This window comes from Pseudomonas mediterranea CFBP 5447, assembly GCF_000774145.1.
In the GTDB taxonomy this organism is placed as follows: Bacteria; Pseudomonadota; Gammaproteobacteria; order Pseudomonadales; family Pseudomonadaceae; genus Aquipseudomonas; species Aquipseudomonas mediterranea.
This window is the reverse complement of record NZ_KN322983.1, coordinates 57672-114956: the sequence shown is the minus strand read 5'-3', so window position 1 is coordinate 114956 and position 57285 is coordinate 57672. Positions and strand designations below refer to the sequence as shown.

At 62.4% G+C, this 57285-nt stretch carries 53 protein-coding genes (2 of these 53 running past the window's edge); 26 read left to right on the top strand and 27 right to left on the bottom strand.

All coding sequences use genetic code 11. The features are described from left to right. The 10 genes from rplI to N005_RS06010 form a co-directional block, all read left to right on the top strand. Positions 1-79: the final stretch of a 50S ribosomal protein L9 gene (gene rplI / locus N005_RS06055; RefSeq protein WP_003186385.1), read on the top strand. The gene continues 368 nt to the left of window position 1, outside the view; 79 of the gene's 447 nt are visible here — the last part of the coding sequence; its start codon lies off the left edge, out of view; the stop codon is at positions 77-79. A gap of 136 nt (positions 80-215) precedes the next feature. Then, positions 216-1613: a replicative DNA helicase gene (dnaB, locus tag N005_RS06050; protein WP_047700335.1), complete on the top strand. Its 1398-nt coding sequence runs from the start codon at positions 216-218 to the stop codon at positions 1611-1613. Positions 1614-1799: 186 nt separating this feature from the next. After that, complete coding sequence (locus tag N005_RS06045) at positions 1800-4100, top strand: YgiQ family radical SAM protein (RefSeq protein WP_047700333.1); 2301 nt, start codon at positions 1800-1802, stop codon at positions 4098-4100. Between the two features lie 285 nt (positions 4101-4385). Continuing rightward, positions 4386-5306, top strand: coding sequence for an Ssp4 family T6SS effector (gene ssp4, locus N005_RS06040; protein ID WP_047700331.1), 921 nt, complete (start codon positions 4386-4388; stop codon positions 5304-5306). Further along, entirely contained in the window at positions 5303-5764 is a 462-nt protein-coding gene (locus N005_RS06035) for a membrane protein (protein WP_047700329.1), read from the top strand. Before ssp4 ends, N005_RS06035 begins: the two co-directional genes overlap by 4 nt. A gap of 96 nt (positions 5765-5860) precedes the next feature. After that, positions 5861-6322, top strand: a complete 462-nt coding sequence (locus N005_RS06030; RefSeq protein ID WP_047700327.1) for a hypothetical protein — start codon at positions 5861-5863, stop codon at positions 6320-6322. Between the two features lie 174 nt (positions 6323-6496). Then, positions 6497-9790 (top strand): transglutaminase family protein, encoded by a 3294-nt coding sequence (locus N005_RS06025; protein WP_047700325.1) that lies wholly within the window; start codon positions 6497-6499, stop codon positions 9788-9790. A gap of 264 nt (positions 9791-10054) precedes the next feature. Next, positions 10055-12541 (top strand): circularly permuted type 2 ATP-grasp protein, encoded by a 2487-nt coding sequence (locus tag N005_RS06020; RefSeq protein WP_047700322.1) that lies wholly within the window; start codon positions 10055-10057, stop codon positions 12539-12541. After that, positions 12541-13431: a transglutaminase family protein gene (locus tag N005_RS06015; protein ID WP_047700320.1), complete on the top strand. Its 891-nt coding sequence runs from the start codon at positions 12541-12543 to the stop codon at positions 13429-13431. The genes N005_RS06020 and N005_RS06015 overlap by 1 nt, the downstream gene beginning before the upstream one ends. Before the next feature lie 195 nt (positions 13432-13626). Then, positions 13627-14004 carry an NUDIX hydrolase gene (locus N005_RS06010; RefSeq protein WP_047700318.1) on the top strand — a complete coding sequence of 126 codons (378 nt, stop codon included), beginning with the start codon at positions 13627-13629 and terminating at the stop codon, positions 14002-14004. A gap of 26 nt (positions 14005-14030) precedes the next feature. On the opposite strand, the gene N005_RS06005 is transcribed toward N005_RS06010, so the two are convergent. Further along, positions 14031-14618 (bottom strand): cytokinin riboside 5'-monophosphate phosphoribohydrolase, encoded by a 588-nt coding sequence (locus N005_RS06005; protein ID WP_047700316.1) that lies wholly within the window; start codon positions 14616-14618, stop codon positions 14031-14033. 353 nt (positions 14619-14971) lie between these two features. Between N005_RS06005 and azu the strand changes: the two genes are divergently transcribed. After that, positions 14972-15418 carry an azurin gene (gene azu / locus N005_RS06000; protein WP_047701011.1) on the top strand — a complete coding sequence of 149 codons (447 nt, stop codon included), beginning with the start codon at positions 14972-14974 and terminating at the stop codon, positions 15416-15418. 180 nt (positions 15419-15598) lie between these two features. On the opposite strand, the gene nadE is transcribed toward azu, so the two are convergent. The 3 genes from nadE to N005_RS05985 form a co-directional block, all read right to left on the bottom strand. Further along, a complete protein-coding gene (nadE, locus tag N005_RS05995; RefSeq protein WP_047700315.1) occupies positions 15599-16426 on the bottom strand; it encodes an ammonia-dependent NAD(+) synthetase in 828 nt (275 codons plus the stop codon). A gap of 4 nt (positions 16427-16430) precedes the next feature. Then, complete coding sequence (gene pncB / locus N005_RS05990) at positions 16431-17657, bottom strand: nicotinate phosphoribosyltransferase (RefSeq protein WP_047700313.1); 1227 nt, start codon at positions 17655-17657, stop codon at positions 16431-16433. A gap of 270 nt (positions 17658-17927) precedes the next feature. Next, a complete protein-coding gene (locus N005_RS05985; protein ID WP_047700311.1) occupies positions 17928-18836 on the bottom strand; it encodes a LysR family transcriptional regulator in 909 nt (302 codons plus the stop codon). 176 nt (positions 18837-19012) lie between these two features. Between N005_RS05985 and amaB the strand changes: the two genes are divergently transcribed. From amaB to N005_RS05945, 8 genes are all read left to right on the top strand, one after another. Further along, complete coding sequence (gene amaB, locus N005_RS05980; RefSeq protein ID WP_047700310.1) at positions 19013-20503, top strand: L-piperidine-6-carboxylate dehydrogenase; 1491 nt, start codon at positions 19013-19015, stop codon at positions 20501-20503. Positions 20504-20595: 92 nt separating this feature from the next. Continuing rightward, positions 20596-21879 (top strand): L-pipecolate oxidase, encoded by a 1284-nt coding sequence (gene amaA, locus N005_RS05975; protein ID WP_047700308.1) that lies wholly within the window; start codon positions 20596-20598, stop codon positions 21877-21879. Between the two features lie 365 nt (positions 21880-22244). Then, entirely contained in the window at positions 22245-23381 is a 1137-nt protein-coding gene (locus tag N005_RS05970) for an ABC transporter substrate-binding protein (protein WP_047700307.1), read from the top strand. Positions 23382-23624: 243 nt separating this feature from the next. After that, positions 23625-24539 (top strand): ABC transporter permease subunit, encoded by a 915-nt coding sequence (locus N005_RS05965; protein WP_047700306.1) that lies wholly within the window; start codon positions 23625-23627, stop codon positions 24537-24539. Positions 24540-24541: 2 nt separating this feature from the next. After that, complete coding sequence (livM, locus tag N005_RS05960; RefSeq protein ID WP_047700305.1) at positions 24542-25822, top strand: high-affinity branched-chain amino acid ABC transporter permease LivM; 1281 nt, start codon at positions 24542-24544, stop codon at positions 25820-25822. Beyond that, positions 25819-26691 carry an ABC transporter ATP-binding protein gene (locus N005_RS05955; RefSeq protein ID WP_047700304.1) on the top strand — a complete coding sequence of 291 codons (873 nt, stop codon included), beginning with the start codon at positions 25819-25821 and terminating at the stop codon, positions 26689-26691. Before livM ends, N005_RS05955 begins: the two co-directional genes overlap by 4 nt. Beyond that, a complete protein-coding gene (locus N005_RS05950) occupies positions 26688-27404 on the top strand; it encodes an ABC transporter ATP-binding protein (RefSeq protein ID WP_047700303.1) in 717 nt (238 codons plus the stop codon). Before N005_RS05955 ends, N005_RS05950 begins: the two co-directional genes overlap by 4 nt. Before the next feature lie 851 nt (positions 27405-28255). Then, a complete protein-coding gene (locus N005_RS05945) occupies positions 28256-29023 on the top strand; it encodes an SDR family oxidoreductase (protein WP_047700302.1) in 768 nt (255 codons plus the stop codon). A gap of 92 nt (positions 29024-29115) precedes the next feature. Here the strand turns inward: N005_RS05945 and N005_RS05940 are convergent, their stop codons facing one another. From N005_RS05940 to N005_RS05910, 7 genes are all read right to left on the bottom strand, one after another. Beyond that, positions 29116-30249 carry an AGE family epimerase/isomerase gene (locus tag N005_RS05940; RefSeq protein ID WP_047700300.1) on the bottom strand — a complete coding sequence of 378 codons (1134 nt, stop codon included), beginning with the start codon at positions 30247-30249 and terminating at the stop codon, positions 29116-29118. Between the two features lie 272 nt (positions 30250-30521). After that, positions 30522-31094, bottom strand: a complete 573-nt coding sequence (locus tag N005_RS05935) for a HupE/UreJ family protein (protein ID WP_047700298.1) — start codon at positions 31092-31094, stop codon at positions 30522-30524. 32 nt (positions 31095-31126) lie between these two features. Then, a complete protein-coding gene (gene ureG, locus N005_RS05930) occupies positions 31127-31741 on the bottom strand; it encodes an urease accessory protein UreG (RefSeq protein ID WP_041020088.1) in 615 nt (204 codons plus the stop codon). A 10-nt stretch (positions 31742-31751) separates the two neighbouring features. Then, positions 31752-32426 carry an urease accessory protein UreF gene (locus N005_RS05925; RefSeq protein WP_047700296.1) on the bottom strand — a complete coding sequence of 225 codons (675 nt, stop codon included), beginning with the start codon at positions 32424-32426 and terminating at the stop codon, positions 31752-31754. Beyond that, the gene (ureE, locus tag N005_RS05920) at positions 32423-32923 is read right to left on the bottom strand and encodes an urease accessory protein UreE (RefSeq protein WP_047700294.1); all 501 of its coding nucleotides are present in this window, start codon (positions 32921-32923) and stop codon (positions 32423-32425) included. The genes N005_RS05925 and ureE overlap by 4 nt, the downstream gene beginning before the upstream one ends. Positions 32924-33181: 258 nt before the next feature. Further along, positions 33182-33814: a TetR family transcriptional regulator gene (locus N005_RS05915; protein ID WP_047700293.1), complete on the bottom strand. Its 633-nt coding sequence runs from the start codon at positions 33812-33814 to the stop codon at positions 33182-33184. A gap of 154 nt (positions 33815-33968) precedes the next feature. After that, the gene (locus N005_RS05910) at positions 33969-34418 is read right to left on the bottom strand and encodes a hypothetical protein (protein ID WP_047700291.1); all 450 of its coding nucleotides are present in this window, start codon (positions 34416-34418) and stop codon (positions 33969-33971) included. A gap of 362 nt (positions 34419-34780) precedes the next feature. Here N005_RS05910 and N005_RS05905 point away from each other — a divergent pair, with 362 nt between their 5' ends. Continuing rightward, positions 34781-36856, top strand: coding sequence for an AsmA family protein (locus tag N005_RS05905; protein WP_047700288.1), 2076 nt, complete (start codon positions 34781-34783; stop codon positions 36854-36856). A 107-nt stretch (positions 36857-36963) separates the two neighbouring features. Here N005_RS05905 and N005_RS05900 read toward each other — a convergent pair whose 3' ends face one another. After that, positions 36964-37494: a ferritin-like domain-containing protein gene (locus N005_RS05900; RefSeq protein WP_047700287.1), complete on the bottom strand. Its 531-nt coding sequence runs from the start codon at positions 37492-37494 to the stop codon at positions 36964-36966. Between the two features lie 185 nt (positions 37495-37679). Here N005_RS05900 and N005_RS05895 point away from each other — a divergent pair, with 185 nt between their 5' ends. From N005_RS05895 to N005_RS05885, 3 genes are all read left to right on the top strand, one after another. Next, on the top strand, positions 37680-38570 hold the full coding sequence (locus N005_RS05895; RefSeq protein WP_047701010.1) for an esterase/lipase family protein: 891 nt from the start codon (positions 37680-37682) through the stop codon (positions 38568-38570). Positions 38571-38633: 63 nt separating this feature from the next. After that, positions 38634-38930, top strand: coding sequence for a PsiF family protein (locus N005_RS05890; protein WP_047700286.1), 297 nt, complete (start codon positions 38634-38636; stop codon positions 38928-38930). A 238-nt stretch (positions 38931-39168) separates the two neighbouring features. Beyond that, positions 39169-40182, top strand: a complete 1014-nt coding sequence (locus N005_RS05885) for an AI-2E family transporter (protein ID WP_047700284.1) — start codon at positions 39169-39171, stop codon at positions 40180-40182. Between the two features lie 96 nt (positions 40183-40278). On the opposite strand, the gene N005_RS05880 is transcribed toward N005_RS05885, so the two are convergent. Next, positions 40279-41544 carry an Hsp70 family protein gene (locus tag N005_RS05880; RefSeq protein WP_047700282.1) on the bottom strand — a complete coding sequence of 422 codons (1266 nt, stop codon included), beginning with the start codon at positions 41542-41544 and terminating at the stop codon, positions 40279-40281. A gap of 295 nt (positions 41545-41839) precedes the next feature. Between N005_RS05880 and N005_RS05875 the strand changes: the two genes are divergently transcribed. Beyond that, positions 41840-42778, top strand: coding sequence for a DnaJ C-terminal domain-containing protein (locus tag N005_RS05875; RefSeq protein WP_047700280.1), 939 nt, complete (start codon positions 41840-41842; stop codon positions 42776-42778). A gap of 52 nt (positions 42779-42830) precedes the next feature. Then, the gene (locus N005_RS05870) at positions 42831-43130 is read left to right on the top strand and encodes a chaperone modulator CbpM (RefSeq protein ID WP_047700279.1); all 300 of its coding nucleotides are present in this window, start codon (positions 42831-42833) and stop codon (positions 43128-43130) included. Between the two features lie 138 nt (positions 43131-43268). Here N005_RS05870 and ureC read toward each other — a convergent pair whose 3' ends face one another. From ureC to N005_RS05800, 14 genes are all read right to left on the bottom strand, one after another. Beyond that, on the bottom strand, positions 43269-44969 hold the full coding sequence (ureC, locus tag N005_RS05865; protein WP_047700278.1) for an urease subunit alpha: 1701 nt from the start codon (positions 44967-44969) through the stop codon (positions 43269-43271). Between the two features lie 123 nt (positions 44970-45092). Beyond that, positions 45093-45398: an urease subunit beta gene (locus tag N005_RS05860; RefSeq protein ID WP_047700276.1), complete on the bottom strand. Its 306-nt coding sequence runs from the start codon at positions 45396-45398 to the stop codon at positions 45093-45095. Next, entirely contained in the window at positions 45395-45928 is a 534-nt protein-coding gene (locus tag N005_RS05855) for a GNAT family N-acetyltransferase (protein ID WP_047700275.1), read from the bottom strand. Before N005_RS05855 ends, N005_RS05860 begins: the two co-directional genes overlap by 4 nt. A 6-nt stretch (positions 45929-45934) precedes the next feature. Then, complete coding sequence (locus N005_RS05850) at positions 45935-46468, bottom strand: GNAT family N-acetyltransferase (RefSeq protein ID WP_047700273.1); 534 nt, start codon at positions 46466-46468, stop codon at positions 45935-45937. Positions 46469-46478: 10 nt separating this feature from the next. Then, a complete protein-coding gene (gene ureA / locus N005_RS05845; RefSeq protein ID WP_003197350.1) occupies positions 46479-46781 on the bottom strand; it encodes an urease subunit gamma in 303 nt (100 codons plus the stop codon). A gap of 176 nt (positions 46782-46957) precedes the next feature. Then, complete coding sequence (locus N005_RS05840) at positions 46958-47800, bottom strand: urease accessory protein UreD (RefSeq protein ID WP_047700269.1); 843 nt, start codon at positions 47798-47800, stop codon at positions 46958-46960. A 30-nt stretch (positions 47801-47830) separates the two neighbouring features. Then, a complete protein-coding gene (urtE, locus tag N005_RS05835) occupies positions 47831-48529 on the bottom strand; it encodes an urea ABC transporter ATP-binding subunit UrtE (protein ID WP_047700267.1) in 699 nt (232 codons plus the stop codon). Positions 48530-48661: 132 nt separating this feature from the next. Next, positions 48662-49531 carry an urea ABC transporter ATP-binding protein UrtD gene (gene urtD / locus N005_RS05830; RefSeq protein ID WP_047700265.1) on the bottom strand — a complete coding sequence of 290 codons (870 nt, stop codon included), beginning with the start codon at positions 49529-49531 and terminating at the stop codon, positions 48662-48664. After that, positions 49528-50607, bottom strand: coding sequence for an urea ABC transporter permease subunit UrtC (gene urtC, locus N005_RS05825; protein WP_047700263.1), 1080 nt, complete (start codon positions 50605-50607; stop codon positions 49528-49530). The genes urtD and urtC overlap by 4 nt, the downstream gene beginning before the upstream one ends. Beyond that, positions 50607-52109, bottom strand: a complete 1503-nt coding sequence (gene urtB / locus N005_RS05820) for an urea ABC transporter permease subunit UrtB (RefSeq protein ID WP_047700261.1) — start codon at positions 52107-52109, stop codon at positions 50607-50609. Before urtB ends, urtC begins: the two co-directional genes overlap by 1 nt. Before the next feature lie 159 nt (positions 52110-52268). Further along, on the bottom strand, positions 52269-53534 hold the full coding sequence (urtA, locus tag N005_RS05815) for an urea ABC transporter substrate-binding protein (RefSeq protein WP_047700259.1): 1266 nt from the start codon (positions 53532-53534) through the stop codon (positions 52269-52271). A 341-nt stretch (positions 53535-53875) separates the two neighbouring features. After that, the gene (locus N005_RS05810; protein WP_047700256.1) at positions 53876-54886 is read right to left on the bottom strand and encodes a FecCD family ABC transporter permease; all 1011 of its coding nucleotides are present in this window, start codon (positions 54884-54886) and stop codon (positions 53876-53878) included. Next, the gene (locus tag N005_RS05805) at positions 54883-55830 is read right to left on the bottom strand and encodes an ABC transporter substrate-binding protein (protein ID WP_047700255.1); all 948 of its coding nucleotides are present in this window, start codon (positions 55828-55830) and stop codon (positions 54883-54885) included. Before N005_RS05805 ends, N005_RS05810 begins: the two co-directional genes overlap by 4 nt. Then, the gene (locus N005_RS05800; RefSeq protein WP_047700254.1) at positions 55827-56615 is read right to left on the bottom strand and encodes an ABC transporter ATP-binding protein; all 789 of its coding nucleotides are present in this window, start codon (positions 56613-56615) and stop codon (positions 55827-55829) included. Before N005_RS05800 ends, N005_RS05805 begins: the two co-directional genes overlap by 4 nt. Positions 56616-56957: 342 nt before the next feature. Here N005_RS05800 and N005_RS05795 point away from each other — a divergent pair, with 342 nt between their 5' ends. After that, positions 56958-57285: the 5' portion of an SRPBCC family protein gene (locus N005_RS05795; protein ID WP_047700253.1), read on the top strand. 20 nt of this gene lie beyond the right edge of the window; the window shows 328 of its 348 coding nt (coding positions 1-328); its start codon is at positions 56958-56960; its stop codon lies off the right edge, out of view.

Here is a 57285-nt window from a genome sequence, read left to right as displayed (position 1 = left end):
CGTAGGTGAATTCGACGTCGCCGTGCACCTGCACGCTGAAGTTGAAGCCACCGTACGCGTTGTCGTGGTAGCAGCCTAAGCAATAGCTGTCGGCTGGCACCCTTGGGTGCTAGCCGGTAACATCGGGCACGATCCTGTTTACAGGTCGTGCCCTTTGTCTTTCTGCAATTCCTGATTTTCATAACCCGTTGGGGTTCCCAAAGAATCAAGTGGCCATGAACGAAATCACCGCTCCCGAGCAATACGATCTGCAAACCGCCGCCCTGAAGGTGCCGCCGCATTCCATCGAGGCCGAACAGGCCGTGCTCGGTGGCCTGATGCTGGACAACAACGCCTGGGAACGCGTGCTCGATCAAGTCTCCGACGGCGATTTCTACCGACATGACCACCGCCTGATCTTCCGTGCGATCGCCAAGCTGGCCGATCAGAACATGCCGATCGACGTGGTCACTCTGGCCGAACAGCTGGACAAGGAAGGCCAGACTTCCCAGGTCGGCGGCCTCGGTTACTTGGGCGAACTGGCGAAAAACACGCCATCTGTCGCCAACATCAAGGCCTATGCGCAAATCGTCCGCCAGCGGGCAACCTTGCGTCAGCTGATCGGTATCAGCAACGAAATCGCCGACAGCGCCTTCAACCCTGAAGGCCGCACCGCCGAAGAGATCCTCGACGAAGCCGAACGGCAGATCTTCCAGATCGCCGAAGCCCGGCCGAAGACCGGCGGCCCGGTGGGGGTCAACGAGTTGCTGACCAAGGCCATCGACCGTATCGACACCCTGTTCAACACCGACAACGCGATCACCGGCTTGTCGACCGGCTACACCGACCTCGACGAGAAGACCAGCGGCCTGCAACCGGCCGACCTGATCATCGTCGCCGGCCGTCCTTCCATGGGTAAGACCACCTTTGCGATGAACCTGGTGGAAAACGCCGTGCTGCGCAGCGACAAGGCGGTGCTGGTGTATTCCCTGGAGATGCCAGGCGAATCGCTGATCATGCGTATGCTCTCGTCCCTGGGGCGTATCGACCAGACCAAGGTCCGTTCCGGCCAACTGGAAGACGACGACTGGCCGCGCCTGACCTCGGCGGTCAACCTGCTCAACGACCGCAAGCTGTTCATCGATGACACCGCCGGCATCAGCCCGTCGGAAATGCGCGCCCGGACCCGTCGCCTGGTGCGGGAACACGGTGATATCGCGCTGATCATGATCGACTACCTGCAGCTGATGCAGATCCCGGGTTCCAGTGGTGACAACCGGACCAACGAGATTTCCGAGATCTCCCGTTCCCTCAAGGCCCTGGCCAAGGAATTCAACTGTCCGGTGGTGGCCTTGTCCCAGTTGAACCGCTCCCTGGAACAACGCCCCAACAAGCGTCCGGTGAACTCCGACTTGCGGGAATCCGGAGCGATCGAGCAGGACGCCGACGTCATCATGTTCGTGTACCGCGACGAGGTGTATCACCCCGAGACGGAACACAAGGGCATCGCCGAAATCATCATCGGCAAGCAGCGGAACGGCCCGATCGGCTTTATCCGCCTGGCGTTCATCGGTAAGTACACGCGGTTCGAGAACCTGGCGCCGGGCAGCTACAACTTCGATGATGACGAATGATTTGTAGCGTTTGACAGGCCCCCATCGCGAGCAGGCTCGCTCCCACAGGGAATGCATTCCAGGGTGGGAGCGAGCCTGCTCGCGATGGGGGCCGCCGCCGATTTCCGACCATAGCCGTCGGACTTGATCATTTTTTGTGCTATATTCCGCCCCCGCGATTTTTCATCTTTCATACCGGTCATCGACATGCAAGCAGCCAAGCCGTTATTTGACTATCCCAAGTACTGGGCCGAATGTTTCGGCCCGGCGCCGTTCCTGCCCATGAGCAGGGAGGAGATGGATCAGCTCGGCTGGGATTCGTGCGACATCATCATCGTGACCGGCGATGCCTACGTCGATCACCCGTCGTTCGGCATGGCCATCATCGGCCGGTTGCTGGAAGCCCAGGGCTTTCGCGTCGGGATCATTGCCCAGCCGAACTGGCAGTCGAAAGACGATTTCATGAAGCTCGGCGAGCCGAACCTGTTCTTCGGTGTCGCGGCCGGCAACATGGACTCGATGATCAACCGCTACACCGCCGACAAGAAAATCCGTTCCGATGACGCTTACACGCCGGGCGGCCTGGCGGGCAAGCGGCCGGACCGTGCGAGCCTGGTCTACAGCCAGCGCTGCAAGGAAGCCTACAAGCACGTACCTATCGTGCTCGGCGGCATCGAGGCGTCCCTGCGCCGCATCGCCCATTACGATTACTGGCAAGACCGGGTGCGCAACTCGATCCTGATCGACGCCAGCGCCGACATCCTGCTCTACGGCAACGCCGAGCGGGCGATTGTCGAGGTTGCCCAGCGCCTGTCCTACGGCCACAAGATCGAAGACATCACCGATGTGCGCGGCACTGCGTTCATCCGTCGTGACACGCCGCAAGGCTGGTACGAGGTGGACTCCACGCGCATCGACCGTCCGGGCAAGATCGACAAGATCATCAACCCGTACGTGAACACCCAGGACACTGCCGCCTGCGCCATCGAGCAGGAAAAAGGTCCGGTCGAGGACCCAAGCGAAGCCAAGGTCGTGCAGATCCTGGCAAGCCCGAAGATGACCCGCGACAAGACCGTGATCCGCCTGCCCTCGGTGGAGAAGGTCCGTAACGACGCGGTGCTGTACGCCCACGCCAACCGCGTGCTTCACCTGGAAACCAACCCAGGCAACGCCCGGGCCCTGGTGCAGAAGCACGGCGAGGTCGATGTCTGGTTCAACCCGCCGCCCATTCCAATGACCACTGAGGAAATGGACTACGTGTTCGGTATGCCTTACGCACGTGTTCCGCACCCGGCGTATGGCAAGGAAAAAATTCCAGCCTACGAGATGATCCGTTTCTCGGTGAACATCATGCGCGGCTGCTTCGGCGGCTGTACGTTCTGTTCCATCACCGAGCACGAAGGCCGGATCATCCAGAACCGTTCCGAAGAGTCGATCATTCGTGAGATCGAAGAGATCCGCGACAAGGTCCCGGGTTTCACCGGGGTGATTTCCGACCTCGGCGGCCCGACCGCGAACATGTACCGCATCGCCTGCAAGAGCCCGGAGATCGAATCCGCGTGCCGCAAGCCGTCCTGCGTGTTCCCCGGCATCTGCCCGAACCTGAACACCGACCATTCCTCGCTGATCCAGCTGTACCGCAGCGCCCGCGCGTTGCCTGGGGTGAAGAAGATCCTGATCGCCTCCGGCCTGCGCTACGACCTGGCCGTCGAGTCGCCCGAGTACGTCAAGGAGCTGGTGACCCACCACGTCGGCGGTTACCTGAAAATTGCCCCGGAGCACACTGAGGAAGGCCCGCTCAACCAGATGATGAAACCGGGTATCGGCACCTATGACCGGTTCAAGCGGATGTTCGAGAAGTACACCAAGGAAGCCGGGAAAGAGCAGTACCTGATTCCGTACTTCATCGCCGCCCACCCGGGCACCACCGACGAAGACATGATGAACCTGGCGCTGTGGCTCAAGGGCAACGGTTTCCGGGCCGATCAGGTGCAGGCGTTCTATCCGTCGCCGATGGCCACCGCCACGGCCATGTACCACTCGGGCAAGAACCCGCTGCGCAAGGTCACCTACAAGAGCGACGGCGTGACCATCGTCAAGAGCGAAGAGCAGCGCCGCCTGCACAAGGCCTTCCTGCGCTATCACGACCCCAAGGGCTGGCCGATGCTGCGTGAAGCGTTGACCCGCATGGGCCGTGCCGATCTGATCGGGCCGGGCAAGCACCAGTTGATCCCGCTGCACCAGCCGGCGACCGACAGCTACCAGAGTGCCCGTCGCAAGAACTCGACGCCGGCCGGCAGCCACAAGGTGGGCAAGGACACCACCCGGATCCTGACCCAGCACACCGGCCTGCCGCCACGAGCCAGCGACGGCGGCAACGCGTGGGACAAGCGCGAGCAGGCCAAGGCCGCCGCGTTCGCCCGCAACCAGCAGGCGGCCAAGGAGCGCAAGGACGCCGCCAAGGGCAAGGGGCCGAAGCCCGCTCGCAAACCGGTCGTGCCGCGCTGATCGGCCAAACCCTGTCGCAAACGCCAGCCTAAGTGCTGGCGTTTTGCTTTCTAGCGGCAGTGCTACTCCTTTGCTATCGTGGCGCCCGCCCCTGTTCCGGGAGGTCAAGCGTGGTGATGCCTTTGTGGCGAGGGAGCTCGCTCCCGCTGGGCTGCGCAGCAGCCCCGATCAACCGACAGTGTCTCCCTGGCAGCTTGCATCATCCATATTGCGACGGCTTAGCTCCCTCGCCACAGAGGCCGTGTTGCTAAAGCGTTGACCTTCAGATTTCCAAGGATGATTGATATGAGCACCCCGTTACCCGGCATCGGCATGGACTACAGTCCCTCCCAGTTCATGGCCCGCCAACGCATCGAAAGCCAGATCAACCTGCCAAGGCTGTTCGCCGCCATTGACGCCGACCCCGGCATTGTCGGTGCTGGCGTGGTGTATATCGATGCGGAGTTCAACGTGGTGACCCTGCGCGAGTTCAAGCCGATCTGCAGCATCAAGCCCAAGCGGATCATCTTGCGCGAGGCGCAGAAGTACATAACGCCGGAGCAGTTCGCCCAGCAGGTACAGAGCAACCCCCGCGAATCGCGCCTGGTTATGGAAGCGGTGAACACCACCCTGTCCTGTGCGGGTGCGTTGATCAGTTGGTCGGTGATCGCCAGCGGGACCCTGCTGATACCCTTCAGTGCCGGTGCCAGCGGCGTCATGGTGGCAATTGCCTGGACGGCGGCGGGGGCCAGCAGCCTGCAGTGTGTTAACGGCCTTGCTCGCACCACGCTTGAAATTGCCAAACCCGAAGCGAATGACTGGCTGGACAGCGAAGGTTGGTACCAGAACGTCTCGATAGGTCTGGATGCGGCTTCGCTGGTGGGCGTGGGTGCTTCGGCATTGACGACGATCAAATTGGTGAGGGTCGCCAAGGCTTCGACGGGCAAGACAATGCGCGAGGTCCTGAGGGGATTGAACAGGCAGGAACGGGCCAAGTTAACCAAGGAGCTGTTGAGCATCAACGACCCGCGCCTGACGTCAAAGATGCTCAAGCTGAAGCAGCTTGCCGGCGCGTTGCCCAAGCGATACACCGCCGCAGAGCTCAGGCACGGCACCATCACGCAGATCAAAGACTCCCTCGGGGCCGCTATCGGGCTGACCGGGAGTGCGTTATCGGGCAATGTCAAAACCATTGCCATTGGTCTGTATGAAGAGTTCGATGAATGAACAAGGAACTGACGCTCAGGGTGTTCTTCCAGCGGCACTTCCTTGGCTTCATAGCGGCCATCTTCACCGCTTACCTTTCCGTTGCCTTGGCTCTTGCGCTGGCGTTTGTCACCTATTTCCGATCATGGTCGCTGGAAGACAGCGGCACCTACATCATGCTGGCTGGTGCTGTGGTCACCCTGCTGGTGGCCCACGGTAACCTGATGGTCCTGTGGGGACGACCGCGCTGGGTGTGGCTGCTGGTGGGGGTGTTTGCGGCCTGCCTGGCGTTTGTGCTGCCGATGATTTACTTCGCCCCTCATACAGTGCTTTATGGGCTGGCTGTGTTGTTTCCGCTATTAGGCTTGCTGTTGCTCAACAGCAAGCGCCACCGCGAAATGCGCAGCAGGTTGGTTGAGATTCGTCGACAACGCGAGGCAATCATCCAAGCTTCCAAGGCCTCACGGGCGCGTCGCTGAGGCCATTTGCTCGGCGGCACGACTGCTAAACTTGTACCGTTGTCTGCTGGAGGAAATCTACTGACCAATGCCAGACACCTATATGAGAGATCGACGGTGAGTGACCGATCCAACATCCGCAGTTTTTTGTTTAACTATTTTCCCGTTTTCATCGGGGCGATATTGGCATCGATCTTTGCTTTGGCATGTGCGATTCCGCTGTTCTTTGACAGCTATTTTCGCAACCTTCCCCTGGCCGAAGGCGCGAAGTGGTCTTTCCTGAGTGGGATTGCCCTCACCCTTGTCATCGTGCATTGCAATTTCATGATTGCGCGCGGACGTCCTCGCTGGGTGGTGCCGTTGGTAATAGTGCTGGGGCTTTGCTTTTTATGTGTACTGCCTACGATTGAATATCGTCCCAACAGACTGATCTACAGTTTAAGTCTGCTTTTTTCATTGCTTGCTCTGCTCCTTCTCAACAGCAAACGCCACCGGGAAATGCGCAGCAAACTCGTCGAAGTTCGCCGCCAGCGTGAACGCCTCACCCAAGCGATGAAGACCTCGCGCCCCCGCTGCTGAGTCGATTCGCTACGATCCCCGCCACATTTATGTGCACCTCTGCGCATGGGAAGTCGGGCATCGTTCGGTTTTAGTGCTCTACTGCCTTGAGTAGACGAAGAAAGTGTCCGGCCAGCCTGCATGGCATAAGTCTTGCGCCGCTTTCTATTCCGCCCAGGTTGCAGGAGGCACGCCGTGTCGATCCATGTCGCATTGCATCACGTCACGCATTACCGCTACGACCGTGCCGTCGAACTTGGTCCGCAGATCGTTCGCCTGCGCCCCGCGCCCCACAGCCGTACGCGGATTCTTTCCTATGCGCTGAAAGTTTCGCCTGAGCAGCACTTCATCAACTGGCAGCAGGATCCCCAGGGCAATTACCTGGCGCGCCTGGTCTTCCCTGAGAAAACCGCAGAACTGCGGATCGAGGTCGACCTGCTGGCGGAAATGGCGGTGTTCAATCCGTTCGACTTTTTCCTCGAGCCCTACGCCGAGCAGATTCCGTTCGTCTACGGCGTCGATGAGAAACACGAGCTGATGCCGTACCTGGAGACGCTGCCGCTCACCCCGAAATTCAAGGCCTACCTGGATGGCATCGACCGCACGCCGCTGCCGGCGGTGGATTTCCTGGTGGCGCTCAATCAGCGCCTGCACAACGACATCAGCTACCTGATCCGCATGGAGCCCGGTGTCCAGACCCCGGAGCACACCTTGGAGCAGGCGTCCGGTTCCTGCCGCGACTCGGCCTGGCTGCTGGTGCAACTGTTGCGTCACCTGGGCCTGGCGGCGCGGTTCGTCTCCGGCTACCTGATCCAGTTGACCGCCGATGTGAAAAGCCTCGACGGCCCGTCCGGTACCGAAGTGGACTTCACCGACCTGCATGCCTGGTGCGAGGTCTACCTGCCTGGCGCCGGTTGGATCGGCCTGGATGCGACGTCCGGCCTGTTTGCCGGGGAAGGGCATATTCCGCTGGCGTGCAGCCCCGATCCTTCATCGGCGGCGCCGATTACGGGCCTGGTGGAACCGTGCGAGTGCGAGTTCAGCCATGAGATGTCCGTGGAGCGGGTCTGGGAAGCGCCGCGGGTGACCAAGCCTTATACGGAAGAGCAATGGCTGGCGATCCAGGCATTGGGCCGGCAGATCGACGCTGACCTGCTGCAAGGCGATGTGCGGCTGACCATGGGTGGCGAGCCGACCTTCGTCTCCATCGATGACCCGGACGGCGCCGAATGGAACACCGCGGCGCTCGGCCCGGACAAGCGCCGGCTCTCCGCCGAGCTGTTCCAGCGCATGCGCAAGCACTACGCGCCCCAGGGGCTGGTGCATTTCGGCCAAGGCAAGTGGTACCCCGGCGAACAACTACCGCGCTGGTCCCTCAACTGCTATTGGCGACGTGACGGCGTGCCGATCTGGCACAACAGCGACTTGATCGCGGACGAGCAACGAGACTACGGCGCCGATGGCGAGATGGCCGGGCGTTTTCTGACGAGTGTCGCTGAGCGTTTGAACATTCCTGCGCGCTTCGTGTTTCCGGCCTACGAAGACAATTTCTATTACCTCTGGCGCGAAGGCGCGTTGCCCTCGAATGTCAGCGCCCAGGACCCACGCCTGGACGACGCCCTGGAGCGGGGACGCTTGCGCAAGGTCTTCAGCCAGGGCCTGGACAAAGTCATCGGCCAGGTCCTGCCACTGGCCCGTACCGCCAAGGGCGATCAATGGCAGAGCGGTCGCTGGTACCTGCGGGACAACCACTGTCGGTTGGTGCCGGGGGATTCGCCCTTGGGCTATCGCCTGCCGCTGGCGTCCCAGCCGTGGGTGACGGCAGCCGAATATCCGTTCATCCACCCCACCGACCCGAACCAGGATTTGCCCGGGCTGCCCGACACCGAACAACTGGCCCGTCACGGCGCGGCGTTGATCGAAGAGGATCGCGTACCGGAAATCGACGTGTCCGCCGACTGGCTGACCCGCACCGCCTTCTGCGCCGAGGCCCGCGAGGGTCGGTTGTATCTGTTCATGCCGCCCCTGGAGCGGGTCGAGGATTACCTTGAACTGGTCAGCGCCATCGAGGCCACGGCCGAGGAGTTGCAGTGCCCGGTGCTGTTGGAAGGCTACGAGCCGCCGAGCGATCCACGCCTGGGCAACTTCCGCATCACGCCGGATCCGGGGGTGATTGAAGTGAATGTGCAGCCGTCGGCGTCTTGGGATGAATTGGTCGAGCGCACCGAATTTCTCTACGAGCAGGCACGACAAACCCGGCTGACCACCGAGAAGTTCATGATCGACGGCCGGCACACCGGTACGGGCGGCGGCAACCATTTCGTCCTCGGCGGTGCGACACCGGCCGACTCACCGTTCCTGCGACGTCCCGATCTACTGCGCAGCCTGATCAGCTACTGGCACAACCATCCGTCCCTGTCGTACCTGTTTTCCGGATTGTTCATCGGCCCGACGTCCCAGGCGCCCCGGGTGGACGAAGCCCGTAACGATGCGCTGTACGAATTGGAAATCGCCTTTGCGCAAATGCCGGCGCCCGGTGAGGAGTGCCCGCCCTGGCTGGTCGACCGGTTGTTGCGCCACCTGCTGATCGACGTGACCGGCAACACCCACCGCGCCGAATTCTGCATCGACAAGCTGTATTCGCCGGACGGCGCCACCGGGCGTCTCGGCCTGCTGGAACTGCGTGCCTTTGAAATGCCTCCTCATGCCCGCATGAGCCTGGCTCAGCAATTACTGTTGCGAGCGTTGGTGGCGCGGTTCTGGCGCGAACCCTATGCGCCGGCCAAGCTGGCGCGCTGGGGCACCGAGCTGCATGACCGGTTCCTGTTGCCCCACTTCATCGAGCAGGACTTCGCCGACGTCATCGAAGAGCTGAATGGCGCCGGCTACCCGTTGCGGGCCGAGTGGTTCGCTGCGCATCTGGAGTTTCGCTTTCCGAAAGTGGGCGACTATGCGGCAGGCGGTATCGAGCTGCAATTGCGCCAGGCCCTGGAACCCTGGCATGTATTGGGTGAGGAGGGCGCAGTCGGTGGCACCGTGCGTTATGTGGATTCGTCCCTGGAGCGCTTGCAGGTCAAGCTCAACGGCCTGGCGCCGCAACGGTATCTGTTGACGTGCAACGGAGCGCCGGTGCCGCTGCAACCCACCGGCCGGGTTGGAGAGTTCGTCGCCGGGGTGCGCTTCCGTGCCTGGCAGCCGGCCAGTTGCTTGCAGCCGACCATCCCGGTCCACGCGCCGCTGGTCTTCGATCTGCTCGACACCTGGATGCAACGCTCCGTAGGCGGTTGCCAGTACCATGTGGCCCATCCGGGCGGGCGCAATTACGACAGCCTGCCGGTGAACGCCAACGAGGCCGAGAGCCGGCGGATGGCGCGTTTCTTCCGCCTGGGACATACACCTGGGAAACTGCCGATCCCCAGTCTGGCGGTGGATGAGGAGTTTCCTCTGACGCTCGATCTGCGGCACTTTCAGGGGATGCTACAAAAATAAGCGATACCGGAGCCGATTGACCTGTGGCGAGGGAGCTTGCTGTGGCGAGGGGATTTATCCCCGCTGGGCTGCGCAGCGGCCCTAATCCAGGGCAACGCGGTGTAGCAGGCATCGATATGGGGGCTTCGCCCCCCGCGGGGATAAATCCCCTTGCCACAGAGGTATTGGGCCGGTCATGCCGTTCACATGCCAAGCCATGGCATCTATCCGGGCATCACGCCCTTGCGCTAGTCTCACCTTTCACTGCCGCCTGCCGAGCTTTCCATGCCTGACCTGCTTGACCGTTACCCGCTGACAACGGGCACTTATCACGAACTGCTGGACGGCAACGGCGCGGTGCGTCCGCACTGGCGGCGGCTGTTCGACCAGTTGCAGCGCAGCACGCCGGCCCAGCTGATGCAGCGTCAGGCGTTGCTGGCGCGGCAGATCCAGGAAAACGGCGTCACCTATAACGTCTATGCCGATCCGAAGGGCGCCGACCGGCCATGGGAGCTGGACCTGCTGCCCCATGTCATCGATGCGCAGCAATGGAAGCAACTGTCGGCCGGTATTGCCCAGCGTGCACGGTTGCTCAATGCGGTGCTGGCCGACCTCTACGGGCCACAACGGCTGATCAGCGAAGGCCTGCTGCCGGCGGAGCTGGTGTTCGGGCACAACAACTTCCTCTGGCCTTGCCAGGGCATCAGCCCTCCGGAAGGGATTTTCCTGCATTTGTATGCCGTGGACCTGGCGCGCACGCCCGATGGGCGCTGGTGGGTCACGGCGGATCGGACCCAGGCACCCTCCGGGGCCGGTTATGCGCTGGAAAACCGCATGATCGTCTCCCGCGCCTTCCCCGATCTCTACCGCGACCTGAAGGTCCAGCACCTGTCCGGTTTCTTCCGTACCTTGCAGGAAACCCTTGCCCGCCAGGCCCCCAGCGAGGACGAGCCGCCCCTGGTGGTGCTGTTGACGCCGGGGCGTTTCAACGAAAGCTATTTCGAACACCTGTACCTGGCGCGTCAGCTTGGCTATCCGCTGGTGGAGGGGGGCGACCTGACCGTTCGCGACGCCACGGTCTACCTCAAGACTCTCAGCGGGCTGCGTCGGGTCCACGCGATCATGCGTCGGCTCGACGATGACTTTTGCGATCCGCTGGAGTTGCGTACCGATTCGGCCCTGGGTGTGCCGGGGCTGCTCGAGGCGGTGCGCCAGGGCCGGGTGCTGGTGGCCAACGCTTTGGGCAGTGGCATGCTCGAGTCGCCGGGCCTGTTGGGGTTCCTGCCGAAAATCTGCCAGTTCCTGTTCGGCGAGGACCTGTTGCTGCCTTCTATCGCCACTTGGTGGTGCGGCGAGCCGCCGGTGCTGGCCCAGGCCCTGGAAAAGCTGCCTCAGTTGTTGATCAAGCCGGCGTTCCCGTCCCAGAGCTTCAAGCCGGTGTTCGGCCGAGACCTGAGCGAAGAGCAACGCGCCGGTCTGGCGGCGCGGATCCAGGCGCGGCCTTACGCCTACGTGGCCCAGGAGTTGGCGCAGTTGTCCCAGGCCCCGGTCTGGCAGGCCGAGGACGGCCTGTTGCAGCCGCGGGCTATTGGCATGCGTGTGTACGCGGTGTCCGGTGAGGACGATTATCGGGTGTTGCCGGGCGGCTTGACCCGCGTGGCGGCCGAGGCCGATGCCGAAGTGGTGTCGATGCAACGTGGCGGCGCGAGCAAGGACACTTGGGTGCTGGGAGAACTGGCGCCTGGCAGCGAACAGTGGAAGGCCCAGCGCACCGTGGGCGTCCACGACCTGGTTCGACGGGATCCGTATCTGCCGTCCCGGGTGGTGGAAAACCTGTTCTGGTTTGGTCGTTATTGCGAGCGTTGCGATGACAGCGCGCGGCTGCTGCGGATCATGCTGGCGCGTTACGTCGATGGCGATGATCCCCAGGCCCTGCAATCGGCGGTATCCCTGGGTGAGAGCCTGATGCTGCTGCCCGAAGAGGGCGAACTGCCCGAGCGTCTGCTGGCGGCGTTACTGGGTGACGATTGGTCGTTCAGCCTGCGCTCCAACCTGCAGCGCCTGCAGTGGGCGGCCTCGCAGGTGCGTGGCAAGTTGTCCCGGGAGAACTGGCAAGCGTTGGTGGAGTTGCAACGCGAGGCCCTGGAGCTGGAAACCGGCGAAGCGGATTTCGGCGAGCTGCTGGATTTTCTCAATCGACTGGTGATGTCCCTGGCGGCGTTGTCCGGCTTTGCCCTGGACGACATGACCCGTGACGAGGGCTGGCGCTTCCTGATGATCGGCCGGCGCCTGGAGCGCCTGCAGTTTCTCAGCAGCAGTCTGGCCGCGTTCCTGCGGGGTGAGGCGGTGTTCGATCAGGCCGGGCTGGAATGGCTGCTGGAGCTGGGTAACAGCAGCATCACCTACCGCTCGCGTTACCTGGCGGTCGCCCAGTTGATCCCAGTGCTCGACCTGTTGCTGCTGGACGAGCAGAACCCCCATGCAGTGCTCTTCCAGTTGAAACTGGTGGCTCGTACCCTCAAGCGCCTGAACGATGACTTTGGCGCGCCCAGGGAAACCGCGCTGCCGGAGTTGGTGACGCGCCTGTCGCGCTTTGACCTGCGCTGCCTGGAGAACCCGTTGTTCGGCGAAGCCAGCCTGCGCGCCGCGCTCGATGGCCTGGCCGACCTGCTGCAGGAAGTGGCCGATGTCAGCGGCCAGGTGTCGGATCGCCTGGCCCTGCGTCATTTTGCCCACGTCGATGACGTCAGCCAACGCACGGTGTCCGTATGATGAGCGCCCGCTACCAGATTCTTCACGACACCCATTACCACTACGACAGCCCGGTGTCCCTGGCCCAGCAGCTTGCCCACCTGTGGCCTCGACCCTGCGATTGGCAGCGTTGCACCGACCAGCAGTTGGTGATCAGCCCCGAGCCGACGACCCGCCGGGATGAGCTGGATGTCTTCGGTAATCCACTGATCCGCCTGGCTTTCGAACGGCCCCATGACGAGTTGCTGGTCAATGCCCGCCTGAGTATCGAAGTGCTGGCCCGCCCGGAGCCTGATTTCAACCTGTCGCCATCCTGGGAGTCGACCTGCCAGGCGCTGACCTACAGCAGCCGGCCGCTGTCCGAGTCGTTGCTGGACGCGTGTCGCTACCGTTTCGAGTCTCCCTACGTGCACCTCAAGCGCAGCTTCGTCGAGTTTTCCGAAAGCTGCTTCCCGCCGGGACGCCCATTGATGTTGTGTGTCCGGGCGCTGATGGAGAAGATTTTCGACGAGTTCACGTTCGATGCCGAGGCGACCCAGGTGGCGACGCCGCTGGTGGAGGTGCTGGAACGGCGGCGGGGCGTCTGCCAGGACTTCGCCCACCTGATGCTGGCCTGCGTACGCTCCCGTGGGCTGGCGGCGCGTTACGTCAGCGGCTACCTGTTGACCCAGCCACCGCCCGGCCAGCCCCGGCTGATTGGCGCCGACGCGTCCCATGCCTGGATCTCGGTGTTTTGCCCGGCACTGGGCTGGGTGGATTTCGACCCGACGAACAACGTACGGCCGGCCCTGGAGCACATCAGCCTGGCCTGGGGCCGGGATTTTTCCGACGTGTCGCCGTTGCGCGGGGTGATCCTGGGGGGCGGTAACCATGATCCCGAAGTGCGAGTGACAGTGATGCCGCTGGAGTGATTCAGGGTTTGGTCTGAGAGAGGGCAGCAGGGGCACGGCTTGTGCTGTGGGAGCAAAGCTTGCTCGCGATGGGGCCTCGCGGTTTTCAGTTCAGCCGCTACACCCCGATCGCGGGCAAGCCATGCTCCCACATGAACTGCGTGCTCCCATGGGGTCCGCATGGTTCATAGACGCTGTGTTTCATTGGAGGGTGATATGTTCCCGGTTTCCATCAAAGGCGTGCTGCAATCCCCCGAAGGCCTGGTCGTGCTCATGCTCAACGAGCGGGACGAGTGGGAATTGCCCGGCGGGCGAATCGAATTGGGCGAAACGGCGCCGCAATGCCTGGCCCGGGAGATCATCGAGGAACTCGCGGTTGAGGTGAGCGTAGGGGAGCCGCTGGACTCCTACCTGTTCGAAGTCATCCCTGGCAAACACGTGTTCATTTCCACTTACCGCTGCCAATTGGTGGGCGGCTTCGTGCCGACGGTGAGCCATGAACACAAGGAGATCGGACTCTTCGAGCCGGGCCGCTTACCGGCCAATCTGCCGGAAGGTTATCGCGCCTCGATTGCCAAGGCCTTGCAAGCGTGAGGGCCGCTGGGCCCTCACGCCGGTTCTCATAGGGCGTTCTGCTCGGCCCATTTCGGCTGTACCGAGGGTTGCCATTCATCCAGCGCATCGAGCAGGTCATGGGCTGACGCGCTCACTTGCAGCATGTCGCGATGGGCTGCGCGGACGAAACCTTCATCGACGATATGGTCGAGGAAACCGGTGAGTTTGCTGTAGAAACCATTCACTTCCAGCAGGCCCAGCGGTTTGCCGTGGTAGCCGAGTTGGCCCCAGGTCCAGACTTCGAACAATTCTTCCAGGGTGCCGAGGCCACCGGGCAGGGCGATGAAGGCGTCGCTGAGTTCGGCCATGCGCGCCTTGCGGGCATGCATGCCGTCCACCACTTCCAGGCGGGTCAGGCCGCCGTGGCCGATCTCCTTGTCCTTCAGGCTTTGCGGAATGATGCCGATGACCTCGCCCCCGGCCGCAAGGGCCGCGTCGGCAACGATGCCCATCAGGCCCACGGCACCGCCGCCATAGACCAGGGTGAGCTTGCGTTCGGCCAAGGCTCGTCCCAGCGCTTGCGCCGCTTCACGGTAGGCGGGGTTGGTGCCGGTGCTGGCGCCGCAAAATACGCACACAGACGTAATGGCCATGCTTTTCTCCAGAGTCGGTAACCGCTGCAGAGTAAAGCCTCGCCGAGGTCGTGTGCAAAGGTCGCGCAGACATCAGCCCTCCCGCGCAGGTTTTTCGTAGGTACCACTGGCGCCGCAGGCGTAGGCGGCGAGCAGGCTGCACAACAGGCTGTTGAGGTTCATGGCTGGCGCTCCATTCGGGTTGATGGGGTTGATCATAGGCGGACCCTGTGCGTCTGGCCGGTTGATTGTGTCCATCAGGCTGATAGCCTTAAGTTGTATACAATTTTTGATTCAGGTCATAGGAACTTGTCTGAAATTAAGGCAGTCTTCCCCTTTGAAGGAATTTTCTAACCATGCCTTGGAGATTCATGATGTTTGCCAAACTTGTAGCAGTATCCCTGTTGACACTGGCTAGCAGCCAACTGATGGCAGCGGAGTGCAAGACCACCATCGACTCGACCGATCAGATGTCCTTCAGCACCAAGGCCATCGAGATCGACAAGAGCTGCAAGACCTTCACCGTTGAGCTGACGCACTCGGGCAAACTGGCCAAGGCCGTCATGGGCCATAACTGGGTGTTGAGCAAAGAAGCGGACATGCAGCCGATCGCGACCGATGGCCTGGGCGCCGGGATCGAGAAGAACTACCTCAAGGAAGGTGATGCACGCGTCATCGCCCATACCAAGATCATCGGCGCTGGCGAGAAAGACTCGGTGGAGGTTGACGTGTCGAAGCTGGCCGCCGGTGAGAAGTACGGCTTCTTCTGCTCGTTCCCGGGCCATATCTCGATGATGAAAGGCACCGTAACCCTGAAGTAATCCTTCGGAAATAAAAAAAGCGCCCCTTGCAGGGCGCTTTTTTGTGTCCGGTCAATCCCCAAGGAGCCCGGTGTGGGAGCGAGCCTGCTCGCGATGGCGTCTGGTCAGCCAGCATGGAAGTTGGCTCTGTGAGGCGGTAGCGCTCGTCCGAGCGAGGGACAGGTTTTTGGCGGGCGGCGGCTATGGGGCGTACGGCATTACCCGCTTGTGCTCGGTCTTGCGATAGGTCTCGCAGATGATCCGGGCGGCTTCTTCGCGAATGGTCTGGCCGTGCAGGAAGGCATCGATTTCACCGTAGGTCACGCCATGGGCGGCCTCGTCGGGCTTGCCCGGGGACAGGTCCTCAAGGTCGGCGGTGGGGACTTTTTCCACCAGCGATTCCGGAGCTCCGAAGTCACGGGCGATGGCCCGGACCTGATTTTTCACCAGGCCGCTCAGGGGCGCCAGGTCACAGGCGCCGTCACCGAACTTGGTGAAGAAACCCATCACGGCTTCAGCCGCGTGATCGGTACCGACCACCAGGCCTTGCTCGGCACCGGCGATGGCGTACTGCGCCACCATGCGCATCCGCGCCTTGGAGTTACCCAGCACGAAATCCCGCGCGCCTGGCGTCTTGCCTTCGAATGCCAGGACTTCCTTGGCCAAGGCCTTGACGGCCGGGCCGATGTTGACGGTGTGGCGTTCGTCCGGTGCGATGAAATCCACGCAGGCCTGTGCTTCGTGCTCATCGAACTGGGTTTCGTACGGCAGGCGCACGGCGATGAACTTGTAGGCCGGGTTACCGGTTTTTTCCCGCAGTTCGCGCATGGCGCGCTGGGCCAGCAGGCCGGCCGTCAACGAATCGACCCCGCCGCTGATCCCCAGTACCAGGCTCTTGAGCCCGGAGTTGACGAGGCAGTCCTGGATGAAACTGACCCGGCGAGCGATTTCGGCCTTGAGGGCGGCGTCATCGGCGAACGGTGGCTGGACGTTGAGCTGTTCAGCAATCTCACGCTGTACGGCTTGCATGAATTCACTCCTTGCTTGATAGGCCAGAAAGGGCGGCAGGTACTTGGAAAACATGTCGCATGTAGGCGACGAAATTCGGATCCTTGCAGTGGGTCTTGCCGGGCTCGTCTGAAATCTTGGCCACGGGTTGCCCGTCACAACTGATCATCTTGAGCACGATGCTCATGGGCTCGACGCCCGGGATGTCGCAGGTCAGGTTGGTGCCAATACCGAAGCTGACATTAATGCGACCACGCAATGCACGGAAAATCTCCAGGCATTTGGGCAAGGTCAGACTGTCGGAGAACACCAGGGTCTTGCTCATCGGGTCGATCCCGAGTTTATGGTAGTGGACGATGGCTTTCTCGGCCCAGGCCACCGGATCACCCGAATCATGGCGCAGGCCATCGAACAGCTTGGCGAAGAACAGATCGAAGTCGCTCAGGAAGGCGTCCATGGTGATGCAGTCGGTCAGCGCGATGCCCAGCAGGCCGCGGTACTCGCGCACCCAGCAATCGAGGGCGGCGATCTGGCTGTCGATCAGCCGCGGGCCCAGTTGCTGGTGGGCCATGATCCACTCATGGGCCATGGTTCCCAAGGGTTTCATGTCCAGCTCCCGGGACAGGTGCACATTGCTGGTGCCGACGAAGCGCCCGGGAAAATCGTGCTTGAGCACGTTCACCACTTCTTCCTGGGTGCGATAGGAAAACCGCCGCCGGGTACCGAAGTCCGCCACTTGCAGCTCGGACAATTCCTCGCTGCTGGCGTTGGCAGTCAGCCAGTCGAACTTGCGATACAACTGCTCCCGTGCCTGCTCGAGGATGACCTCACGGTAGCGATAGCGATTGCGTACTTCGCTGACGATGGCCAGCAGCGGTACCTCGAACAGGATCACATGCAGCCATGGCCCGCGCAGGCGGATGAACAGCTCGCCATTTTGAATGCCGGTGTACACGTAGCGCAGGTTGAAGCGAAACAGGCCCAGAAAGCGCAGGAAATCCGGCTTCAGGAAGCTGATGCGTTCCAGGAAACCCAGTTGATCGGCGCTCAGGTTGAGCTCGGCCAGGCGCTCGATCTGGAAGCGGATCTCCGCCAGATAGGGGCGCAGGTCCTCGCTGTTGCGGCATCGAAACTCCCATTCGACTTCAACGTTGGGGTAGTTGTGCAGGACCGCCTGCATCATCGTCAACTTGTAGAAGTCGGTGTCGAGCAGGTTCTGCACGATGCGATCGGCAAACACACTCTCGCTCATGAGGGGTATCTCCAGACAGTTCGCTGCAGCGGGCAGCGTCGGACAGCGGTTTGTGGTCAAGTGGCTAGTGGCGCATAACCCTTGGGGTGATTGCCAGTGTTTTTTGGACACGGAGCTTTTGTGGCGAGGGGATTTATCCCCGCTGGGCTGCAAGGCAGCCCTGAAACCGGGCAACTCGGTGTATCAGGCAGATTGAGTTGTCAGTATTGCCCGACGAAACGTCGGGTCGCCCCTATAATCCCCTCGCCACAGGGCTCTGTGTCGTAGCTCTTACTGTGGTGCATCAGGATTAGCCATCTGCTCCAACATCCACTCCACAAACAGTTTCACCTTGGGCACCTCTGCCGCGTGCTCGGGATAAGCCATGTAATAGGCGCTGGTGCTGGGCATGGCGTGTTGCCAAGGGATGATCAGTTTGCCGTCTGCCAGTTCTTCTTCCACCAGAAAGCGCGGCAACAGGGCGACGCCGCAGCCGACCTGGGCGGCACGGATGCACATGTAGAACGTTTCGAAGCGCGGTCCGTGATAGCTGTGTTCGGTGTGAAAACCCTGGTCGGCGAACCAGTCATGCCAGGCCTGGGGGCGTGATGCGTTCTGCAACAGCACCAGGTCGGCCAGTTGCGTCGGGTCGGTAAAGGGGGTATCCGGCAGGCAGCCCGGCGCGCAGACCGGTACGAGTTCTTCGCCGAACAGTTCCAGGGATTCGGTGCCGGGTCGAGAGCCCTGGCCGAAATAGAACGCCATGTCGCTGCGCCCTTGCAGCAAGTCGTCGGGTTCCTGTTCGCTGCACAGGTCCAGATGGATCTTCGGATGCCGCAGGCGCCAGCCTTTGAGGCGCGGTACCAGCCAGCGCGCACCGAAGGTCGGCGGCGTGGAGACCCTCAAGACTTCGGTGTCGCCACCGTAGGAGCGCAGGTAGTGGGTGGACATTTCGACCTGGGTGAGAATCTTCCGGACTTCACCCAGGTACAAGTCGCCGGCCGGCGTCAGCTGCAAGCGCCGACGCACGCGGCGGAACAGCAGGTGCTGCAACAGTTCCTCGAGCTGTGCGACCTGCTTGCTGACGGCGCTCTGGGTCAGATGCAACTCTTCGGCAGCACGGGTGAAGCTCAGGTGACGGGTCACCGCTTCGAAACATTGCAGTGCCGTAATCGATGGTAAATAGCGTTTATTGAGCATCCTGAGGCCTATTTGCGGTGGCTCGTCATATCCGTTCATGGGGCAGCATGAATAAACGGAATGATATCTCGCTTAAAGGTCGTTTGTTGGCAAGACTCGGGCCAGCTACAACTACAGTCCTGATCAGCCGTGTTCGTCCGGCTGCCGATTTTCGTCTTTCGCTTGAGGAATTGACCATGGTTGCTGCATTGCTTGATCGTCTGGGTGTCGACCCGGCCCTGTACCAGAACGGCACACAGTCGGTGCACTCGCCCATCGACGGCAGTCGTATCGGCGCGGTGAACTGGGAAGGCGCGGCCGAAGTCGAGCAGCAGGTCAGCCGCGCCCAGCGTGCCTTCGATCTGTGGCGCCAGGTCCCGGCCCCGCGTCGCGGCGAGCTGGTGCGCCAGTTTGGCGACCTGCTGCGTGAGTACAAGGCCGATCTCGGCGAGTTGGTGTCCTGGGAAGCCGGCAAGATTACCCAGGAAGGCCTGGGTGAAGTGCAGGAGATGATCGACATCTGCGATTTCGCCGTCGGCCTGTCCCGTCAACTGTACGGCCTGACCATTGCCTCCGAGCGTCCGGGCCACCACATGCGTGAAACCTGGCATCCGCTGGGCGTGGTCGGGGTGATCAGTGCGTTCAACTTCCCCGTCGCGGTCTGGGCCTGGAACACCGCGCTGGCCCTGGTGTGCGGCGATTCGGTGATCTGGAAGCCTTCGGAAAAGACCCCGCTCACCGCCCTGGCGTGCCAGGCGCTGTTCGAGCGGGCGCTGAAGAATTTCGGCGATGCGCCTGAGTATCTGTGCCAAGTGATCATCGGCGGTCGCGATGCCGGTGAAGCCTTGGTAGATGACCCGCGCGTAGCGTTGATCAGCGCCACCGGCAGCACCCGCATGGGCCGGGAAGTGGCGCCGAAGGTCGCCGCGCGCTTTGCCCGCAGCATCCTCGAACTGGGTGGCAACAACGCGATGATCCTGGCGCCGAGCGCCGACCTCGACATGGCCGTGCGTGCCATCCTGTTCAGCGCCGTCGGCACCGCCGGCCAGCGTTGCACCACCCTGCGCCGCCTGATCGCCCATGAGTCGGTGAAAGAAGAAATCGTCACCCGCCTCAAGGCTGCCTACTCGAAAATACGCATCGGCCATCCGCTGGAAGGCAACCTGGTAGGGCCGCTGATCGACAAGCACAGCTTCGACAACATGCAGGACGCTCTCGAACAGGCCTTGAGCGAAGGCGGTCGCGTATTCGGCGGCCAGCGTCAGCTCGAAGACCAGTTCCCGAATGCCTACTACGTGTCGCCGGCCATCGTCGAGATGCCGGAGCAGAGCGACGTGGTCCGCCACGAGACCTTCGCACCGATCCTGTATGTGGTCGGCTACAAGGACTTCGCCGAGGCCCTGCACCTGAACAACGCCGTGCCGCAAGGCCTGTCGTCCTGCATCTTTACCACCGACGTGCGTGAAGCCGAACAGTTCATGTCTGCGGTGGGCAGTGACTGCGGCATCGCCAACGTCAACATCGGCCCGAGCGGCGCGGAAATCGGCGGCGCTTTCGGTGGTGAGAAAGAAACCGGCGGCGGACGCGAATCCGGCTCCGACTCGTGGCGCGCCTACATGCGTCGCCAGACCAACACCGTGAACTACTCGCTGGAGTTGCCGTTGGCCCAGGGGATTACGTTCGACTAAGCAGCTTCGAGCAGCAAGCGCCAAGCTTCAAGCAAATCCAGCTTGGCGCTTGAAGCTTGTTGCTCGCAGCTGCTCCAGACTTGGAGCTTGCAATGCCGTTACGCGAAGAATGTCTGTGGGAAAAACTGACGCCGCAAAGGCCTGAAAACCCTGCGCTCACGGGTGAAGTCACGGTCGACGTCTGCGTGATCGGCGCAGGCTTCACCGGGTTGTCGGCGGCGGTGCATTTGCTGGAGCAAGGCAAGCGCGTCGCGGTGCTGGAGGCCCATCGGACCGGGCATGGCGGCTCGGGGCGCAATGTCGGGCTGGTGAACGCGGGCTTGTGGATCCCGCCGGATGAGATCGAGGCCGGTTTCGGCGAAGCCGTCGGCAGCCAGCTCAATCGCATGCTGGGTGCAGCACCGGCGCTGGTGTTCAGTCTCGTCGACAAATACAACATCGATTGCCAGTTGCGCCGCGAAGGCACGCTGCACATGGCCCATAACGCCCGGGGCGAGGCAGACCTGCGCAGCCGCGAAGAACAATGGAAGCGCCGCGGCGCGCCGGTGGAGTTGCTCACCGGCCAGGCCTGTGTCGAAGCGACGGGCACGTCGAAAATCGCCGCGGCCTTGCTGGACCGACGCGCCGGCACGCTCAATCCGATGGCCTATGTCAGTGGATTGTCCGAGGCTGCGTCGGACCTGGGTGGTCAGCTGTTTGACCACTCCCCCGTGACACGCCTGGAACGCCAGGGCCAGCGCTGGTCGGTACAGACGGCGCGGGGTTCGGTATTGGCCGAGCAGGTGGTCATCGCCTCCAATGCCTACACCGAAGGCGAATGGACTGAACTGCGGCGCAATTTCTTCCCCGGCTATTACTACCAGGTGGCGTCCGTCCCATTGTCCGGCGAGGCGGCGCAACGCATCCTGCCGGGCGGCCAGGGATCGTGGGATACCCGTCAGGTATTGAGCAGCATTCGCCGCGACCAGGACGGCCGTCTGTTGCTCGGCAGCCTGGGCAACGGCAACCGCAAGCCCATCTGGTTCCTCAAGGCCTGGGCGGATCGGGTGCAGCAGCACTACTTCCCGTACCTCAAGTCAGTGCAATGGGAATCCACCTGGACCGGCTGCATCGCCTTCACTCCGGACCATCTGATGCGACTGTTCGAGCCGGCGCCCGGATTGGTGGCGGTCACCGGTTACAACGGAAGGGGTGTGACGACCGGGACAGTGGTGGGCAAGGCCTTTGCCGATTACCTGTGCCATGGCGACGCGAAAGCGTTACCGATTCCCTTTGCGCCGATGCAGCCAGTGGCCGGGGCGGGCGTACGCAGTTGCCTGTATGAAGCGGGGTTCTCGCTGTATCACGCGGGCCAGTGCCTGCGGATCGTCATTTGAGTGTTGAAAAGTGTTGCCGGAACCGGCGTTTTCCGGTGTAGGGTCTAGCCTGTTATGGTGCGGGTTGTAGCAGTTGTGCACCGGCAGTGTGCAGTTCGGTGACGCAGGTTGTTACAGGCTGGTTGCACGCCGTTTCGCGCGATGGTTGCAATGATGGCTCATGGAAGGTTGTACTGATTTAAGCGACGGGTTGCACCTTGTGCGGTTTAGACGGTTGCACGCCCTATGAAAAAGGGCCCGAAACAGTCGAAATAACAATAAAGCAGCGACTTTTTTCAGAATAAAAAACCGATGGCACGGCCCTTGCTCTGAGCTTTTCAGTGAAGTCGCAGTGCCAACTAAAAAAAACCTTGGAGCACCACCTCATGTCCCAGACGTTTTACAAGAAAGGCTTTCTGGCCCTTGCCGTTACAGCGGCAATGGGTGTTTCCGCGTTTGCCCATGCAGACTTCAAGATCGGTGTAGCGGGTCCCATGACTGGCGCCAACGCAGCATTCGGCGAGCAGTACATGAAAGGGGCGCAGGCGGCAGCGGACGAAATCAACGCCAAGGGCGGCGTGAACGGCGAGAAGATCGTCCTGGTGAAAGGCGACGACGCGTGCGAGCCGAAGCAGGCCGTGGCCGTGGCCAACCGCTTTGTCGACCAGGACAAGGTGAACGCCGTGGTCGGTCACTTCTGTTCTTCGTCGACCATCCCGGCTTCCGAAGTCTATGGTGACGCCGACATCATGGCCATCACCCCAGGTTCCACCAACCCGGCTGTCACCGAGCGCGGCCTGAACGCGATGTTCCGTATGTGCGGTCGTGACGACCAGCAGGGCGTTGTCGCCGGCGACTACATCGTCGACGTGCTCAAGGGCAAGAAAGTCGTGGTACTGCATGACAAGGACACCTACGGCCAAGGCCTGGCGGATGCCACCAAGGCCCAGTTGGCCAAGCGCGGCGTGACCCCGGTGCTGTACGAAGGCCTGACCCGCGGCGAGAAAGACTTCAGCGCCGTGGTCACCAAGATCCGCGCGGCCGGTGCCGACGTGGTCTACTTCGGTGGCCTGCACCCGGAAGCCGGCCCGCTGGTTCGCCAACTGCGTGAACAAGGCCTCAAGGACGTGAAATTCATGTCCGACGACGGCATCGTGACCGATGAACTGGTGACCACCGCCGGCGGCGCGCAATACGTCGATGGCGTGTACATGACCTTCGGTGCCGACCCACGCCTGCTGCCGGACAGCAAGTCCGTGGTAGACGCATTCCGTGCCAAGGGCACCGAGCCTGAAGGCTACACCCTGTATGCCTACGCTTCCGTCCAGACCCTGGCTGCCGCTTTCAACGGTGCCAAGTCGAACAAGACCGACGCTGCCGCCGAATGGCTCAAGGCCAACCCGGTCCAGACCGTGATGGGCAAGAAGGAGTGGGACAAGAAGGGCGACCTGAAGATCTCCGACTACGTGGTCTACCAGTGGGACAAGGACGGCAAATACCATCAGTTGGAAAAACAGAAGTGATTTGAAGGGATAACGGCTTGTGGCGAGGGAGCTTGCTCCCGCTGGGGCGCGTAGCGGCCCTGAAAACAGGACTGCTGCGCAGTCCAGCGGGAGCAAGCTCCCTCGTCACGATCACCCTTCCCGGGCCAAGACCCACCTGTCTTTTCTCCCGAAAGCTGTGCGCCCATCGTGTAGCCTCGGCGGCTGAACCCCGGTCCGTCGCTGCGGTGTGCGTGCAGTCTTTCAAATGCGTGAGATTGCGTTATGGATGGTATTTTCCTGCAGCAACTGATCAACGGCCTGACCCTCGGGTCGGTCTATGGTCTGATCGCCATCGGCTACACAATGGTCTATGGCATCATCGGCATGATCAACTTCGCCCACGGCGAGGTTTACATGATCTCCGCGTACCTCGCGGCAATCAGCCTGGCCTTGCTGGCTTATTTCGGTATTGAATCCTTTCCGCTTATGATCCTCGGCACCCTCGTGTTCACGGTCGTGGTCACCGGGGTATATGGCTGGGTCATCGAACGCGTCGCCTACAAACCGCTGCGCAACTCCACCCGCCTGGCACCGCTGATCAGTGCCATCGGCATTTCGCTGATCCTGCAGAACTATGCACAGATCAGCCAGGGCGCCCGCCAACAGGGTGTGCCGACACTGCTCGAAGGCGCCATGCGCATCGATATCGGTACCGGCTTCGTCCAGCTCACCTACACCAAGATATTCATTCTGGTCGCCGCGTTCGCCGGGATGGCCTTGCTGACCTACATCATCAAGTACACCAAGCTCGGACGCATGTGCCGTGCCACCCAGCAAGATCGCAAGATGGCCTCGATCCTGGGGATCAACACCGACCGGGTGATTTCCTATGTGTTCATCATCGGCGCGGCCATGGCGGCCCTGGCCGGTGTGCTGATCACCATGAACTACGGCACGTTCGACTTCTATGCCGGCTTCATCATCGGCATCAAGGCGTTCACCGCGGCGGTCCTCGGCGGCATCGGTTCCCTGCCTGGGGCGATGCTCGGCGGGATCATCCTCGGGATCTCCGAATCGCTGTTCTCCGGTCTGATCAACTCCGACTACAAAGACGTGTTCAGTTTCTCCCTGCTGGTGATGATCCTGATTTTCCGTCCCCAAGGCCTGCTGGGTCGCCCACTCGTGGCGAAGGTATAAGTATGTCTGCTGCCAATAAACCGATGGATATCAAACAGAGCGTCATCGACGCGATCCTGGCGGGCCTGATCTCGCTGATCGTGTTCGGGCCGATTGTCGGCGTGGTGCTCGAAGGCTACAGCTTCAACCTGCAACCGGCCCGTGTCGGCTGGCTGGTGGGGATCGTGATGATCGGGCGTTTCGCCTTGAGCCTGTTCCTGCAAACGCCCAAGGGCCTGAAGGTACTTCAGGGTTTCGAAAGCCCCGGTTCCGGCGTGCACGTCCTGCCACCGGACTACAAGTCGCGCCTGCGCTGGATCATCCCGGCGTTGATCGTGATTGCCATCGTCTTTCCGTTTTTCGCCAACAAGTACGTGCTCACCGTGGTCATCCTCGGGCTGATCTACGTGTTGCTCGGCCTGGGCCTGAACATCGTGGTCGGCCTGGCGGGCCTGCTCGACCTGGGTTACGTGGCGTTCTATGCCATCGGCGCCTATGGCCTGGCGCTGGGTTACCAGTACCTGGGGCTGGGGTTCTGGACCGTGCTGCCGCTGGCGGCAATCGCGGCGGCGATGGCAGGATGCATATTGGGTTTCCCTGTGTTGCGAATGCACGGTGACTACCTGGCGATCGTGACCCTGGGCTTCGGCGAAATCATCCGGCTGGTGCTCAATAACTGGCTGTCGTTCACTGGCGGGCCGAATGGCATGCCCGTGCCGTCGCCGACCTTTCTCGGCCTGGAGTTCGGCCGCAAGGCCAAGGAAGGAGGGGTGCCGTTCCACGAGTTCTTCGGCATCGACTACAACCCGAACCTGAAATTCCTGTTCATCTACATCGTGTTGTTCATCGTTGTGCTGCTGGTGCTCTACATCAAGCATCGCCTGACACGCATGCCGGTCGGCCGCGCCTGGGAAGCCTTGCGCGAAGACGAGATCGCCTGCCGTTCCATGGGCCTGAACCACGTGCTGGTCAAGCTTTCGGCGTTCACCATCGGTGCCTCCACGGCCGGTCTGGCCGGGGTGTTCTTCGCCAGCTACCAGGGGTTCGTCAACCCGTCGTCGTTCACCTTCTTCGAGTCGGCGCTGATCCTGGCGATCGTGGTCCTGGGCGGCATGGGCTCGACCGTGGGCGTGGTGATCGCGGCATTCGTGCTCACCGTGGCGCCGGAACTGCTGCGCAGTTTCTCCGAATACCGCGTGCTGCTGTTCGGCGTATTGATGGTGTTGATGATGATCTGGCGACCTCGCGGCCTGATCCGCATCAGCCGTACCGGTGTGACGCCGCGTAAAGGAGTAGCGCCATGAGCGAAGTCGTACTCTCAGTCGAAAACCTGATGATGCAATTCGGTGGCATCAAGGCCCTCAGCGACGTCAGCCTGCAGGTCAAGCGCAACTCGATCTTCGCCCTGATCGGCCCCAATGGCGCGGGCAAGACCACGGTGTTCAACTGCCTGACCGGTTTCTACAAGGCCTCGGGCGGCAAGATCGAGCTCAACGTGCGCGGCGAGCGGACCAACGTCATCAAGCTGCTGGGCGAAGCGTTTCGTCCCAGCGATTTCGTCTCGCCGAAATCCTTTGCCAGCCGCCTGTACTACAAGATGTTCGGCGGTACCCACCTGGTGAACCGTGCCGGCCTGGCGCGTACCTTCCAGAACATCCGCCTGTTCCGGGAAATGTCGGTGCTGGAAAACCTGCTGGTGGCCCAGCACATGTGGGTCAACCGCAGCCTGGTGGCCGGCATCCTCAACACCAAGGGCTATCGCAAGGCCGAAAGCGACGCGCTGGACCACGCTTTCTACTGGCTCGAAGTGGTGGACCTGGTGGATTGCGCCAACCGCCTGGCGGGTGAGCTTTCCTACGGTCAGCAGCGCCGCCTGGAAATTGCCCGGGCCATGTGCACCCGTCCGCAGGTCATCTGCCTCGACGAACCGGCCGCGGGCCTCAACCCTCAGGAAACCGAAGCGCTGAGCGCGATGATCCGGCTGCTGCGCGACGAGCACGATCTGACCGTGGTGCTGATCGAACACGACATGGGCATGGTAATGAGCATTTCCGACCACATCGTGGTGCTGGACCACGGCAACGTGATCGCCGAGGGCGGTCCGGAGGCGATTCGCAACGATCCGAAGGTGATCGCGGCCTACCTGGGTGCCGATGAAGAGGAACTGGTATGAGTGGACCGATCCTCGAACTCAAGGAACTGGACGTGTTCTACGGGCCGATCCAGGCCCTGAAGAAAGTCTCGATGCACATTGGCGAAGGCGAGACCGTTAGCCTGATCGGCTCCAACGGTGCCGGCAAGTCCACGCTGCTGATGTCGATCTTCGGCCAGCCGCGCGCGGCCAGCGGGCAGATCATCTACCAGGGTGTGGACATCACCCACAAGTCGTCCCACTACATCGCGTCCAACGGCATTGCGCAGTCGCCGGAAGGGCGGCGGGTGTTCCCCGACATGACCGTCGAGGAAAACCTGCTGATGGGCACCATCCCCATCGGTGACAAGCATGCCAGTGAAGACATGCAGCGCATGTTCGAGCTGTTCCCGCGACTCAAGGAGCGACGCAACCAGCGGGCCATGACCATGTCCGGCGGCGAGCAGCAGATGCTCGCCATCGCCCGGGCATTGATGAGCCGGCCGAAGTTGTTGTTGCTCGATGAGCCGAGCCTGGGGCTGGCGCCGATCGTGGTGAAGCAGATCTTCGCCACCCTGCGGGAATTGGCGTCCACCGGGATGACCATCTTCCTGGTGGAACAGAACGCCAACCACGCCCTCAGGTTGTCGGACCGGGCCTACGTGATGGTCAACGGCGAAATCCGCCTGACCGGCACCGGCAAGGAGCTGCTTGCCAACGAAGAAGTGCGCAACGCGTATCTGGGCGGGCACTGACGCCGATAAGGCAATAAAAAACCGGCGAGTGATCGCCGGTTTTTTATTGCCTTCAGAACCCACCACCCCCTGTGGGAGCGAGCCTGCTCGCGATAGCGATAAACCTGTCAGCATCCACGGGCCTGACCCACCGCTATCGCGAGCAGGCTCGCTCCCACAGGGGAAATGGATGTGGCGGAAGAATTGTGGACAACAATCCACAGCCCTTGCCAAACCGCGACATAAAGTCGCCGCAAACGGTTGTTTTGCCAAGGTTTTGAGTTGTCCCCGTTTGCTGTGGAGCCGGCTGTGGGTAACGTGGGAGTAGCTGGCTGGACGCCTTTAAATACGTGGCTTGCAGGGCTGCGATCATTTTTTGAACAGCCGTTTTCAAGCGTGCGGGAGTGCAGGTTGTCAACCCTTTTCTGAGCACTGGAACAGCCTGGTAAATCTGTGGGCAAGCCTGTGGATAAGTCTGTGACTAAACTCTGGAAAGACCGCTCTGAGGGCCGTGGTTACTGGCTCCGAGCCATCGTCTCCTTCAGCTCCGGCTTATAGCAGAGAATCCGTTCTGCACAACCTCATATGCAGGGTCAAGGGAAAAAAAATTTCCCGAGGCCGCGCAAAGCCTTATGCACAGCGGCTTGCGGGGTTTTCAGTTGCCCCCGATTACTGTGGACGTGCCTGTGGATAAGGTGCGGGCAACAGGCTACGTGCCTTGTCCTGCAAGGGCTGGCGCCGTTTGATCGTTTTATGATCAGGCTGGCCTGGACCAACATCCGTGGCGGACAGTTGCCGCTCGCTGTCGGGCCGGGCATGCTGTGGGCCGATCCCGTTCAATGGCTGCCTCAAGCCCAATCAAGGAGAACATGATGTCCAATACCCTGTTTATCACCGGGGCGACGTCCGGATTCGGTGAAGCCTGTGCCCGTCGTTTTGCCGAAGCCGGTTGGAAACTGGTGCTGACCGGGCGCCGTGAAGAGCGCCTCAATGCCCTCTGCGCCGAGCTATCGAAACAGACCGAAGTCCATGGCCTGGTATTGGATGTGCGCGACCGCAAGGCCATGGAGGAGGCAATCGCCAATCTGCCGCCGTCCTTCGCCACACTGCGTGGCTTGATCAACAACGCCGGACTGGCCCTGGGGGTCGACCCGGCACCCAAGTGCGACCTCGATGACTGGGACACGATGGTCGACACCAATGTCAAGGGGCTGCTCTACAGCACGCGCCTGCTACTGCCGCGCCTGATTGCCCATGGCCGCGGCGCGGGGATCATCAACCTGGGTTCCATCGCCGGCAACTACCCGTACCCGGGTAGCCATGTGTATGGCGCGAGCAAGGCATTCGTCAAACAGTTCTCGCTGAACCTGCGCTGCGACCTGCAGGGGACCGGCGTGCGGGTCAGCAACATCGAGCCAGGCCTGTGTGAGAGCGAGTTCTCACTGGTGCGCTTCGGCGGTGATCAGGAGCGCTACAACGCGACCTATGCCGGGGCCGAGCCGATCCAGCCGCAGGACATTGCCGAAACGATCTACTGGGTGCTCAACACGCCAGCACACATCAACATCAACAGCCTGGAGCTGATGCCGGTGAGCCAGACCTGGGCCGGGTTTGCCATTGAGAGAAATAACAAAAGATAGGACCGCGTTATCGTTCATCGCGGGCAAGCCTTGCTCCCACGGAAAGCTCAGTACTGTGGGAGCAAGGCTTGCCCGCGATAGCAGTCGACCGGTCAACCCAGGTAATCGGCCAACCCGCGATAGCAGGTCATCAAGTGATACGGCGTGGTCGAGGGCATGTCCCGGCGACTGACGAGGCCGTCGGCATCAAGGCATTCGTTCCAGCCCTTGGCATGCAGGAAATGCTGTTGCAGAGCCTGCAGCTGACGCAGCAGCACGTCCTGGCTTCCCGGGCGCAGGGTGAGGGCGCGCAGGTACTCGGCCTGGGCCCAGATGCGTTGGGTGGCGTCGCGGGCGACAGCCTCCGGCGCCAGGCCCAGCATGGCGCACACCGCACCGGACTGCGGGTTCACGCCCTGTTGCTCGGTATAGCCAAAGCTTCGCTCCAGGGTGGTGTGCAATTTGCCGCCTTGGAGCAGGGGCGACGAGGCCAGCAGGAAATACCACTCGAACTGGTGTCCCGGCTCGTACCAGTTATCCACAGCCTTGAGCGGCTTCTCCATCATCACGCCCAGCTTCGGCTCAATGAAGCGCTTGGACATCCCGTCACACAGGCTCAGCAGTGCCTGGCGAACGGTTGCGTCCTCACGGACCGAGAGGGTGGCGAGGAAGGCTTCGGCCAGGTGCATCAAGGGATTTTGCAACGGACCGGATCCGAGCGTCGACCAATCGCGCTTGAGATTGGCCTCGTAAAGACCGTCGCCGGTGGCGAAGCGCCGGGCAATGACTTCCAGGGCGGCGTTGAGCACCGATTCCACCAGCGGCTCGCGAACCTTGTCCCAGTAATGGGCGCAGGCGAACAGGATGAAGGCGTGGGTATAGAGATCCTTGCCGGTATCCAGCGGGGCGCCTTGCGGGTCGATGCTGTAGAACCAGCCGCCGTATTCGCCATCGTGGAAGTGCCGCTGCAGCGAGCGGAACAGCACCGCGGCCCGTTCTTCGGCCCCTGTCACTCCGCCGATCAGGCTGGCGAACACATACAGCTGTCTTGCGCAGGCCATCGCGCGGTAGCGTTGGGGCGGCAACGGCGTGTGGGTGGCATCCAGGGATTCGTAGGGCAGCGCCAGCTCGGCGTTCCAGCCCGGGCCTTGCCACATGGGCACGATCACCTCGTGGAAATGCTGGCGCACTGTTGCGAACAGGGCGATCAACTCAGGCGAAGGAGCGGGGCGGGAAGCATCGGGCATGGGCGGACGTCGTCACGGCAGGGGCGATTGCGCGACATGGTAGCAGAGTGACTGACTTCAGATAGGTAGCGCCTGCAAGTCTGTCATCGCGAGCGGGCTCGCTCCCACATAGACGGCGTACACCCATCCACTGTGGGAGAGTGACCGACTTCAGATAGGTAGCGCCTGCAAGTCTGTCATCGCGAGCAGGCTCGCTCCTACATGGACGGCGTACACCCATCCACTGTGGGAGCGAGCCTGCTCGCGATGAGGCCCTTACAGGCACTGAAAAATCAACCTGCCAACAACCAGACCCCAACCCCCGCCGAAGCCGCCCCCGCCAGACGCACCAATGGCGCAGCCGCTCGCGGCAATACGCGCACCAGGGCGAAACCTGCGCCATGCAACGCCGCCGTCGCCGCGACGAATCCGGCCGCGTACGCCCAGGGGCTCGACATGTCCGGCAGCTCCAGTCCATGGGCTACGCCATGGAACAACGCAAACAATGCCGTCGCGGCAACCGCCAGGCTCAATGGCGGACGCACGGCCAGCGCCACCGCCAGGCCCAGGGCCAGCACCGAGGCGGCGATCCCGCTTTCCAATACCGGCAACTGCATGCCTGCGAAGCCGAACAAGCCGCCGATCAGCATCGTGCCGATGAAGGTGCAGGGCAACACCCAGCGTGCGGAGCCTTGTTGTTGTGCCGCCCACAAGCCGACCGCGAGCATGGCGAGCAGGTGATCCAGGCCGCCGATGGGGTGCCCGAGGCCGGCAATCAGACCATTGTCGCCATGGCCGGGGTGGGCGAAGGCCAGGGCCGGGGCCAGCAGCAGGGCGAGGGCGCCGAGGATGCGTTTGAATGTCATGAAGAAGCTTCCTTGTTGAAAAGTCGAAAAAATCAAGCGGCCGTCAACAGGCCCTGGCGCTCGATGAACGCGATGATCTCGTCCAGGCCCTGGCCGGTTTTCTGATTGCTGAAGACGAATGGCTTGCCGTTGCGCATCCGCCGGGTGTCGCTGTCCATCATCTCCAGGGAAGCGCCTACCAGCGGTGCCAGGTCGATTTTATTGATCACCAGCAAGTCGGACTTGCAGATACCCGGCCCACCCTTGCGTGGCAACTTGTCCCCAGCCGATACGTCGATCACGTAAAGGGTCAGGTCCGACAGTTCCGGACTGAAGGTCGCCGAGAGGTTGTCGCCGCCGGACTCCACCAGGATCAGATCCAACCCCGGGAAGCGCCGGTTCAACTGGTCCACCGCTTCGAGGTTGATCGAGGCGTCTTCGCGAATGGCCGTGTGCGGGCAGCCGCCGGTTTCGACGCCAATGATCCGTTCCGGCGCCAGGGCTTCGTTGCGCACCAGGAAGTCGGCGTCTTCGCGGGTGTAGATATCGTTGGTGACCACCGCCAGGTTGTAGCGCTCGCGCAGGGCCAGGCACAGGGCCAGGGTCAGGGCGGTCTTGCCGGAGCCCACCGGGCCGCCGATGCCGACGCGCAGGGGTTGTGTATTCATTGTTGGTCTCCTAGGAACGGAACAGACGGCTGTACTGGCGCTCATGGGCCATACACGCCAGGGACAGGCCAAACGCGGCGCTGCCGTAATGTTCGGGGTCGATGTTCGAAGCGTTGTGCTGGGCCTGTTGCAGCAACGGCAGCAGCTCGCTGGTCAGGCGCTGGGCGGCTTGCTGGCCGAGGGGAAGGGTTTTCATCAGCACCGCCAGTTGGTTTTCCAACCAGCTCCACAGCCACGCGGCGAGCGCGTCCTGGGGAGTGATGTCCCAGGCGCGGGCGGCCAGGGCCCAGCCCAGGGCCAGGTGGGGTTCGCTGCGTTGTTCGAGAAAGCGCCGGGCGGCCCCGTCGAGTTCCGGCAGGCCGCCGAGCAGTTGCTGCAACGAATAGCCCATCTGTCGGCTCTCCTGGTACAGCTCGCGGGTTTCCCGGCTGGCGCGGTGTGCTGCGCAGTGTTGCTCCAGGGCGTCCCAATCCTCGGCCGCAGCGGCGGTGCAATGGGCGAGCAACAAGGGCGCTTCGAAGCGTGCCAGGTTCAACAGCAATTGATCGCTGATCCATCGGCGCGCGTCGTCGGCTGTGTTGATCAGGCCGTTATCCACCGCCATCTCCAGCCCTTGGGAATAGCTGTAGCCGCCGATGGGCAACTGCGGGCTGGCCAGACGCAACAGCGCCCAGGCCGGGTTCATGTGCGCACGCCGAACTGATGCAGGCGCGGTGCGTAGTTGAAGTCTTCCTCGCCATGCCGCGAATGGTGATGGCCGCCGCCATAGGCGCCATGTTCGGGTTGGAAAGGGGCTTCGATGGCGGCGACGCTGGCGCCCAGTTGTTCGAGCATTGCCTTGAGCACGTAATCGTCCAGCAGGCGCAACCAGCCATCGCCCACTTGCAGGGCCACATGGCGATTGCCCAGATGATAGGCCGCGCGCGTCAGCTCGAAGCCATTGGCGCAGGTGACGTGCAGCAATTGTTCGGGACGGGCGCAGACCCGTACGATACGGCCGTCTTCGGCCTGGAGGTATTCGCCGTCATGAAGCGGCGGCTGACCCCGCTCCAAAAACAATCCCACGTCTTCGCCCTCGGCACTGAAACAGCGCAGGCGACTTTTGCTGCGGGCATCGAAAGTCAGACGAAGCTCCGCATCCCAGCGGGGTTGAGTGTCGATTCTGCGATGAATCACCAGCATCGGAGTGCTTCCAGCAATGAACGGTGCTGTGTTTAGAGCAAGGGGCTTGCCAATCGAAGATGGCGTAGGAAATGGGCGTGGGATGCTTGGGATAGCTTGCTGCGCGCTCCGAACCGGTGCACGCAGCAAGGTGTTTGCACTGTTTTATGGCGTGCAACGAACCTGTGGGAGCGAGCCTGCTCGCGATAGCGGCGGCTCAGTCAACTTCCATGTGTCTGATCTACCGCCATCGCGAGCAGGCTCGCTTCCACAGGGCGATTACTCGGTGCTGCCCAAGCCTTGCCAATGCTTGAGGCCGATAAAGATAAACCGCAGTTGCTGGGTGATCTTCGCCTGGGGCGTGAGGTGGTCGGGGGGCGCTTCGACGGGAGGGTCGATGATGTCGGGCAGGGTGGCGAACACGCTCTTGACGATGAGGTCGGCCATCACGCTCAGCCCGGCCAGTTCCAGATGCTGCAGTTTCGGCATCAACGCCAGGTCGGCGGCCAGGTCCGAGCTGATGGCTTCGCGCAGTTGTGCAATGGCCTGGCGTACCGGCAGGGAGCCGCCGTACTGTTCGCGGGCAAGGAACAGGAACTGCGATCGGTTGGCTTGCACCACGTCGAGGAAAATCCGCACCGACGCATCGATGATGCCGCCCATGACGAATTCGTTGTGACGCACCAGCCGGATGGTTTCGCGGAAGGTCTGGCCCACTTCGCTGACCAGCGCCAGGCCCAATTGATCCATGTCGTCGAAGTGCCGGTAGAAACCAGTGGGTACAATGCCCGCCGTCTTGGCCACTTCGCGCAGGCTCAGGCTGCCGAACCCCCGGCCGCACTCCATCAGATGACGGGCCGCGTCCATCAGGGCAATTCGGGTCTGTTGTTTCTGTTCGGCGCGGGGCAACATCGCAGGACTGACTTCCGAGTCATGGGAGCGAGGCACTTTAGCAAATCGGCTTTGCCGACGTCGAACGTAGAGGGGGATTACGCGGGGGAAGCGGGGCTTGAAAAGTCAAAAGCCCGATTGCAGGAATCGGGCTTTTTTCACGGCCACCATGGGCTCAGCTCACTTTGCTGTTGCGTTCGAGGGCCCGATCACTGCCGTCTTCAACCAGACCTTTTTCTTCCAGGCGGTCACGACCACCTTCGGCGAGTTGACCCTGAGGGGTGTTGTTGTAGCCGTCTTCGGCGAGTTGACCCTGAGGTGTGTTGTTGTAGCCGTCCTCGGCGAGCTGGCCCTGAGGAGTGTTGTTGTAGCCGTCTTCGGCGAGCTGGCCTTGAGGGGTGTTGTTGTAGCCGTCTTCAGCGAGCTGGCCTTGAGGGGTGTTGTTGTATCCGTCTTCAGCGAGTTGGCCTTGACGGGTTTGGTTGAAGCCGTCTTCGGCAACAGTCTGGCTATACACAGAGTGGCTGTCCTTGACCTGTGGTGTAGCCTGTTCGGAAGCTGGCAGGGCGAAAGCGGTGGAGGCCAGCAGTGAAAGGGAAAGACTCATCAGTAATTGGCGTTTCATGATCGTTGCTCCTCGGGAGGGCTAAAAAGTGGGTACGAGGGCAATGCTACTCTCGATAAGTCGATATAAAAGTTCATAAACGCAATGGTAATAATCAACGGAATTGATTGTTCGGTGGAAAGGCTCTAGAACGGGCGTTTCCGGGGGGCGGTTTTGCACCATGGTGGGTATTTCGTACCCACTTTCGCCGCGCGAATGTGCGCTGGCGGTAACAGACGGCTGGCGGATCGGTCAGGTTTTTCATCCCGGGTGGTAAACCTGTTGGGCGTTCCGCCAGTCTTACTCATATAACGAGCCGACTACAGGTTCGGTTTTTCAGGTGTTGCGGTACGGACGCCGATTTGTCATCAGGAGCCTTGTGCATGACACGCACTTCAAAAATCCTTACCTGGAGCTTGGCCAGCCTTGTTGTCTTGCTGGCCGTGTTGGTGCTGGTCATCGTGTTCTTCGATTGGAACCGGATCAAGCCGACGCTTAACGCCAAGGTGTCCGAGGAACTGCATCGCCCGTTCGCCATCAACGGCAACCTGGCCGTGGTCTGGCAACGTGAGCCCGAAGAGGGTGGCTGGCGGGCCTGGTTGCCGTGGCCCCATGTGGTGGCCGAGGACTTGAGCCTGGGGAACCCCGAGTGGTCGAAAAAACCGCAGATGGCCACCCTCAAGCGTGTCGAATTGCGCATTTCCCCGCTGGCCTTGCTGGCCCGGCGAGTGACGATTCCCCGCATCGACCTGACCGAACCCGACGCCAACCTGCAACGCCTGGCTGATGGACGCGCCAACTGGACCTTCAAGTTCGACCCGAAGGACCCGGACGCCGAGCCATCGAGCTGGGTAGTGGATATCGGGGCCATCGGCTTCGACAAGGGCCACGTCACACTTGACGACCAGACCTTGAGAACCCGACTCGACCTGCTGATCGACCCACTGGGCAAGTCCATTCCGTTCAAGGACATCGTCGGCGAAAAGGCCGCGAAAAAGGTCCAGGACCAGGGGGCCACGCCTCAGGACTATGGGTTTGCCTTCAAGGTCGACGGGCAGTATCACGGCCAGAACCTCAGCGGTTCCGGCAAGGTCGGCGGCCTGCTGGCCTTGCAGAATGCATCGCAACCCTTTCCCTTGCAGGCTCAGGTAAAAACCGCCGATACCCGTGTCGAACTGGCCGGTACCCTCACCGACCCGATGAATCTCGGCGCCCTGGACCTGCGGTTGAAACTGGCCGGCACCAGCCTCGCACATCTGTACCCACTGACCGGCGTGACCTTGCCGGACTCACCGCCCTATGAAACCGACGGTCATCTGATCGCCAAGCTCCATGAGCCGGGTGGCGCGCTGTTTCGCTATGAGGCATTCAATGGACGGATCGGCGACAGCGACATCCACGGCGACCTGGCCTACGCCGCCAGCCAGCCACGGCCAAAACTCAGTGGCACACTGGTGTCCGATCAACTGTTGTTCAGCGACCTGGCGCCGCTGATCGGTGCCGATTCCAACACCGAGCAGAAGGCCCGTGGCAGTGCCAGCAAGCAGCCGGCGGACAAGGTGCTGCCCGTGGAGGAGTTCCGCACCGAGCGTTGGAACGCGATGGACGCCGACGTGGAATTCACCGGCAAACGCATCGTCCACAGTGCGCAGTTGCCGTTCACCGATCTGTACACGCACCTGGTGCTCAACGACGGCCAGTTGAGCCTCGAACCCCTGCGTTTCGGCGTTGCCGGTGGGCGGCTCGATGCGCAGATCCGCCTCAACGGTCAAGCCCATCCCCTGGAGGGCCAGGCGAAGCTGACGGCGCGGGGATTCAAGCTCAAACAGCTGTTCCCCGGTTTCGAACCGATGAAAACCAGTTTCGGCGAGCTCAACGGTGACGCCGACGTCAGCGGTCGCGGCAACTCGGTCGCGGCGTTGCTCGGTACGTCCAACGGCACGCTGAAAATGCTTATCAACGACGGTGCCATCAGTCGCGAGCTGATGGAGCTGGCGGGGTTGAACGTGGGCAACTACGTGATGGGGAAAATCTTTGGCGACAAGGAAGTGAAGATCAACTGTGCCGCGGCGGATTTCGACATCAAGACCGGCCTGGCAACCACTCGCTTGTTCGTATTCGATACTGAAAACGCGATCATCTACATCGACGGCACGGCGAACATGGCCACGGAGCAACTGGACCTGACCATTTCGCCGGAATCCAAGGGCTGGCGGCTGATTTCCCTGCGCTCGCCCTTGTATGTACGGGGCAAGTTCGCCAAGCCTTCGGCCGGGGTCAAGGCCGTGCCGCTGATGCTGCGCGGCGCCGGCATGGTGGCGCTGGGTGTGATCGCTGCGCCGGCGGCAGGCCTGCTGGCCCTGGTGGCGCCCAGCGGTGGCGAGCCGAACCAGTGTGCGCCGTTGCTGGAGCAGATGAAGGCGGGCAAGGCGCCGGTGACGGTCAAGCCGACGCGCTGATTCGGGGATTTGCGCTGAGGCGGCTGGCCTCATCGCGAGCAGGCTCGCTCCCACATTGACGGTGTACACCTATCGAGTGTGGGAGCGAGCCTGCTCGCGATGGCGTCTTACAAATCGGCCAGGATATCGGCCATGTCATCGGCGTGTTCTTCTTCCTGGGCAAGAATGTCTTCGAAGATGCGCCGGGTGGTCGGGTCTTTATCGCCCATGTACTGGATGATTTCCCGGTAGCTGTCGATGGCGATCCGCTCGGCCACCAGGTCTTCGTAGACCATTTCCTTGAGGGTATTGCCTGCCACGTACTGGGCATGGGAGTTACGGCTCAACAGGTCGGGGTTGAACTCCGGCTCGCCGCCCAGTTGCACGATGCGCTCGGCCAGCTTGTCGGCATGTTCCGCTTCCTGGTTGGCATGTTCGAGGAATTCGCTGGCCGCCACGCTGGCCTTGAGGCCGGTGGCCATGAAGTAGTGGCGCTTGTAGCGCAGTACGCACACCAGCTCCGTGGCCAGTGCTTCGTTGAGCAGGCGCACGACTTCCTGTCGGTCGGCGTTGTAGCCTTCGGTCACCGCGCCGTTCTGTACGTTTTGCCGCGCCCGTTCGCGCAGGGTCGTCACGTCGGATAAGTGCATGTCGCTCATCTCGTTCTCCTGGAGGCTGATCCGGTTGGGGGCGTCGCGCTCTCGAGGCGCGATCGCTTACAAGGTTGGGAGTGATGAGCGAGGCAAAAGTTTTATGAGATGTGCCAGCTCCTACACTGGATCAGGCGTCATGAAGGACGCCTAGACTGGTGCTCAACCCCATCATCGATCACAAGGACGTCCGTATGTCGCAGCGCTGCGCCACTCGTTACCCGCTGGTGCTGGTCCCGGGCATGCTCGGGTTCATCCGCCTGGTGCTGTATCCATACTGGTATGGGATCGTTTCGGCGCTGCGCCGGGGTGGCGCGGTGGTGGTGGCGGTGAAGGTTTCGCCGCTGCATTCTTCCGAGGTGCGCGGCGAGCAACTGCTGGCGCGGATCGAGGAGGTGCTGCGGCAGACCGGCGCGCCCAAGGTCAACCTGATCGGCCACAGCCAGGGTGCCCTCAGCGCCCGCTACGCGGCAGCCATGCGTCCGGACCTGGTGGCTTCCGTCACCTCGGTGGCCGGTCCCAACCATGGCTCCGAGCTGGCCGACTACCTGCTGGCCCACTACCCGCCGGATACTGCCAAGGGACGCCTGCTCAGCGCTGCGCTGCGGCTGGTCAACGCACTGATGAGCCTGCTCGAAACCGGCTATCGCGGGCCGAAGCTGCCGGTGGACCTTCATGCCTCTCATGAATCCCTCACCACTGCCGGGGTGGCGCGCTTCAATGAGCGTTATCCACAGGGACTGCCTGAGACCTGGGGTGGCCAGGGGGCCGAAGAGGTCGGTGGCGTGCGTTATTACTCCTGGTCCGGGATCCTCCAGCCCGGCAAGACCGACAAGGGGCGTAACCTCTTCGACGGCACGAATCGCAGCTGCCGCCTGTTCGCCCGGACATTCGTGCGCGAGGCGGGACAGTGCGATGGCATGGTCGGACGCTTCAGTTCCCACTTGGGTACGGTCATCGGCGATGACTATCCACTCGATCACTTCGACATCGTCAATCAGTCCCTGGGGCTGGTGGGCAAGGGAGCCGAGCCGATCCGGTTGTTTGTCGAGCATGCGGAGCGCTTGAAAGCGGCCGGTATATAGAGCTGCGTTGTCTACACTGGATTCATCGCCGTCACGCTCGTGCGGCATACAGGAGAAAACGTCATGAAGATGCTGCGTGTCCCTTTGTTGATGATCGGTTTGCTGCTGTGTTCCCAGGGCTTCGCCGCGACGGCGCAGCAGGCCAAGATGACCACCTGCAACGCCGACGCCACCGCCAGGGCGCTCAAGGGCGATGAGCGCAAGGCCTTCATGAGCACGTGCCTGAAGACCAAGCCGCCGGAAGTCCGGGGCGGAACGCCGCAAGAACGCATGAAGACTTGCAATGCCGACGCGACCACCAAGGCGCTCAAGGGCGATGAGCGTAAAGCGTTCATGAGTGATTGCCTGAAGAACAAATAAGGGAGGTGCCTGTCGCGAGCTTCTGTGGGAGCATGGCTTGCCCGCGATAGCGTCGCCTCGGTATCAAACATGAACCGAGACGTCTGCATCGCAGGCAAGCCATGCTCCCACAGGGCCCTCACGGGCACTGCAAAATCCCCTGAACCCCGACCAAAGTCGGCCGATACAATCCCTAGTGCTGTCAGCGGAAGGCTGGCAGACTGCCGATCCTTTCACGCCGTTTATGCTCTGAGGCTGTATGCCAACGTTTTCTCAGCGTCATGTGTTGTTGGTGATCAGTTGGGTGATCATTTTTGGTGGGTTGTTGCTGGTGTTGCCGCTGCGCCTGTTGCCAAGCCTGCTGGCCGGGCTGCTGGTGTTCGAGCTGGTCAACATGCTCACTCCGCAGTTGCAGCGATTGATCGAAGGCCGACGTGCCCGCTGGCTCGCGGTGGCGTTGCTCGGCACCCTGGTGGTGAGTGTCCTGTCGTTGATCTTCGCCGGAGCCATCAGTTTCCTGCTGCATGAGGCAGAGAACCCCGGTGCATCCCTGGACAAGTTCATGGCCGTGGTCGACCGCGCCCGTGGGCAGTTGCCCCCTTTCATCGACGCCTACCTGCCGGCCAGCGCCGCCGAGTTCCGGGTGGCGATCGGCGACTGGATGAGCAAGCACCTGAGCGACCTGCAACTGGTGGGCAAGGACGCGGCCCATATGTTCGTAACGCTGCTGATCGGCATGGTGCTGGGGGCGATCATTGCCTTGCAGCGCGTCCCCGACCTGACCAAGCGCAAGCCCCTGGCCGCCGCACTGTTCGATCGCCTGAACCTGTTGGTCAAGGCGTTTCGCAACATCGTCTTCGCGCAGATCAAGATTTCCCTGCTCAACACCTTCTTCACCGGGATTTTCCTGGCGGTGGTGCTGCCGCTGTTCGGCATCAAGCTGCCGCTGACCAAGACCCTGATCGTGATGACCTTCCTGCTGGGGTTGTTGCCGGTCATCGGCAACCTGATGTCCAACACCCTGATCACCATCGTCGGCCTGTCGCTGTCGATCTGGGTCGCCGTGGCGGCGCTGGGTTACCTGATCGTGATCCACAAGCTCGAATACTTCCTCAACGCCCGCATCGTCGGTGGACAGATCAGCGCCAAGTCCTGGGAACTGCTCATGGCGATGCTGGTGTTCGAAGCGGCGTTCGGCCTGCCGGGGGTGGTGGCGGGGCCGATTTATTATGCGTACCTCAAGAGCGAGTTGAAGCAGCTGGGGATGGTCTAGGGAAGCAGCTGCGAGCTGCAAGCTTCAAGTAAGAACGGTCGGGTTCCGCCGATAGCTTTTACTTGAAGCTTGCAGCTCGAAGCTTGCAGCTGCTTTTTATCCGTAGCGCTTCATCGCCTCGATTGCCAACCCGCTGCCGATGCTCCCGAAGATGTTCCCTTCCACATGCCGCGCCTGGGGCAGCATCGCCGAGACGCTGTTGCGCAGGGCCGGGATGCCGCTGGAGCCGCCGGTGAAGAACACCGTGTCGACCTGATCGACGCCAATGTTGGCGTCACCGAGCAGTTGCGTGACGCTGGCGCGGACCCGCTCCAGCAGGCCATCGATAGCCGATTCGAACAGTGCCCGGCTCAGGTCCACGCTCAAGCCCGGCTCTATCCGGTCCAGGGCCACATGGCGCTGGTCGGCGTGGGTCAGTTGGATCTTGGTTTCTTCCACTTCCATCGCCAGCCAATGGCCGGCGCGTTGCTCGATCAACTTGAACAGCCGGTCGATGCCGCCGGTGTCTTCGATGTCGTAGCGCATGCTGTTCAGCGCCAGGGTGGATTTCTGCGCGTACACCGCGTTGATGGTGTGCCAGGTCGCCAGGTTCATGTGGTGGCTGGTGGGCATGTAGGCGCCGCTTTTCATCCGGCTGCCATAGCCGAACAGCGGCATCAGGCCCTGCAAGCTCAGTTGCTTGTCGAAGTCGGTGCCGCCGATGTGCACGCCGCCGGTGGCGAGGATGTCGGCGTGGCGGTTGTCCTGGGTGCGACGCTCGGGGGACAGGCGCACCAGGGAGAAGTCCGAAGTACCGCCGCCGATGTCGACGATCAGCACCAGCTCTTCCTTTTCGATGGTCGATTCATAATCGAATGCCGCCGCGATGGGTTCGTACTGGAACGAGACTTCCTTGAAACCAATGGCGCGGGCCACTTCCACCAAGGTGTTTTCGGCCTCCTGGTCCGCCAGCTCATCGTCATCGACGAAAAACACCGGGCGGCCCAGTACCACTTCTTCGAATTCCCGACCGGCGGTGGCCTCGGCACGCTTCTTCAATTGGCCGATGAACAGGCCGAGCAAGTCCTTGAACGGCATCGCCGTACCCAGCACGCTGGTATCGTGCGTGATCAGCTTGGAGCCCAGCAGGCTCTTGAGCGAGCGCATCAGCCGGCCTTCGTAGCCTTCCAGGTACTCGTGCAGGGCCAGTCGGCCGTAGACCGGGCGGCGTTCCTCCAGATTGAAAAACACCACCGAGGGCAGGGTGATCTTGTCGTCCTCCAGCGCGATCAGCGTTTCCATGCCGGGGCGCAGCCAGCCGACGGTGGAGTTGGACGTGCCGAAGTCGATGCCGCAGGCACGGGCCGGGGATGCGTTTTTCATGTCGTTCAGGTTCCGGTCGAAAAAACGGCCGCGCAGTGTATGCCAGTGCGGCGCGGATTCGAAGGCCGGTTATCCGCTAATTCGCATCCGGCGGCCTTGAAAGACACCGTTGGACCCCCAAACTTGTCGGCATGAGACTGGCAGCCACAGGGCGGACACAAGAACCGCCGCCGGTTGCCGATAAACTTCTGAAGCGCCGCCCGGTCCCAATCATGAGATGGATCAACCCGGTGTCCGATCATCCGGGCATGCTGTGGACGGCGGTGCGACATCGATAACGGATGGTGATGCTTAGATGGACTTCAAAGACTACTACAAGATCCTGGGTGTGGAGCCGACGGCTGACGACAGCACGATCAAGGCCGCCTATCGCAAACTGGCGCGCAAATACCACCCGGATGTCAGCAAGGAAAAGGACGCCGAGACCAAGTTCAAGGATGTCTCCGAGGCCTATGAGGCGCTGAAAAGCGCCGACAAGCGCGCCGAGTACGACGATCTGCGTCGATATGGCCAGCACGGCCAGCCGTTCCAGGGGCCGCCGGGCTGGCAGAGCCGTGGCGGTTTCGGCGGCCAGGACACCGGGGATTTTTCAGACTTTTTCAGTTCGATCTTTGGCAATCGCGGGCCAGGATTCGGGGGCGGACAGTCAGGTCGCAGCGCTGGCCGTCGAGGGCAGGACGTGGAAATGGAATTACCGATCTTCCTGGAAGAGACCCTGTCGAATGAATCGAAAAAGGTTAGCTTCCAGGTGCCGCAGTACAATTCGGCGGGCCAGCATGTCAGCAACACCAGCAAAAGCCTGAACGTGAAAATCCCGCTGGGCGTGACCGACGGCGAACGGATCCGCCTCAAGGGTCAGGGCGCGCCGGGTATCGGCGGCGGGGCCAATGGCGATTTGTACCTGACCATTCGTTTCGCCCCGCACCCCAAGTTCGATGTCGAAGGCCAGGACCTGATCATCACCCTGCCGCTGGCGCCCTGGGAGTTGGCGCTGGGCACTGAGGTGGCCGTCCCGACCCTCACCGGCAAGATCAACCTCAAGGTCCCGGCCGGCAGCCAGAACGGCCAGCGCATGCGCGCCAAGGGCCATGGCCTGCGCAACAAGGCCGGTGAGCGCGGCTACCTGTTCGTCCAGCTCAAGGCCGTGATGCCCAAGTCCAGCGACGAGGCGGTCAAGGCGTTGTGGGCGGAGCTGGCGAAGAAAGCCGCGTTCGATCCACGGGAGAATTTCTGACGGCAGGGCCTTTGCCAGCCCTGCACTGTCAAGGCATTGGGAGAAGCAGAGCATGAACAACCCGATCATTGAACTGAACCTGACGGAGTTCTGCGAGGCCGCCGCGTTGCAGGATGTCCATGTGATCGAAATCGTCGCCCATGGCATCCTCGAACCCCACGGCGCGGCCCCGACGGACTGGCGTTTCACCGACTACGAACTGGTCCTGGCCCGGCGTGCCGCCAAGCTGCGCCGCGAGCTGGAGCTGGAATGGGAAGGCGTCGCCCTGGCGCTGGACCTGTTGGAGGAAGTGCAGCAACTGCGCACCGAGAACCGCATGCTCAAGCAGCGGTTGGGGCGGTTGGTGGAGTGATGCAATTCATTGGGCGAAGGGAGCAGGCTTTCTGTGGGAGCAAGGCTTGCCCGCGATGAATGCAACTCGGTTTCCCTGGTGTCGAGGTGCTTGTATCGCGAGCAAGCTATGCTCCCACGGAGTCTCTTTGCCACCCAGTCAAAACAGAAAATACCGCTGCGCCATCGGCAGCGACTCGGCCGGTTCGCACCACAGCAACACACCGTCGGCCTTGACCTGATAGGTCTGCGGGTCGACGTCGATGGCCGGCAGGTAATCGTTGTGGATCAGGTCGGTTTTCTGCACATCCCGGCAACCCTTGACCACCGCGATTCTTTTCTTCAGGCCCAACTGTTCTGGCAGGCCCCCATCGGCGGCCGCCTGGCTGATGAAGGTCAGGCTGGTGGCATGCCGCGAGCCGCCGAAGCTGGCGAACATCGGCCGGTAGTGCACCGGTTGCGGTGTCGGGATCGAGGCGTTGGCGTCGCCCATCAGGCTCGCGGCAATCGCGCCGCCCTTGAGGATCAGTGTCGGCTTGACGCCGAAGAACGCCGGGCGCCATAGCACCAGGTCGGCCCACTTGCCGACTTCGATGGAGCCTACTTCATGGCTGATGCCGTGGGTGATCGCCGGGTTGATGGTGTATTTGGCGATGTAGCGCTTGATGCGGAAGTTGTCGTTGCCTTCGCCGTCGCCGGGCAGGGCGCCGCGTTGTTTCTTCATCTTGTCCGCAGTCTGCCAGGTGCGCAGGATGACTTCGCCGACGCGGCCCATGGCCTGGCTGTCGGAGCTGATCATCGAGAACGCGCCGAGGTCATGGAGTATGTCTTCGGCGGCGATGGTCTCGCGGCGGATACGGCTTTCGGCGAACGCCACGTCCTCGGCAATGCTCGGGTCCAGGTGGTGACAGACCATCAGCATGTCCAGGTGTTCGTCGATGGTGTTGCGGGTGAACGGCCGGGTCGGATTGGTGGAGCTGGGCAACACGTTGGGGAAACCACAGGCCTTGATGATGTCCGGCGCATGACCGCCGCCGGCGCCCTCGGTGTGGTAGGTGTGGATGGTGCGCCCCTTGAAGGCGCCCAAGGTGGTTTCCACGAAGCCGGACTCGTTGAGGGTGTCTGTGTGGATCGCCACCTGCACGTCGTACTGGTCGGCCACGTTCAGGCAGTTGTCGATGGCTGCCGGGGTGGTGCCCCAGTCTTCGTGCAGCTTCAGGCCGATGGCGCCGGCCTTGACCTGTTCGATCAAGGGCTCCGGCAGGCTGGCGTTACCCTTGCCGGTGAGGCCGATGTTCATCGGGAAGGCATCGGCAGCCTGGAGCATGCGCGCCAGGTGCCACGGGCCGGAGGTGCACGTGGTGGCGTTGGTCCCGGTGGCCGGGCCTGTACCGCCGCCGATCATGGTGGTGACGCCGCTCATCAAAGCCTCTTCGATCTGCTGTGGGCAGATGAAGTGGATGTGGGTGTCGACGCCGCCAGCCGTGAGGATCATGCCTTCGCCGGCAATCACTTCTGTGCTGGCGCCGATGGCGATGGTCACATCGGGTTGGATGTCCGGGTTGCCGGCCTTGCCGATCGCCGCGATGCGCCCGTCCTTGAGACCGACGTCGGCCTTGACGATGCCCCAGTGGTCGATGATCAGTGCGTTGGTGATCAGCGTGTCCACCACCTCCGCAGCCAGCAACTGGCCCTGGCCCATGCCGTCGCGAATCACCTTGCCGCCGCCGAATTTCACTTCTTCACCGTAGGCGGTGAAGTCCTTTTCCACTTCGATCCACAGCTCGGTATCGGCCAGGCGGACCTTGTCACCGACGGTGGGGCCGAACATGTCGGCGTAGGCTTGTCTCGAGATCTTCATGTGCTTTCCTGATCGTTCCCATGCTCTGCGTGGGAATGCCGCCATGGACGCTCTGCGTCCGCTTGTGGGACGCGGAGCGTCCCGAGATGCATTCCCACGCGGAGCGTGGGAACGAACTGCGACCTAGAGGTCGCCCATCACCCGCCCGGCAAACCCGAACACCCGACGATGCCCGGCCAGGTCCACCAGTTCCACCTCGCGGCTCTGCCCCGGCTCGAAGCGCACGGCGGTGCCGGCCGGGATGTTCAAGCGCATGCCGCGGCTGGCGGCGCGGTCGAAGGTCAGGGCGTCGTTGGTTTCGAAGAAGTGATAGTGCGAGCCGACCTGGATCGGCCGGTCGCCGCTGTTGGCGACGGTCAGCGTCAGGGTGCGGCGGCCGACGTTGAGTTCGATGTCGCCGGGCTGGACCTGGTATTGGCCTGGAATCATTGCGGTTGTCCCAAAAGCTTGTAGTAGATGGCGGTCGGGGTGTAGGTCCCATCCGGGCTCTGGCAGTAGTCGGGCAGTTCGCCGACACGGGTGTAGCCCATGGCGCGGTAGAACGCTTCGGCCTCGGAGCCGGCCTGGGTGTCGAGGTATAACAGGCCCCGCTTGTGCTGGCGGGCGCCGAGTTCCAGGGCACTCATCAATTGCTGGCCCAGGCCTCGCCGGCGGGCATCGCCGCGGACCAGCAGCTTTTGCACTTCGGCGCGGTTCAGGCCGTTGGGTTTCTGGCACAGGGCAAGCTGGACGCTGGCCTGCACCTGTTCGTCCTTGACCACGACCCACAACAACAGGCTGCCCTGGTTGAGGCTGGCCTGGACTTCGTCGAAATAGGCGCGGGCCTGGACCGCATCGAGATCGGCCATGAAGCCGACACTGGCGCCGTACCCCACGGCGTCGAGCAACAGATCGATCAGGCCTTGGCGGTAATGCGCAAAGCTTTCGGCGTGGACTCGACGCAACTGGGCGGCGTTCATCTGATATCACTCTTTGTCGGAAACAGGCGCAGGCGCCCCGGGATTGAGGATCAACTGCATGAAAGTCAGGTCCAGCCAGCGACCGAACTTGGCCCCCACCTGGGGCATCTGCCCGGCGATGACGAAACCGGCCCGCTCGTGCAAACGGATCGACGCCGCGTTGCCGCTTTCGATGGCGGCGACCATGACGTGTTTGCCGCACGCCTTTGCGCGCTCGATCAAGGCCGTCATCAACCGTGGACCGAGGCCATTGCCGCGCTGGTCGCTGCGCACGTACACCGAATGCTCCACGGTGTGCCGGAAGCCGTCGAAGGGGCGCCAGTCGCCGAAGGCAGCATAGCCGAGTACCTGTTCTTCGCCGTCGACGATCACCAGCACCGGGTAGCCCTGGGCTTGCCGTGCATCGAACCACGCCTGGCGGTTGCCCAGGTCCACGGCCTGTTCGTTCCAGATCGCCGTGGTGTTCAGCACCGCGTCGTTGTAGATGTCGCGGATGGCGGGCAGGTCCGCCGGCTGCGCGTCACGAATCCGATGAGTCATGGCGCGGTCCTCAGGCAATGGGCTGGTGAACGGTGACCAGCTTGGTACCGTCGGGAAACGTCGCCTCGACCTGGATCTCCGGGATCATTTCCGGGATGCCCTCCATCACCTGTTCGCGACTTAATAAAGTGGTGCCGTAATGCATCAACTCGGCCACGGTCTGGCCGTCGCGGGCGCCTTCGAGCAGGGCTGCGGAAATGTAGGCCATGGCTTCCGGATAGTTGAGTTTCAAGCCACGGGCCAGCCGCCGCTCGGCGACGAGGCCGGCGGTGAAGATCAGCAGCTTGTCTTTTTCGCGTGGGGTCAGGTCCATGTGCAATCCATAAGAGGCAGATAAATAATTCGCGCTAAGCTCAACCCTTGGATGGGAACCCTGGGAGCAAAGCTTGCTCGCGATAAACGATAACGCGGTCTTCTTCTGTGTCGAGGCGCCTGCATCGCGAGCAAGCTTTGCTCCCACAGAGCTCAGTACTCCCACAGAAAAGCAATTCAGGTACTCCAGATTCTCGGTGGCACGGCTTCTCGCCCCAGCACCGCCGGGCGCAGCAGTCGCCACAACTCAACCAGCCAACCCCGCGCCAGCAACGCCTCGCTCGCCAGGCAACGCGCCACGACCAGCCCAGGCAACTGCGTCAGGTCGCCACGCACGGCGTGGCCCAGGGAGCGGCATTGCTCCAGCAGTTCGCCAGCGATCTCTCCGGTCACCAGCAGCGTCGCAAACACCGGGTCGCCGCCCAGCCCGATGGGTGAGTCCAGCAAACCGTCGCCACCGACGATGCGCTGGCGCTCATGCCACAGCAGCTGCCCGTCGCGGCGAATGTCCAGCCGCGATTGAAAGTGTCCCAGGTCGAAGCGCTCGCCGCTGGCGGGGCGGCCGAGGGCAACCATGTCCCAGTAGAACAGGCGCCCGTCGCCCTGCAAGTCGACTGACGTGCCGAGTTCGGCCTGGGCCGCGCTGAACACAATGGTCTCCTGGGGCAACCACTCCAGTGTCGCACCGGCTGCCACGCTAAGGTTCAGTTGCTGACAGGCAGGCGCCATGGCGCGGTACCACTTGGCCGCGCCGGGGCTGGTCAGCTGTGCCCAGGCACCGGGGCCGACGTGAGCCGAGATCGCCAATTGGTCCCCGCCGGCAATGCCCCCGGGCGGGTGGACGATGATGTGTTGGCACACCTCGGGCCCTTCGGCATACAAGTGTTTTTGCACCCGCAGCGGACCTTTATGGCGGCGCTGTACCGGGCGCGTAGTGTCGCCAAAGCGGGCATAGGCCAGTTCCAGCTCGGCGTGCCAGCAGGGCGTGAACAGGGCAGATGCGGATAAAGGTAGGTTCATGATTTCTGATGATTGTCCGGACGCTACAGACTAGATTGTAACCAGCCCGCGCACACCCTCGGCTTCCATGTTTTCTCCGCGCCCCTGCTGCACGATCTCACCCCGGGACATCACCAGGTATTGATCGGCCAGCTCGGCGGCGAAGTCGTAGAACTGCTCCACCAGCAAAATCGCCATGTCGCCCCGGGCCGCCAGTTGCTTGATGACTGCGCCGATCTCCTTGATCACCGATGGCTGGATGCCTTCGGTGGGCTCGTCGAGGATCAGCAGGCGTGGACGACTGGCCAACGCCCGGCCAATGGCGAGCTGCTGTTGCTGGCCGCCGGACAGGTCACCGCCACGGCGTTGTTTCATCTGTAGCAACACCGGGAACAATTCGTAGATGAATGCCGGCACCTCCCGCGCCTCGGACGCGGGAAAACGCGACAGGCCCATCAGCAGGTTTTCCTCCACGGTCAGCCGCCCGAAGATCTCCCTGCCCTGGGGCACATAGGCGATACCGGCGTGGACCCGCTGGTGCGGCTTGAACGCGGTGATGGTTTTGCCTTCCCAATTCACCGCGCCTTCCCTGGCCGGCAGCAGGCCCATCAGGCATTTGAGCAGGGTGGTCTTGCCCACGCCGTTGCGGCCCAGCAGGCACGTCACTTCGCCGACCTTCACGTCAAACGACAGGCCCCGCAGGATGTGGCTGCCGCCGTAGTATTGGTGGAGCTTGTCGACTTGCAGCATCTTCCAGATTCTCCTCAAACCCCTGTGGGAGCGAGCCTGCTCGCGATGGCGGCGGCACATTCAACACCTAAGCAAGCTGACCCTCCGCTATCGCGAGCAGGCTCGCTCCCACAGGGAACTGCATTTTCCGCTCTAGCGACCGAGGTACACCTCGATCACCCGCTCATTGTCCTGCACCTGTTCCAACGACCCTTCGGCCAGCACGCTGCCCTGGTGCAGGACGGTGACGTGGTCGGCGATGGTGCCGACGAAGCCCATGTCATGTTCCACCACCATCAGCGAATGCTTGCCCGCCAGGGATTTGAACAGCTCGGCGGTGAAGTCGGTTTCGGCGTCGGTCATACCCGCCACCGGCTCGTCGAGCAGCAGCAACTGCGGGTCCTGGACCAGCAGCATGCCGATCTCCAGGAACTGCTTTTGCCCATGGGACAGCAGCCCGGCCGCGCGATTGACCGACGACGTGAGGCGGATGGTCTCCAGCACTTCGCTTATGCGGTCGTGCTGCTCGCCGGTCAGTTTCGCCCGCAGGCTGGCCCATACCGACTTGTCGGTTTTCAGCGCCAGCTCCAGGTTCTCGAACACGCTCAGGGCTTCGAACACCGTGGGCTTCTGGAACTTGCGGCCGATACCGGCCTGGGCGATCTGCACCTCGCTCATGCCGGTCAGGTCGAGGGTTTCGCCGAACCAGGCGTTGCCGTGGCTGGGGCGGGTCTTGCCGGTGATGACGTCCATCAGCGTGGTCTTGCCCGCGCCATTGGGGCCGATGATGCAACGCAGTTCGCCCACGCCGATGTACAGGTTCAGATCGTTCAGGGCCTTGAAGCCGTCGAAGCTGACGCTGATGTCTTCCAGGGTCAGAATCGTGCCGTGACGGGTATTCAGGCCAACGCCGGCTGCCCGGCCAAGGCCGAGGGCGTCGCGGCTGCTGCCGGCGTCCTTGTTGGGTTCGATTGGAAAAAAGGCCGGCTCGAGCATGAATTCGGCACTCGCTGTGATTCTCATTGTTCACCCCGTTTCTTCAGCAGGCCCACCACACCCTTGGGCAGGTACAAGGTCACGATGATGAACAGCGCCCCCAGGAAAAACAGCCAGTACTCCGGGAAGGCCACGGTGAACCAGCTCTTCATGCCGTTGACCACGCCGGCGCCCAGCAGCGGTCCGATCAGCGTGCCGCGTCCGCCGAGCGCCACCCACACGGCAGCCTCGATGGAGTTGGTCGGCGACATTTCGCTGGGGTTGATGATGCCCACCTGAGGCACATACAACGCCCCGGCCAGACCACACAGGACCGCGCTCAAGACCCAGACGAACAGCTTGAAGCCCCGGGGATCGTAGCCGCAGAACATCAGCCGGTTCTCTGCGTCCCGCAGGGCGGTCAGCACCCGACCGAATTTGCTGCGGGCCAGTCGCCAGCCAATGAACAGGCTCGCCACCAGCAACAGCACGGTGAGCAGGAACAGCACGGCTCGGGTGCCGGGCTCGGTGATGCCGAAACCCAGGATCGAGCGGAAGTTGGTAAAGCCGTTGTTGCCGCCGAAGCCGGTTTCGTTGCGGAAGAACAGCAGCATGCCGGCGAAGGTCAGGGCCTGGGTCATGATCGAGAAATACACGCCCTTGATCCGCGAACGAAAGGCGAAGAAACCGAACAGCAACGCCAGCAGTCCCGGTGCCAGGACCACCAGGCACAGGGCCCAGAGGAAGTGGTCGGTGCCGCTCCAGTACCAGGGCAATTCGGTCCATGACAGGAACGTCATGAACGCCGGCAGACCCTCACCGGCCGCCTGGCGCATCAGGTACATGCCCATGGCGTAGCCGCCCAGGGCGAAGAACAGGCCGTGGCCCAGGGACAACATTCCGGCGTAGCCCCAGACCAGGTCCAGCGCCAGGGCGACGATGGCATAGCAGAGAATCTTGCCCACCAGCGTCAGGGTATAGGCCGAGACGTGCAGCGGATGGTCCGTCGCCAACAATGACAGCAGCGGCAGGCTCAACAGTACAGCCAGGATCAGTGCACCGACGGCGAGGGTGACTTTAGGCCCGGCCTTTTGCGTGGCCGTGAGCATCAGGGGCTGGTTCATCAGTCGATTACCCGTCCTTTGAGCGCGAAAAGGCCTTGCGGACGCTTCTGGATGAACAGAATGATCAGCGCGAGGATGAGGATCTTGCCGAGTACGGCGCCGATCTGCGGTTCGAGAATCTTGTTGGCGATGCCCAGGCCGAACGCGGCGGATACGCTACCGGCCAACTGGCCGACGCCGCCGAGCACCACCACCAGGAACGAATCGATGATGTAGCTCTGGCCCAGGTCCGGGCCGACGTTGCCGATCTGGCTCAGGGCCACGCCGCCCAGCCCGGCGATGCCCGAACCGAGGCCGAAGGCGAGCATGTCCACGCGCCCGGTGGGCACGCCGCAGCAGGCCGCCATGTTGCGGTTCTGGGTCACGGCCCGCACGTTCAGGCCCAGGCGGGTCTTGTTCAGCAACAACCAAGTCAGCAGTACCACGGACAATGCGAAGGCGATGATGACGATGCGGTTGTACGGCAGCACCAGGTTCGGCAATACCTGGATTCCTCCCGACAGCCAGGCCGGGTTGGCCACTTCGACGTTCTGCGCGCCGAACACCAGGCGCACCAGTTGGATCAACATCAGGCTGATGCCCCAGGTGGCAAGCAGGGTTTCCAGCGGCCGTCCGTAGAGATGGCGGATCACCGTGCGCTCCAGGACCATGCCGATGGCGGCGGTGATGAAAAATGCCACCGGCAGGGCGATCAGCGGGTAGAACTCGATGGCGTTCGGAGCGAAGCGCTGGAACAGCATCTGCACAACATAGGTGGAATAGGCGCCGAGCATCAGCATCTCGCCGTGGGCCATATTGATCACCCCCAGCAGGCCGAAGGTGATGGCCAGGCCGAGGGCCGCGAGCAACAGGATCGAGCCCAGGGACATACCGCTGAACGCCTGGCCCAGCAGCTCGCCCACCAGCAGTTTGCGCTTGACCTGGGCGAGACTGGTCTCGGCGGCGGTGCGTACGCCCACATCGGTTTCGGCGCCAGGTTCGAGCAGGCCTTCGAGACGGGTGCGGGCCAGCGGATCGCCGGTTTCCCCCAGCAGCCGGACGGCCGCCAGGCGCACGCTTGGGTTGGCATCCACCAACTGCAGGTTTGCCAGGGCCAGGCTCAGGGCCGCGTGGACTTCTTCGTCTTGCTCGCCTGCCAGCTGCCGGTCGAGAAAAGCCAGTTGCGCCGGGCGCGCACTTTTTTGCAGTTGCTGCGCTGCGCCCAGGCGTATGCCGGGATCACTGGCAAGCAGTTGATGACTGGCGAGGGCGGTTTCGATCAGCCCGCGCAAGCGGTTGTTCAGGCGCAGGGTCCTGGGCTGGCCGTCGACACTCAACTGGCCTTGTTGCAGGGCGTTGAGCAGTTCGACACGCCCAGGTTCAGGTTGCGCGGCCCAGTCTTCCAAGAGCCTGGCCTGCTGGGGCGGGTTGGCGGCGACGAAGTCTTCGGCGTCGCCGGCGTGGGCGCCCAGTGGCAGTAACAACACCAGGGCGAGAATCAGACGGTAGAGGGCAGTGGGCATATGCTCGGCCTTGCGCAGTGCTTTTTGTGGGAGCGAGCCTGCTCGCGATAGCGGTCTACCTGTCACGTTTGTGCTGACTGATCCAGCGCTATCGCGAGCAGGCTCGCTCCCACAGGAGTCGTGTGTCGGTCCCGGGATCCGGGGCCGACACCCATGGGCTCAGTTACCCTTCACCGCATAGTCGGGCTTCTTGTCGTTGCCGGCGATGAACGGGCTCCACGGTTGGGCGCGGATCGGGCCTTCGGTCTGCCAGACCACGTTGAACTGACCGTCGGCCTGGATCTCGCCGATCATCACCGGCTTGTGCAGGTGGTGGTTGGTCTTGTCCATGGTCAGGGTGTAGCCCGACGGCGCGGCGAAGGTCTGGCCGGCGAGGGCTTCGCGGACCTTGTCGACGTCGGTGGACTTGGCCTTTTCCGCCGCCTGGGCCCACATGTGGATACCGACGTAGGTGGCTTCCATCGGGTCGTTGGTCACGGCTTTGTCGGCGCCCGGCAGGTTCTTGGCCTTGGCATAGGCTTTCCAGGCATCGACGAATTGCTTGTTCGCCGGGTTATCCACCGATTCGAAGTAGTTCCAGGCCGCCAGGTTGCCCACCAGCGGTTTGGTGTCGATGCCGCGCAGTTCTTCTTCGCCTACCGAGAAAGCCACCACCGGTACGTCCGTGGCTTTCAGGCCCTGGTTGGCCAGTTCCTTGTAGAACGGCACGTTGGAGTCACCGTTGACCGTGGAGATGACCGCGGTCTTGCCGCCGGCCGAGAACTTCTTGATGCTCGCCACGATGGTCTGGTAATCGCTGTGGCCGAACGGGGTGTAGACCTCTTCGATGTCCTTGTCTGCCACGCCTTTGGAATGCAGGAACGCCCGCAGGATCTTGTTGGTGGTGCGCGGATAGACGTAGTCGGTGCCCAGCAGGAAGTAGCGCTTGGCGCTGCCGCCTTCTTCGCTCATCAGGTATTCCACCGCCGGAATCGCTTGCTGGTTCGGTGCTGCGCCGGTATAGAACACGTTCGGCGACATCTCTTCGCCTTCGTACTGCACCGGGTAGAACAGCAGGCCGTTGAGTTCTTCGAATACCGGCAACACCGATTTGCGCGACACCGACGTCCAGCAGCCGAACACCACGGCGACCTTGTCCTGGGTCAGCAGCTGCCGGCCTTTTTCCGCAAACAGCGGCCAGTTCGAAGCCGGGTCCACGACCACCGCTTCGAGCTGCTTGCCGTTCACACCGCCCTTGGCATTGATTTCGTCGATGGTCATCAGCGCCATGTCCTTGAGGGACGTCTCGGAAATCGCCATGGTCCCGGACAGCGAATGCAGGATGCCGACCTTGATGGTCTCGGCGGCCTGGACGGTCCAGGCCATGCCCATCGCGGCAATGCTGGCCGAGAGGGTAAAAGCCTTGATCAAGCTACGACGTTTCATGGTGCGATCTCCGTGAATGGGTGTTTTTATCGAGGGCAGATGCGGACGCTGGAACGGGCTTTTGCAAGGGGTGTGCCCGGTCCTGCTAAGGCCGGGAAATGCAGGGGGCGGTGCGGTGGGGAGAGCGGGGCGGCGCACCACGAGCGACCGTCGTTTGTGCGCTGGTGCGATCGGATGCGCCACATCGGTGCGCGGATATCGCAGCCACCGACTGCGCTAATGTGGGAGCGAGCCTGCTCGCGATAGCGCTGGGTCAGCCAGAGACGATGGGACTGATCCACCGCTATCGCGAGCAGGCTCGCTCCCACAGCGGAAGTGCTGTGGATAGAAGATTCGGAAGCTCAGCGCCGGCGCATCAGTCCGATGAAAAACAGCCCGCCAATGGCGGCGGTCGCCACACCGATCGGCAGGTCCTCCGGTGCGATCAGGGTCCGCGCGGCCACATCTACCCACACCAGGAACAGGCTGCCCAGCAGCACGCAGGCCGGCAGCAAGCGACGATGCTCGGCGCCCACCAGGCGCCGGGCGATGTGCGGCACCATCAGCCCGACGAATCCGATCGAGCCGCTGATGGACACCAGCACGCCGGTCATCAGCGACGCGATCAGGAAGATCCACAACCGCGCCTTCGCCGCGTTCAGGCCCAGGGTCACGGCGCTCTGTTCGCCCGCCATCAGGGCATTCAACGGCCGAGCCATTCCCAGCAGCAGGACCAGTCCCAACAGGACGCTGGCGGCGGGCACCGCCAGCAGTTCCCAGCGCGCCAGGCCCAGGCCGCCGAGCATCCAGAACATCACTGCGGAGCTGGCCCGATGGTCACCCAGGAACAGCAGCAGGTTGGCCGCCGCCATCATCACGAATGACACCGCCACGCCGCACAGCAACAGGCGATCGCTTTCCAGGCGACCCTGACGGCTGGCAATCGCCAGCACCAACAGCATGCTCAGCAACGCGCCGATGAACGCGGCGAGGGGCAGGGTCAGCAGGCCGACGATTTCCCCGACATGCAGCACCACGATGACCGCCCCGAAGGTCGCGCCGGAGGTGACCCCGAGCAGGTGCGGGTCGGCCAGCGGGTTGCGGGTCACCGCTTGCAGCACCGCGCCGATCAATGCCAGCCCGGCGCCCACCAGCGCACCGAGCAGCAGGCGCGGCACGCGGATCAGCCAGACGATGTGTTCCTGGCCGGCCGTCCAATAGACCTCCCCCATGCCGAAGGCCTTGTTCAGCAAAATGTCCCAGACCACGGCCACCGGCACCCGCGCCGGCCCGAAGCCCAGGGACACCACGCACGACAACAGCATCAGCGCGCCGAGGAAGATCAACAGTCCGGCATAGCGACGAGGGTTCATCGGTCGTGGAAACCCTTCGCCAGGGTCTGCACCGCCACCACGTTATCGATGCCTGGCGTGGCCTGGACGTAGGGAATCACGATGAAGCGCCGGTGCTTGATCGCATCCACCGACTGCAAGGCCGGGTTGTCCAGCAGGAATTGTTGTTTCTGTTCGGCACTGACTTCGCCGTAATCGACGATCACGATGACCTCGGGGTTATGCTCGACCACGTTTTCCCAGTTCACCCGGGTCCAGCTGGTTTCCAGGCCATCGAGGATATTGCGCCCGCCCGCCGCGTCGATCAGGGCCTGGGGCATGCCGAGTCGGCCGGAGGTCATGGCCCGGTCTTCACCGCTGTCGTAGAGGAACACCCGGGGCCGGTCGGGCGGCAGGTGTTTGCGGACCTCGGTCACCTGGGCCTGCATCGTGGCGATCAGCGCATCGGCGCGGTCCTGGACGTCGAAAATCTTCCCGAGATTGCGCAGGTCGTTATAGGTATCTTCCAGCGAAGCCGCCGGACGTTTCATCACGAACGCGCAGGACTCGGTCAATTCGTACACATTGATGCCCAACGGCTGCAGGGTCTGCGGCGTCAGGTCACCGCCGACCCGCATGCCATAGTCCCAACCGGCGAAGAAGAAATCCACGTTGGCGTTGAGCAGGGTTTCCACCGAAGGGTACTTGGCTGCCAGTTCCGGCAGGCCATCGAGGATCTTCGCCATCTCGGGCGTCACCGATTTCCAGCCGCTGATGCCGCTGTAGCCGACCATGTGCGATTTGAGCCCGAGGGCGAGCATCATCTGGGTCATGTTGATGTCGTGGCTGACGGCATGCCGGGGGGCTTGGTTGAACACCACCTGACGGTTGCAGCTCTGGATCGTCAACGGATAGCGGGTGGATTCGGCCAGGGTGTGGGCGCTGCACAGCAGCAGCGGCAGAAGCAACAGGGAACGCAGGGTCATGGTTGGGTTATCCAGGTGATTCGTGGGTAGCCGGCGAGGGGATGCTCATCCACCAGGGCTTCGACGCCGAAGACGTCATGCAGCAGCGCGGCGGTCAGCACATCCTTGGGAGTGCCGCTGGCGACGATACGGCCGTGTTCGATGACGTAGAGCCGGTCACAGAAGGCGGCGGCGAGGTTCAGGTCGTGAATGCTGGCGAGGGTGCCGACCCCCAGGCGCTTGATCAATTGCAGCAGTTCGAGTTGATAACGCGGGTCGAGATGATTGGTCGGCTCGTCGAGGATCAGCAATTGCGGTTGCTGGGCCAAGGCACGGGCCAGGATCACCCGCTGTTTTTCACCGCCCGAGAGGGTGGCGAAGGCATGTTCGCCGAAGCCTTGCAGCCCTACCGCTTCCAGGGCCTGGCTGATCAGGCGCCGGTCCTCGTGGTTGTCGCCATCGAACAGGCCCTTGTGGGGCGTGCGACCCATGGCGACCACCTCCTCGACCGTCAGGCCAAAGGCGTCGGGAAACTCCTGCAGTACCACGGCAATACGTTGCGCGCACCAGCGTGATGACTGGCGCCAGACGTTGTGGTGGTCGAGTTTCACCTCGCCGCTCTCCGGCGGGCTGAACCGATAGGCGCACCGCAACAGGCTGGTCTTGCCGCTGCCGTTGGGCCCGATCAACCCGACGAACTCCCCGGCCGCCACCTGCAACGTGGCGTCACGCAGTTGGAACTGGTGATGGCAGTGGCCATGGCCCAGGGGTGTCCAGGCAAGGTGAGAGAGGGTCAGCGAGGTCATGCGTGTACTCAAATGATCGGTTAAAACACATTCCCCTGTGGCTCGCTCGGACGAGCGCATAGCGGCGGATCAGTCGCCGCTTCTCTGGCTGACCCGGCGCTATCGCGAGCAGGCTCGCTCCCACATTCGCGGGCTGTGCTTACAGTTCGGCAGCGGGCGCGATTGTAGAGGTTTCGCGCCGCCTTCCGTTAACGCACTGTCTTCAGCATCAAGATGAAACCTTCTCAGACGGTGTATCCAGCCTCTCTCCTGGCGAGCCGGCACGGACCTGTCAGACCTGACAGTAGTCCCCGGGATCGAGGCAGGTTAGCCTGCTTATTCCCCAAAAAGGGAAGAAACGCCATGACCACGACCAGGCTTGTGACTTTCATTGGTGCACTGGTCTTCGGGTGTATCGCCATTCGCTTGGCCGTAGCCTCCGGGCATCCGTGCGAGCAGGCATGGAAGAGGAACCCGATCAGCTTCAGTTGCAAGGCAACGGTGAGTGCGATGGACACCGGCCGCCCGCCTCCCCCGATGATCGAGCCGCAGGGCAACGGGCGGTGCCGGATCGCTGTGACATGCAGGAATGACTACGGCGGCGGCACGCCAAACGAGATCGAAGACATCAAGGTTCTCGACGTGGAAAAACTCCACGTCTGCAATGGTGTCCTCCAGCCGGAATCCTGTG

Coding starts and splice junctions, on each gene's coding strand:
- urtA (WP_047700259.1), bottom strand. CDS start 53,534: ATGAAACGTCGTAGCTTGATCAAGGCTTTTACCCTCTCGGCCAGCATT.
- N005_RS05985 (WP_047700311.1), bottom strand. CDS start 18,836: ATGCTCAATAAACGCTATTTACCATCGATTACGGCACTGCAATGTTTC.
- ureG (WP_041020088.1), bottom strand. CDS start 31,741: ATGAATACACAACCCCTGCGCGTCGGCATCGGCGGCCCGGTGGGCTCC.
- N005_RS06005 (WP_047700316.1), bottom strand. CDS start 14,618: ATGGCCATTACGTCTGTGTGCGTATTTTGCGGCGCCAGCACCGGCACC.
- N005_RS05945 (WP_047700302.1), top strand. CDS start 28,256: ATGTCCAATACCCTGTTTATCACCGGGGCGACGTCCGGATTCGGTGAA.
- N005_RS05895 (WP_047701010.1), top strand. CDS start 37,680: ATGTCGCAGCGCTGCGCCACTCGTTACCCGCTGGTGCTGGTCCCGGGC.
- N005_RS05800 (WP_047700254.1), bottom strand. CDS start 56,615: ATGACCTCGCTGACCCTCTCTCACCTTGCCTGGACACCCCTGGGCCAT.
- N005_RS05955 (WP_047700304.1), top strand. CDS start 25,819: ATGAGCGAAGTCGTACTCTCAGTCGAAAACCTGATGATGCAATTCGGT.
- N005_RS06010 (WP_047700318.1), top strand. CDS start 13,627: ATGTTCCCGGTTTCCATCAAAGGCGTGCTGCAATCCCCCGAAGGCCTG.
- N005_RS06015 (WP_047700320.1), top strand. CDS start 12,541: ATGAGCGCCCGCTACCAGATTCTTCACGACACCCATTACCACTACGAC.
- amaA (WP_047700308.1), top strand. CDS start 20,596: ATGCCGTTACGCGAAGAATGTCTGTGGGAAAAACTGACGCCGCAAAGG.
- N005_RS05885 (WP_047700284.1), top strand. CDS start 39,169: ATGCCAACGTTTTCTCAGCGTCATGTGTTGTTGGTGATCAGTTGGGTG.
- N005_RS05890 (WP_047700286.1), top strand. CDS start 38,634: ATGAAGATGCTGCGTGTCCCTTTGTTGATGATCGGTTTGCTGCTGTGT.
- N005_RS05880 (WP_047700282.1), bottom strand. CDS start 41,544: ATGAAAAACGCATCCCCGGCCCGTGCCTGCGGCATCGACTTCGGCACG.
- N005_RS05900 (WP_047700287.1), bottom strand. CDS start 37,494: ATGAGCGACATGCACTTATCCGACGTGACGACCCTGCGCGAACGGGCG.
- azu (WP_047701011.1), top strand. CDS start 14,972: ATGTTTGCCAAACTTGTAGCAGTATCCCTGTTGACACTGGCTAGCAGC.
- N005_RS05935 (WP_047700298.1), bottom strand. CDS start 31,094: ATGACATTCAAACGCATCCTCGGCGCCCTCGCCCTGCTGCTGGCCCCG.
- urtD (WP_047700265.1), bottom strand. CDS start 49,531: ATGAGAATCACAGCGAGTGCCGAATTCATGCTCGAGCCGGCCTTTTTT.
- N005_RS06035 (WP_047700329.1), top strand. CDS start 5,303: ATGAACAAGGAACTGACGCTCAGGGTGTTCTTCCAGCGGCACTTCCTT.
- livM (WP_047700305.1), top strand. CDS start 24,542: ATGTCTGCTGCCAATAAACCGATGGATATCAAACAGAGCGTCATCGAC.
- ureC (WP_047700278.1), bottom strand. CDS start 44,969: ATGAAGATCTCGAGACAAGCCTACGCCGACATGTTCGGCCCCACCGTC.
- N005_RS05850 (WP_047700273.1), bottom strand. CDS start 46,468: ATGACTCATCGGATTCGTGACGCGCAGCCGGCGGACCTGCCCGCCATC.
- dnaB (WP_047700335.1), top strand. CDS start 216: ATGAACGAAATCACCGCTCCCGAGCAATACGATCTGCAAACCGCCGCC.
- ssp4 (WP_047700331.1), top strand. CDS start 4,386: ATGAGCACCCCGTTACCCGGCATCGGCATGGACTACAGTCCCTCCCAG.
- N005_RS05805 (WP_047700255.1), bottom strand. CDS start 55,830: ATGACCCTGCGTTCCCTGTTGCTTCTGCCGCTGCTGCTGTGCAGCGCC.
- N005_RS05855 (WP_047700275.1), bottom strand. CDS start 45,928: ATGAACGCCGCCCAGTTGCGTCGAGTCCACGCCGAAAGCTTTGCGCAT.
- N005_RS05925 (WP_047700296.1), bottom strand. CDS start 32,426: ATGAACCCGGCCTGGGCGCTGTTGCGTCTGGCCAGCCCGCAGTTGCCC.
- N005_RS06045 (WP_047700333.1), top strand. CDS start 1,800: ATGCAAGCAGCCAAGCCGTTATTTGACTATCCCAAGTACTGGGCCGAA.
- pncB (WP_047700313.1), bottom strand. CDS start 17,657: ATGAGCGAGAGTGTGTTTGCCGATCGCATCGTGCAGAACCTGCTCGAC.
- ureE (WP_047700294.1), bottom strand. CDS start 32,923: ATGCTGGTGATTCATCGCAGAATCGACACTCAACCCCGCTGGGATGCG.
- N005_RS05860 (WP_047700276.1), bottom strand. CDS start 45,398: ATGATTCCAGGCCAATACCAGGTCCAGCCCGGCGACATCGAACTCAAC.
- N005_RS05965 (WP_047700306.1), top strand. CDS start 23,625: ATGGATGGTATTTTCCTGCAGCAACTGATCAACGGCCTGACCCTCGGG.
- N005_RS05905 (WP_047700288.1), top strand. CDS start 34,781: ATGACACGCACTTCAAAAATCCTTACCTGGAGCTTGGCCAGCCTTGTT.
- N005_RS05810 (WP_047700256.1), bottom strand. CDS start 54,886: ATGAACCCTCGTCGCTATGCCGGACTGTTGATCTTCCTCGGCGCGCTG.
- urtE (WP_047700267.1), bottom strand. CDS start 48,529: ATGCTGCAAGTCGACAAGCTCCACCAATACTACGGCGGCAGCCACATC.
- N005_RS05875 (WP_047700280.1), top strand. CDS start 41,840: ATGGACTTCAAAGACTACTACAAGATCCTGGGTGTGGAGCCGACGGCT.
- N005_RS05840 (WP_047700269.1), bottom strand. CDS start 47,800: ATGAACCTACCTTTATCCGCATCTGCCCTGTTCACGCCCTGCTGGCAC.
- nadE (WP_047700315.1), bottom strand. CDS start 16,426: ATGCAAGCCGTACAGCGTGAGATTGCTGAACAGCTCAACGTCCAGCCA.
- urtB (WP_047700261.1), bottom strand. CDS start 52,109: ATGCCCACTGCCCTCTACCGTCTGATTCTCGCCCTGGTGTTGTTACTG.
- N005_RS05940 (WP_047700300.1), bottom strand. CDS start 30,249: ATGCCCGATGCTTCCCGCCCCGCTCCTTCGCCTGAGTTGATCGCCCTG.
- urtC (WP_047700263.1), bottom strand. CDS start 50,607: ATGAACCAGCCCCTGATGCTCACGGCCACGCAAAAGGCCGGGCCTAAA.
- N005_RS05950 (WP_047700303.1), top strand. CDS start 26,688: ATGAGTGGACCGATCCTCGAACTCAAGGAACTGGACGTGTTCTACGGG.
- N005_RS05910 (WP_047700291.1), bottom strand. CDS start 34,418: ATGAAACGCCAATTACTGATGAGTCTTTCCCTTTCACTGCTGGCCTCC.
- N005_RS05970 (WP_047700307.1), top strand. CDS start 22,245: ATGTCCCAGACGTTTTACAAGAAAGGCTTTCTGGCCCTTGCCGTTACA.
- N005_RS06020 (WP_047700322.1), top strand. CDS start 10,055: ATGCCTGACCTGCTTGACCGTTACCCGCTGACAACGGGCACTTATCAC.
- N005_RS05915 (WP_047700293.1), bottom strand. CDS start 33,814: ATGTTGCCCCGCGCCGAACAGAAACAACAGACCCGAATTGCCCTGATG.
- ureA (WP_003197350.1), bottom strand. CDS start 46,781: ATGGACCTGACCCCACGCGAAAAAGACAAGCTGCTGATCTTCACCGCC.
- N005_RS05870 (WP_047700279.1), top strand. CDS start 42,831: ATGAACAACCCGATCATTGAACTGAACCTGACGGAGTTCTGCGAGGCC.
- amaB (WP_047700310.1), top strand. CDS start 19,013: ATGGTTGCTGCATTGCTTGATCGTCTGGGTGTCGACCCGGCCCTGTAC.